Source organism: Burkholderia sp. Ac-20384, assembly GCF_017104605.1.
In the GTDB taxonomy this organism is placed as follows: domain Bacteria; phylum Pseudomonadota; class Gammaproteobacteria; order Burkholderiales; family Burkholderiaceae; genus Burkholderia; species Burkholderia lata.
Map to the genome: position 1 here is coordinate 1 of NZ_JAAGPE010000064.1, position 42239 is coordinate 42239.

Below are 42239 nucleotides of genomic sequence, written 5' to 3' on the forward strand. Positions count from 1 at the left end.
GCTGCGCGCGTTCGCATGGGGGCCGTGGGCCGCGCTTGCGATCGGCGCGGTGCTGTTCGGTGCCGCGCATGCGGCCGGCGGCTGGCAATGGGTCGTGCTCGGCACGGTGGCCGGCGTCGGCTACGGCCTCGCCTGGCGGCGCGGCGGGCTGCTCGCGTCCGCACTCGTGCATGCGGGGCTGAACGTCGTCCACTTCGGCCTGTTCACCTACCCGATGCTCGACGCCGCGCGCTGACGGCCGCGCGGCGCCGCCGCTCAGTTGATCCCGGCGACCGCGTGCGGCACGTACGGGCGTTCGAGCGTGGCGATCTCGTCGTCGGTCAGTTTCAGTTCGAGCGCGGCCAGTGCATCGTCCAGTTGCTGCGGCTTCGAAATGCCGACGATCGGCGCGGTGACCCCGCGCTTCTGCGCGACCCAGGCGAGCGCGACCTGCGCACGCGGCACGTTGCGGGCGGCCGCGATCGTCGCAACGGCGTCGACGACCGCCTTGTCCGATTCGACCGTCGCATCGTAGAGCCGCTGGCCGACCGCGTCGCTCTGCTGCCGCTCGGTCGACTCGTCCCAGTTGCGCGTGAGGCGGCCGCGCGCGAGCGGGCTCCACGGAATCACCGCGATCCCTTCGTCTTCGCACAGCGGCAGCATTTCCCGCTCTTCTTCCCGATACAGCAGGTTCAGGTGGTTCTGCATGCTGACGAAGCGGGTCCAGCCGTGCTGCTTCGACGTGTGCAGCGCCTTCGCGAACTGCCACGCGAACATCGACGATGCGCCGATATAGCGCGCCTTGCCGGCCTTCACGACGTCATGCAGCGCCTCGAGCGTCTCCTCGAGCGGCGTGCCGTTGTCCCAGCGGTGAATCTGGTAGAGATCGACATAGTCGGTGCCGAGCCGCTTCAGGCTCTGGTCGATGTCGGTCATGATCGCCTTGCGCGACAGCCCGGCACCGTTCGGCCCCGGCCGCATCCGGTAGAACACCTTGGTCGCGATCACGATCTCGTCGCGATTCGCGAAATCGCGCAGCGCGCGGCCGACGATCTCCTCCGACGTGCCGTCCGAATACATGTTCGCGGTATCGAAGAAGTTGATGCCGGCTTCGACCGCCCGCTGGATGATCGGGCGACTCTCCGCTTCCGGCAGCGTCCACGGATGCGTGCCGCGTGACGGTTCGCCGAACGTCATGCAACCCAGCACCAGCTTGGACACTTCCAGCCCTGTCGATCCGAATTTCACGTAATCCATTGCACGCCTCGCCATTGAAGTTGACCTGACGGCCGGATGCGCGCCGCGCATCCGCCGGACCGTCGCATGGTATCCCGGGCGGCAAAAATGCGTGCGGCATCGCCGCAGCGTACGAAGGGGGCGCGCGTCAGCGCGAGGTCGTGCGGGGCGCCGGCTGCGCAGCACGTGCGCAGCAGCGCCAGCCGCTTACCGGCTTACTTGGCCTGGTCGGCGATCGGCTGCAGGAACGCGGAAAAGCCGGTCAGCATGATCTGCACGCCGATGCACAGCAGCAGGAATGCCGACACGCGCTTCGCGACCTTGGTGCCTTCGCTGCCGAGGTAGCGCGACAGCAGCGCGGAGCGGCTGTAGACCTGCCAGATCACGATCGCCACCAGCACGGAGACGGCGATCGACACGATGCTCGACAGCATGAATTCCGACAGCTTGTGCGTGCGGTTCGCGTTCAGCGCGATCGCGGTCGCGATCGAGCCCGGGCCGACCGTCAGCGGCATGGTCAACGGGAAGAACGCGCGCGTCATGATCGCGTTCGCGTCGATCGGCTTGACCGGCGTGTCGCCGCCGCCCGGGCCGTCGGGTTCGTTCAGCATCTGCCAGCCCGCGACGGCAACCGCGAAGCCGCCGCCGATCCGTAGCGCTTCCATCGAAATCCCGAAGAAATGCAGCACCGGCGTGCCGGCGAAGAACGCGACCATCAGCACGATGAACGCGTTGAACGCGACCTTCCTCGCGAGCAGATCGCGCTCTTGCTCGGTGAGCGCCTCGGTCCGTTCGAGAAACAGGAACGCGATGCCGATCGGGTTGATGATGCCGATCAGGCCGGTGAAGCCGAACAGGATCTCGGAGATAAGGCGGTTGACGATCATCGGATGAAGAATCGGTCGGGGCTGGGCCGGCAGCGCGCCGGAGGTCACGCATTGTAGAGCAAGCGCCCGCGCCCGCGCCGCAAAATTCGGCCGGGCCCGCTGTACCGCCGATCGCCGCCATTTCCCCTTGGTTTCCCCGCGGTTTCCCCGCAGTTTCCCCTTACTCGGCGCCCGCCTCCCATGCCGGCGGCCGCTTCGCGAAGAACGCAGTGAAGCCTTCCTTCGCTTCCGGCGTCGCCCGCACGCGGGAGATCGTCTGCGCGGTGAACGCCGCGCGCTCGTCCGACGGCGGATACTCGCCGATCGCATCGAAGAAGCGCTTGATCTCCATCAGCGCGTTCGGGCCATTGCGGCCGAGTTCGGCAAGCGTCTTGTCGAGTGCTTCGTCGAGCGAATCGAGCGGCACGACCTGGTGGATCAGGCCGATCGCGACCGCTTCGCCCGCGGCGAGCTGGGTCGCCGTCAGCGCGAGCCGGCGCGCCTGGCGCTGGCCGACCGCCTCGACCAGGTACGGGCCGATCACGGCCGGCAGGATCCCGAAGCGTGCCTCGCTGACCGAGAAGCGCGCGTGATCGCTTGCGATCACGATGTCGCATGCCGCGCACAGGCCGACGCCGCCGCCAAACGCATGGCCCTGCACGCGCGCCACCGTCGGTTTCGGGCATTGCCGGATCGCGCGCATCATCGCGGCGAACCGTTCCGCATCGCGCAGGTTCGCCGCCGCGTCGTTTGCACTCGCGCGCTGCATCCACTGCAGGTCGGCACCGGCGCAGAACGCGCGGCCGTCCGAACGCAGCACGATCGCGCGCACGTCGTCGCGCTGGCCGAGCGTGGTGAACGCGTCGGTCAGTTCGGCGATCATCGTCTCGTCGAACGCGTTGAGCACGTCGCCACGCTGCAGCGCGACGGTTGCGATACCGCGCGCATCGACCGTGACGGCCAGGGTCTTCAATCCATCCATCGAACAGGTTTCCTCGGGTAGAACGGCAAACAGGGGAATTACGCAGCCTGGCGGCGGTCGATCACGCGCCGGGCCTTGCCGGTCGCGGTCGCGGGAATGCCGCCCGCCGCCAGCACCGTCACGCCGGACGACACACCGACCATCGTCTTGATCCGGTGCTGCAGCTCGCGCGCGAGCGCCGCGCGATCGCTGTCGCTGACGGACGCGGCCGCTTCGGAGCGCAGCTCGACCGCGAGGTCGAGCCGGTCCATGTGACCGTCGCGCGACAGCGTGATCTGGAACTGGCCCGACAACTGCGGCAGCGCGACGACGATCTCCTCGATCTGGCTCGGGAACACGTTCACGCCGCGCACGATCAGCATGTCGTCGGAGCGGCCGGTGATCTTCGCGAGACGGCGCATCGCGCGCGCAGTCGGCGGCAGCAGCGCGGTGAGGTCGCGCGTGCGGTAGCGGATCACCGGCATCGCTTCCTTCGTCAGCGACGTGAACACGAGCTCGCCCTGGCTGCCGTCGGGCAGCACTTCGCCCGTGACCGGATCGATGATTTCCGGGTAGAAATGGTCTTCCCAGATCACCGGGCCGTCCTTCGTCTCCACGCATTCGCACGCGACGCCCGGGCCCATCACTTCCGACAGCCCGTAGATGTCGAGCGCGTCGATGCCCACGCGCGTCTCGACTTCCTCGCGCAGCGCCTGCGTCCACGGCTCGGCGCCGAAGATGCCGATCTTCAGCGACGACTCGGCCGGGTCCATCCCCTGCCGCACCATCTCGTCGATCAGGTTCAGCATGTACGACGGCGTGACGAGGATGATCTTCGGCTCGAAATCGCGGATCAGCTGCACCTGCTTCTCGGTCTGCCCGCCCGACATCGGCACGACCATGCAGCCGAGCCGCTCCGCGCCGTAATGAATCCCCAAGCCGCCGGTGAAGAGCCCGTAGCCGAATGCGTTGTGCAGCGTGTCGCCGGGGCGGCCACCGGCCGCACGGATCGAGCGCGCGGTCACGTTCGCCCACGTATCGATGTCGCGCGCGGTGTAGCCGACCACCGTCGGCTTGCCCGTCGTGCCGCTCGACGCGTGCACGCGCACGACCTGCTCGCGCGGCACCGCGAACAGCCCGAACGGATAGTTGTCGCGCAAATCGTTCTTGGTCGAGAACGGGAATTTCGACAGATCGGCGAGCGACTTCAGGTCGTCCGGATGCACGCCCGCCGCATCGAACGTGCGGCGATAGTGCGGGACGTTGTCGTATGCGTGGCGCAGCGACCACTTGAGGCGCTCGAGCTGCAGCGCCTGCAGTTCGTCACGGCTGGCGGTCTCGATCGGCTCGAGGGCGGCGGCGGGATGCGTCGGGTGAGTCATCGGGGTGCTCCTCCAATGGAGTGATGTCGTTATCGTGTTCGAAGTAACGGGGGCGACGGCTACGAGCGGAACGTGCGGCCGGCCGCATGCAGCGCGGCGATGAGAGGCGACACGCGATAGCGGTCCTCGCCGTAGCTCGCCGCCAGGTTCGACAGCACGCGATGCACGCGGCCGATGCCAATCGCATCGGCCCACGCGAGCGGGCCGCACGGGTAGTTCACGCCCTTCTCCATCGCCAGATCGAGATCGGCGGGCGAACACACGCCCTGGTTCACCGTGTCGGCCGCCTCGTTCGCGAGCATCGCGACGGTACGCATCGCGACCATGCCCGGCACGTCCGCAACACCGACGACGCGGAAGCCCGCCTGCTGGAACAGGCCGACCGCGTCCGCATAGGCCGCATCGCTGCACTGGAGCGCGCGCGTCAGCGCAACGAGCCCGGCCTGTGCGTAATCGCGTGCGAGGTCGACCAACACGATATCGGCGACACCCGTCTGCGCGGCACGCGCGGTCGCGGTGCGGCCGTCGGTCAGCGCGATCGATGCGCGGCCGGCCGTCGCGAGCAGGTCGTCGGCATGCGCGCCGGCCTGCCGGGTGCCCGGAATGCGTTCGGCGAAGCGCGCATGCAGCGCGGCGGCCGGGCCGTCCTGCGCAAACAGGGCGACGTCGGCCGGCGCATCGCGCGGCGCTTCGAGCTCGGGCGCGGGCGGCATCGCGCCATCCGCATACGAATAGAAGCCGCGCCCCGACTTGCGCCCGAGGAAGCCCGCGTTCACGAGCTCCTGCTGGATCAGCGACGGCGTGTAGCGCGGATCGTTGAAGTACGCGCGGAACACCGATTCGGTCACCGCGAAGTTCACGTCGTGGCCGATCAGGTCCATCAGCTCGAACGGCCCCATCCGGAAGCCGCCGGCCTCGCGCATTACCGCGTCGATCGATGCCGGCGCGCCGCCCTGCTCGTTCAGCACGCGCAGCGCCTCCGCGTAATACGGCCGCGCGACGCGGTTCACGATGAAGCCCGGCGTCGATTTCGCCATCACGGGCCGCTTGCCCCATGCGGCGGCGGTGGCATATAGCACCTGCGCGACCTCGGGCGCGGTCGCGAGCCCGCTCACCACCTCGACGAGCGCCATCAGCGGCGCCGGGTTGAAGAAATGCAGGCCGGCGACGCGCTGCGGCATGCGCAGCCCGGCCGCGATCGACGTGATCGAGATCGACGACGTGTTGGTAGCCAGCAGGCACGCATCGTCGACATGGCGCTCAAGGGTCGCGAAGATCTCGCGCTTCACGTCGAGCCGCTCGGCCGCCGCCTCGACGATCAGTGCGGCGCCCGCGAAATCGGCCAGTTCACGCACCGCGCGAATCCGGGCGCCTGCCGCATCGGCCTGGACCGGTTCGAGCCGGCCCTTCTCCGCGAGCCGCGCGAACTGCGCGCGGATGCCGGCCAGCGCCTTGTCGCAGGCAGCTTCGTTCAGGTCGTACAGCAGCACCGTATGGCCGGCCGCCGCCGCGATCTGCGCAATGCCCGCGCCCATCGCGCCGGCACCGATCACGCCGACGACGGCCGACGGCGCCAGCGCGCCCGAGTTCACCGAATGTGCAGAAGAAACAGCCATCGCTTGCGATCCGTCATGAAGTGGAAGTGCGAGCGATTATAAACCGACCGGTCGGTAGATTTATGTCAGGGCGAGCCCGAATTTGTCGTGCAAGAGACCGTTACGGAAACTGCAAAGACAAAAAAATTGAAAGGTCGGGGCACTTTTTGTAAACCGAAAGGTCAATGAAAGCGTTCGAATATGAGATAGTGCCCCCCGAACGCCTGATAAAATTCGACAAACCGCCGGATTTCAGGGGGAAACCGCGTGTCACGCTGCCACCGCCGTCCATCGCAGGCCGCCCTTCCGGGGTCGGAACCGAGCCTCCGGCCCGAGCGTCGTCACACGTGCTCGCCTCGCCGTCCGCGGCCAGCCGCATCGAACCGTTTCATCCAGCGACGGGCTTCGGCCCGCCCGCGCCCCTCGCTGCCTCACGGCGGCGAATCCAGGGCGGCACCGTTGCGTGCCGCCCCCTTTCGGTTTCATCATCCTCGTTCGGCGGATAGTACGGCCGGGCTTCGTCAACCCGTGACGGCGCGTCGCGCGCCGCCACTCGCATAAGGAAACCCCCATGCCGCTCTCGTCCAACCAGCTCCCGCGCTGGACCCTCGTGGCCCCGCTTGCCGCATGGCTGGTCCTCGCGCTGTCGCGCGTCGTGCCGGCCGAAGGCCTCCTCATCGCGGTGTTCGCCGCCGCACTCGCCGGCGCCGTGTTCGCCGCCGTCCACCATGCCGAAGTCGTCGCGCACCGCGTCGGCGAGCCGTTCGGCACGCTCGTGCTCGCGGTCGCCGTGACCGTCATCGAAGTCGCGCTGATCGTGTCGGTGATGCTCGGCGCGGGCCCGGAGAAATCGGGCCTCGCCCGCGACACCGTGTTCGCCGCCGTGATGATCATCTGCAACGGCATCGTCGGTATCTGCCTGCTGGTCGGCGCGTGGAAGCACGGCGAACAGGACTTCCAGGGCCGTGGCGCCAGCAAGGCGCTCGCGGTGCTGGCGTCGCTGTCGGTGCTGTCGCTCGTGATGCCGAACTACCTGAACGCCGCACCGGGCCCGTTCTTCTCGAAATCGCAGCTCGCGTTCGCCGGCGTGTCGTCGCTCGTGCTGTACGGCGCCTTCGTGTTCGTGCAGACCGTGCGCCACCGCGACTACTTCCTCGCCGCGCACGACAGCGCGAACGAAGCAGTGCACGCGGCGGCGCCGAGCAACCGCACTGCGCTGATCAGCCTGGTGCTGCTGTTCGTGAGTCTCATCTCGGTCGTGCTGCTCGCGAAGCTGCTGTCACCGGCCGTCGAGCATGCGGTGATGAAGCTCGGTGCGCCCGAGGCCGCGGTCGGTATCGTGATCGCCGCGCTCGTGCTGCTGCCGGAAGCGCTCGCGGCCGTTACCGCTGCGCGCGCGAATCGCCTGCAGACCAGCATGAACCTCGCGCTCGGTTCGGCGCTCGCGAGTATCGGGCTCACGATCCCGACCGTCGCGGCCGTGTTCATCTGGGTCGGCCAGCCGCTCACGCTCGGCATCGGTCCGATGGAAACCGTGCTGCTGGCGCTCACCCTGCTGGTCAGCACGCTGACGCTCAGCCAGGGGCGTACGACGGTGCTGCACGGCGTCGTGCACCTGTCGCTGTTCGCCGCCTACCTGTTCCTGTCGATCACGCACTGACGCAGAAAAGCGCACGGCCCGGCGGATCACCTCCGCCGGGCCGTGCGCAGTCTTTCACGTCGCTTCAACTTCCTTCGTTCACGTCACGCCGCCGTTACCGCACCGGAATCACGAGGTGCTGGCCCGCCAGGATCAGGTTCGGATTGGCGAGGTTGTTGCGGCGTTGAATCTCGCGATAACGCTGGCCGCTGCCGAGCTTGCTCGCCGCGATCATGTTCAGCGTGTCACCCGCCTTCACCACGTACGTGTGTTCGCCCGACGCGGCCGCGGTCGTCACCGCCTGGTCGCTGACGAAGTACTTGCGCAGCAGGTCGAGATACTGCGGCGACTGCTTGAGCTTCGCGATCGCGGCGTTCAGGTAGATCAGCAGATCCTGGTCGTCCGCGCGCACGCCGATCTTGTACGCGATGTTCGAGCCGTCGAGCTTGGTCACCGCGAACTTCAGGTCGGTGTCCTTGATCGAGCTGACCGCGAACGGATAGTCGTAGATGAACGCGTCGACCGTATGTCCGTCGATGCTCTTCGCGATGAACGCCGGATCGGAATCGTCGACTTCGACGAACTTCACGTTCGGATACTGGCGCGTGACGAACGCGCGCACGTCCGGGTCGCCCTTCAGGATGCCGACCGTCTTGCCCGCGAGATCGTCAGTCGAGCGGATCGCGGAGCCCTGCCGCACGATCAGCGAGTAGCCGAAATCGTCGACGTACGGCACCGAATAGACGACACCCGACGGCGTGTTGTCCGGGAACGTCAGCCCGTCCATCGCCACGTCGACCACGTGGTTCCCCTTCGCGTCCGTATCGAGCAGCTGCTTCGGCACGCCCGGATAGGTGTCGACCTCGTGGCGCGTATCGACGGCGACCGGCTTGCCGCCGTGCGAGAACGACGGATCCGCGAACAGCAGCCGCGCGAACTCGACGTTGAAGCCGTGCGGCGCACCCTTGTCCTCGCCGAAGAACGGTTCGCTCGGGTTCTGCACGGAGATCCGCACGATGCCGTTTTCGGCAATCGATTTCAGCGTGCTGGCCTGCGGCGTGAAGCCGGCCGGCAGTACGTTGGACGACGGCGACGTCTGCGCGGACTGCCCGGTGTCGCCACTTTGCGCGGACGTCGAGCCCGGGGCCGCGTCATGCGCGGGAATCAGCGTCGACAGGCCGCCCTGATGCACGATCCATACGCCGACGAGCACGACCAGGAATGCGATGGCGCCAAGAAGTTTTTTCATGGTTGCGAGCCTGCAGGAAGTTATTGTTGTTTCGACGGCAGTTGCGCGGGGTTCGTCGCATCGAGCCCGGGCGCGTGCGGCGCGTTCATCACCGCCTGCTGCTGCGCCTGCTTGACCTCGGGGTTATCCATCAGCGACGTCTCCATTTCGGAGAACGCCTTGTTGACCGAGCGCATCACCGAATCGACGGCCACGTCGGTCTTGATCTGCTCGAACGTGTCGGACGCCTGCTTGCCCGCGAGCTTGTTCATCTGCTGCGCGGCCTGCGACATGTCCCACATCGCCTTCGCGCGGTCGATCGCCGATGCGAAGTTCTTCAGTTCGGCCTGCACCTGCTTGTAACGCCCCTCGCGAAACGACAGCAGCTGCTTCATCGTGTCGAGCTGCTGCCGGAAGCGTGGCGCGTCGTCCGGATACTGCTTCTCGAACAGTTCCGTCTTGCTTTCGAAGTTCTTCACCTCGGTGCGGAATGCGGTGATGCTGTCCGCGAACTTCTGGGCCGCCTGGCGCTTTTCCGCGAGCTGGTTGATCAGCGTCTCGATCGGATTGGCCTGCGCCTCCTGGACGATCATCTTCACCTTCTGGTTCGCGAACTTCATTGCAACGACCGGCGCGAAATAGATCGCGCCGAGGCCGATCACGCCCGCCGTGACCAGCGCGATCACCCCTTTCAGGATGAACAGCGCCGCCGGTGCCGCGATCGCTACGCCGGCGACGATGATCGCCCACTTGATCAGCTTGACCTTGCCACTCCCCGAACTGCCGTTTGCTTCTTCATTCGAAAGCTGCGACATGAGTTTTTCTCCTTGAACCTCGAACCGAACTGCTTGCGTTAGCTTTTTTCAAGCTCAATCGAAATGCTTCGGACTTCGGTGCCGCCAGGCAATCAGGCAAGCCGGCGGCGCAATGCAAGGATGGGCGCGACGGACGTCACGAGACGCCGGTGTAGGCGCCGTTCAGGATGCGGTGATGAGGAGCGGCAGACGACACTGCGATGCGGCGCGCCGGACGGGCGCCGTTCGTCGCCGCGGCGCTCGCGCGGACGGGAAAGTGTACCGATGCACGGTACGAAACGGGATGACGGATACGTGACGCGACGGGCGTCGGGTGAAGCGTTGTTCCGGCGGGCCGACAATCGCGGGGCCGGTATTCCGGTACGAGTGCGTAAAGGCTCATCGTTGTTCTTTTGCGTATCGCGGGTGCAGGAACCGCGCGGCCGGCGCGTCCCGCTCCAAATGCACGGACGTATCGTGCGCCGACCGGCATGCAGCGTCAAGCAGTTGTCGCAGTGCAGCGAAATGCTGCGTTCCTCCGTTGGAACACCCTCGGCACACAGCTTTCAGCACGGTAAGGATTCGCAGGACTGCGACCGGTCGTGCTCGGTCAGGATTGCTTGGCATCGAATGTGACATGCTTCCGGATTGAAAGCTTGTCGCGCTCGGCCTCGCCCTCGCAGCCGACTCAGAATCCGTAAAGTTCGGTCGGGTTGTCGACCAGAATCGCGCGGCTGACCGCGTCGTCCGCCGTGCAGTCGTCCAGCCAGCCGAGCAGGCGCAGGTCGTCAGGGACCGGCCACGCGTTCGGGTGCGGCCAGTTGCTGCCCCATACGCACCGCGCCGAATGGTGGCGCGCCAAAACGGCGGCGAGACGCGCGACATCGTCGTAACCGGGCGCGCCCGAGCGCGACGTCTCGTACGGCGCGGACAGCTTCACCCATGCATGGCCGCGGTCGAGCAGGCGCCGCAGCGCGAGAAACTCGGGCGCGTCCGGCGCGACGGGCGTCAGGAACTTGCCCGTGTGATCGATCACGACACGCGCCTGTAGCGCGGACAGCAACGGCAGGACCTCGGGCAGCGTCCGGCCGTCGAGCTGCAGGTCGACGTGCCAGCCAAGCGGCGCGATCCGCGCGGCCACCCGCTCCAGTTCGTCCCACCGCGCCAGGCCGCCCGCCAACATCATGAACCGGACGCCGCGCACGCCCGCCGCGTGCAACCGCGCCAGCTCGCCATCCGGCACGTCGACCGGCAACGTCGCGACGCCGCGCGCCTGCCGGCCGAATGCGGCCAGCGCGTCGAGCAGGCAACGGTTGTCGACCCCATAGCCGGTCGGCTGCACGATCACGACGTGGGCCAGGCCGAGCGTCTGCTGCACCCGGCGATACGCATCCACCGGCGCGTGCGGCGGACGGAACGTCGCCGTCGGTGCGAGCGGATACGCGTCGTCATAGATGTGGATGTGGCAATCGCACGCGTGGGCCGGCCGACCAGTGGGCGCGTCGGGTCTCATCGCGAGCCCTGCCCGGCATCTGCCCCCGCCGTGCGCCAGCGCGCCAGGCGCGTTGCGTGCCCGGCGTTGACGGCGCCGCGCGGCATGTTTCCGTCGAGCAGTGTGGCGAGCTGATCGACCGTCTCGAGCGCCTGGTGCTCGACCGCGGGCATCGTCAGGCCACCGACATGCGGCGTCGCGATCACGCGCGGATGGGCGGCGAGCGCGGGCGTCGGCATCTGGTCCGCCGCTCGCCCGACATCGAGGGCACAGCCCGCGAGCCGACCGGTGTCGAGCGCCTCGGACAGCGCCTGCTCGTCCACTAGTTCGCCGCGCGAAGCATTGATGAAATACGCGCCCGGCTTCATGGCCGCGAACGCGCCCGCATCGATCAGGTTCGCGGTGGCCGGCGTCGCCGGCGCGAGGCACACGACGAAATCGGCGGCCTGCAACAGCGCCGCGAAGTCGACCTGTTCGAGCATCGGCGCGTCGACGCGCACATAGGGATCGCTGACGAGCACGCGCATCCCGAGTGCCGTCGCAATCGGCGCAAGGTGGCGCGCAATCTGTCCGTAACCGATCAGGCCGAGCGTGCTGCCGCGCAATTCGCGCCCCATCTGCGGCACGGGCGGCATCCCGCGGTGGTAGTCCGATGCATAACGGCCGATACCGCGCGCGAGATCGATCATCGCGCCGATCACCCACTCGGCGACCGCCGGCGCAAAGCCGGGGCTCGCCTGCGTGACCAGCACGCCGAACGCGGTCGCCGCGTCGACGTCGACGGTGCGGATATCGACCGCGCAGCGCAGGAACGCCGCCAGTGCGGGCAGCCCGGCGAAAAGCGCACGCGGCGCGGGCGTCTGCCGGTACGCAATCATCGCGTCGCAACCCTGCGCGGCCGCGACCAGTTCGTCCGTGCCCAGCTCGCGATCGAGCGGGTTGCACGTGACGTCCGCGATCGCCTGCAGCGCGCGCATCGCCTTCGCGCCGAAATAGCGGTCGAGCATCCCCGACGGATGCGTGACGAAGACGCGCGTCATGCCGCCCCTCCTTGCGCGCGGTCCGCCGGCGGCGGCGACGCGACCGATGCGCGCTCGATGAGGGTCACACCGGAGAACACGTGCGGTTCGAGCGCCAGCGGCGTGTCGCCGTCCGACCGCATCACGCGCCGCACCATGTCCTCGGCCATCTCGGTGACGGGCAGTTGCACCGTGGTCAGCGCCGGATTGGAAATCGCCGACAGGAAGTGACCGTCCATCCCGACGACCGACACGTCGTCCGGCACGCGCAGGCCGCCGTCACGCAATCCGGCCATCAGGCCAAGCGCGAACAGGTCGTTGACCGCGACGATGCCGGTCGGCCGCGCCGGATCGGCGGCAAGCGCGACGCCCAGCGCGCGCCCCACGTCGACGATCACCGCGTCGCCGTACTCGTTCGCGGGGCCGCCGTCGAGCACCTGTGCGTGGGCCTCGATGCCCGCGTCGCGCGCCGTCTCGAGAAAGCCGCGGATCTTGTCGCTGCGGCTCACGGTCATGCCGGCGACCGTCGCGAACGCGAGCCGCCGGTGCCCCGCATCGACGAGGCAACGCGTCGCGAGCCGCGCGGCGGCCTCGTTGTCGGCCGTGACGTGTTCAACCTTCGACAGCTCGCCGGGCGTCGCGCGCCGGTCGTAGCTCACGACCGTCATCCCGCGCTCGGCCGCGCGCTCGAGGTGGCTTTCGTCGGCCAGCGACGAGATCACGATCACGCGCCGCACGCCATGCGCGAACAGGTCGTCGAAGAACGACGCCTCCTTCTTCGCATCGCGATACGTATTGCCGATCAGCACGCGATGACCGTACTGCTCCTGCGCGCAGGCCTCGACCTCGCGCGCGATGTAGCCGTACATCGGGTTCGCCATCGACGGCACCAGCAGCCCGACGAGCGGCGTCTGCCCCGTCTTGAGCTGGCGCGCCAGCGTGCTGGGCCGGTACTGCAGCACTTCCATCGCGGCCTTCACGCGTTCGAGCGTTTCCTGCTTCATCTGGTCGGTGCGGCCGTTGAGCACGTTCGAAACCGTGCTGACCGATACGGCCGCATGACGGGCCACGTCCTGAATCGTACTCATGTCGTCTTGCTGTAAAAGGCGGCTACAGGCCGAAACGGGCCGGCAGCCACAACGAAAACGCCGGCACGAGAATCAGCGCCACGAGGGCGGCGACCAGCACCAGCAGATATTTCACCATCGGCCGCGCAACGTGCCGGACGTCGGTGCCCGTGATCGCGCAGGTCGTGAACAGACCGAGCCCGACCGGCGGCGCGAACAGGCCGAGCCCCATCGCCACCACCACGACCGTGCCGAAATGCAGCGGGTTGATGCCCAGCTGCAGCGCGATCGGCGCAAGCAGCGGCCCGAAGATGATCAGCGCCGGCGCACCCTCGAGTACCGCACCGAACACGACCATGACGAGCGCCGCGAGCAGCAGGAACATCGTCGCACCGTACTGGTGGGCGAACGCGGTCATTGTGCCCGAGACCAGCGCCGGAATTTGCTCGATCGACAGTGCGAACGACACACTCGACGCCGCGGCAACGATGAACAGGATGCCGCCGGCCATCGACGCGGCGCGCACGAACACGCGCCCGACCGACCGCCAGGTCAGCTCGCGAAACGCGAGCCAGCCCGCCACGAGCGCATAGACCACCGCGAACGCGGAGACTTCCGTCGACGTCGCGATCCCCGACGTCACACCCTTGCCGATCATCGCGACCATCACCAGCGCGACCAGCGCGCCGCCCGCGAGCGGCAGCCACGCGCGGCGTTCCGTGAACACCGCCGAGACGTCGATCCTGCGCCCGGCGATCACCGTGACCACCGCGAGCGATGCGGCCAGCACCGCAGCCGGCACGATGCCCGCGACGAACAGGCCGGCAATCGAGATGTTCGCGACGAAGCCCATGATGATCATGTTCACGCAGGGCGGGATGGTCTCGGCCATCACCGCGCTGCACGCGAGCAGTGCCGCCGTTTCGTCGGGATCCTGGCGCGCACGGCGCACCGCCGGCATCACGACGCCGCCGACTGCCGCGATGTCGGCGAGCTTGGAGCCCGACACGCCGGAAAAGCAGGCCGTCGCGAGAATCACGATCAGCCCGAGCCCGCCGCGTACGCGCCCGAAGATCCGCAGCAGCAGTTCGACGAGCCGTGCGGACATGCCGTTCGATTCCATCAGCAGCCCGGCCAGCACGAAAAACGGCACGGCGAGCAGCACGAAGTGATCGGCACCGGCCATGACCTGCTGCGAATAGACGAGCAGCGGCAGTGTCGGGTCGGCCAGGAAATACAGCAACGCCGAGAACGCGAGCACGAAGCCGATCGGCACGCCCAGCACGAGGCCGCCGACGAAACCGGCCGCCAGCAGCATGCCCGGCGCAATCGCGTGCGCCGGCACCAGTGCATTCCATCCGTACAGCGCGGCCGCAAATCCCGCGCAGCACGCGAGCGTGCCGACCACCCGGCGGCGCGGCGCGTCGAGCGCGTTCGCAAGCGCGAACACGGTCATGAACAGCGCGCCGAACATCATCGGGTACACGTTGATCCAGCCCGGCAGCCCGCCCGGCGTCAACTGGTCGTACGAATCGGCCAGCAGTTGGCATGACGACACCAGCAGGTTCAGCGAGACGGCCGCGACGATCCAGTGGCCGATCTGCACGAGCGCGCCCTGCCAGCGTGCCGGGAACCAGCCGCGAAACAGGTCGATGCCGACGTGCTGGCTGCGCCCGAGCACCGTCGCCGCGCCGAAAAACACCAGCACGATCATCAGCGCACTCGCGACCTCTTCGGTCCAGTCGAGCGGGTCGTGCAGGAAATAACGGCACACGACCGACACGAACACGACGAGCACATCGACAGCCAGCACCACCGCGGACACATACTCGATCGCGCGCAGCATCGCGTCCAGCACACGCGCGACGCGCCGTGCCGGGCGGCCGGCGCCAGGCGCCGCCGCGGCGCCCGAAACGGAACAGGTCTCCATCGTTCAGCCCCGCCCGGCGGCGATCGCCGGAAACAGCGGCGCGGTCGCCGGATACTGCGCGGCGAATGCCGTATAGAGCCGGTCGTGCATCGTCTGCCGCAACGCCGCGCGTTCGGCTGCCGCCATCGGATGGAAGCTCATGCCGTGCTGCTTCAACGCCTGCTCGGCCTGGTCGGCCTTCTGCGCGGCAATCGCACGCTGCTGCACGGTTGCGTCGGCCACCGCGCGATCGAACGCGGGGCGCAGGTTCGCCGGAATCCGGTCGAGCGCACGCCGCCCCATCACGACGGTCATCGCGGCAAACACGTGATGCGATTGCCAGCACGATTTCACCACTTCGTCGAACTTGCTCGCGAGCACCGTGGCGGGATCGTGCTCGAGCCCGTCGACGACGCCCGTCTGCACGGCCATGTACAGCTCGCCGAACGGAATCGGTGTCGGCACCGCCCCCATCGCCTTGAAGGTGTCCATGAACGCCGGCGTCGGCAGCACCCGCAGCTTCGTGCCCTTCAGCCCCTGCAGCGCCAGCACGGGCTGCTTCGTGAACACGCAGCGCCCACCGAAATGCGAGCCCCAGGTCAGCACCGAGCAGCCCGCGCGCTTTTGCAGCAGCGCGTTCAGGCTTGCACCGACCGGGCCGTCGAGCACTTTCGCGACATGCGCATAGCTGTCGAACAGATAGCCGAGATCGAGCATGCCGAGCTCCGGCGCCACCGTCGCCCAGATCGACGAACCCGCGATCATCATGTCGATCGCGCCGATCTTGACCTGCTGCGCGACATCGCTCTCCTTGCCGAGCTGGCTGTTCGGGAAGTAGTCGACCCGGATCGCGTCGCCGACACTCGCCTTCAGGTTTGCGGCAAGACGCTCGTACCACACGTAGTGCGCGGCGTTCTGGTCGGCCGGCATCGACGACGAGCAACGCAGCGTCACGACCGGCTGCGCCCGCACGACTTCCGGCAAACCGCCTGCAGCCGCGAGCGTGGCGGCGGACACCGTCTGCAGAAAGCGCCGCCGGGTGTAGGTATTCATGGGCCGTCTCCTTTGCGATTGCGCCTCACGACGCACTGTATCGATTTAGTGTATCGATACAGTAATACGACGACCGATGAGATAAAAATGAGGGTTTTCCCGTGACAAGGATGAAAACGGGGATCCGCGCAGTCTATTTCCGGCCGAAATATTGGCAAATCAGCGGAATTCCGGCCAATTCCGGACGCCCCGAAAATGATTCAAGCGGCCAGCTTGAATTGTCTGACGACAGACTTTGAGCCACGCATGCGGGCGGGACGCTCGAGCGAGTCGCGGCCCCACCGTCGCCCCTATGCGCCCGCTTCGTCAGCGCTCTCGGTCAGAAACCGCTCGACCATCGCGTTGAACACCGGCAGCGCCGGATTGTCGTTGTCCGTGCGCCACGCGAGATACAGTTCGGCCGCCACGTCGGCGCCCGCCAGCGGCCGGAACACCACGCCGTCGACATGCAGTTCGCGCGCCGACGCCGGCACGAGCGCGGCACCAAGCCCCGCGCGCACGAGGCCGAGGATCGTATGCGTCTGCCCGACGTAATGCAGGTAGTTCGGCAGCCGCCCCGCGTTCGCGAACACGCCCGAGATCAGGTCGTGGAAGTATTTCCCCTCGTTCGGCGAATACGCGATGAACGGCTGCCGGTCGAGATCGTCGGGGCCGATGCGCGCGCACGCGGCGAGCGGCGCGCCCTCCGCGACCGCGACCAGCATCGGCTCGCGCTGCACGAGCCGGTATTCGAGCGGCTGGCGCGCGGCGCGCTGGCGCACGAAGCCCGCGTCGAGCATCCGCGACGCCAGCGCATCGATCTGCACGGTCGACACCATCTCGCGCAATTCGATGTCCACGTCCGGCAGCGCATGCGCGGCGTGCGCGAGCAGCATCGGGATCATCCGGTACGCGCTGACCGCCGTGAAGCCGAGCGTGATGCGTCCGGCGCCGCCATGTGCGACGCGCTGCGCGGCCTGCTCGGCCCGTGCGGAGAATTCGAGGATGTGCCGCGCGTCGCGCAGAAACCGCTCGCCGGCCGCGGTCAGGCTGACCTGCCGGCTGCTGCGTTCGAGCAGCGCGATGCCGAGTGCATGCTCGAGCAACTGGATCTGCCGGCTGAGCGGCGGCTGGGTCATGAAGAGGCGCCGGGCCGCGCGACCGAAATGCAGTTCCTCGGCGACCGCGACGAAACAGCGAAGCTGGTGCAGTTCAATCATCCAATTCTTGAATCAATCGATAGTCTTTTGATGTTAGACGCATATCGATGCGATTTCTATACTCGGTTGCACCTGATGCGCGGCCCGCGCCGCGCACGACGACCGAGACCTTCATGACCATCGACATCCTCCTCACCCAGCCGCTCCCCGACGCCATCGACGCCGAACTGTCCGCCCGTTACGCGGTGCACCGGCTGTATGCGGCCGAGCAACCGGACGCACTGCTCGATCGCGTGGCTGCACGCATTCGCGCTGTCGTGACCGGCGGTGCGAACGGCCTGTCCGCCGCGCTGATGGACCGGCTGCCCATGCTCGAGATCGTCGCGATCAGCGGTATCGGCACCGACGCCGTCGATCTCGACCGCGCCCGCGCACGCGGCATCCACGTGACGACGACGCCCGACGTGCTGACCGACGACGTCGCCGACATGGCGATGGGGCTGATCCTGATGACGCTGCGCGACCTCGGCGCCGGCGAGCGGATCGTGCGCGCCGGCCGCTGGGGCAAGACGGCCCAGCCGCTCGCGACGCAGGTGACCGGCAAGCGGCTCGGCATCATCGGCCTCGGCCGCGTCGGACGCGCAATCGCGCAGCGCGCGCAGGCGTTCCGGATGCCCGTCAGCTACTTCGGCCCGCGCGAGCATCGCGACAGCGGCTATCGCTTCGTGCCCGACCTCGCCGCGCTCGCGCGCGACAGCGACGTGCTCGTGATCGCGGCATCGGCCGATCACGGCAACGTGCTCGTGACGGCCGACGTGCTCGCCGCGCTCGGCCCCGAAGGATTCCTGATCAATGTCGCACGCGGCAAGCTGGTCGACGAAGCCGCGCTGATTCGCGCGCTCGCCGACGGCACGATCGCCGGCGCCGGCCTCGACGTGTTCGCGAACGAGCCGCACGTGCCGGCCGAGTTGCTCGAGCTCGACCGTGTCGTCGTGCAGCCGCACCGTGCGAGCGCGACCCGCGAAACCCGCGAAGAGATGGGCCGGATCGTGCTGGCCAATCTTGCCGCGTGTTTTGCCGGCCAGCGCCCGCCGACCAGCGTCACGCGCTGATCGCCACCCGCCGCACAACAGCCACCCATTACAACACCGGATGCCTCCGCACGACGGAGGCCAGGAGACACGCATGCCCAATCGATCCAGCGGCGCCGCCCTCGCCGCGTCGCCCGCCGCCTCGCGCACGATCGGCCGCGTCCGCTATGCGGTCCTCGCGCTGATTTTCGCGGTCACCGTCATCAACTATGCGGATCGCGCGACGATGTCGATCGCCGGCACCGGCGTCGCGCACGACCTTGGGCTGACGCCCGTGCAGCTCGGCATCGTCTTTTCCGCGTTCGCGTGGGCCTATGCGATCGGCCAGATCCCGGGCGGCTGGCTGCTCGACCGTTTCGGCGCGCGGCGCGTGTACGGCCTGAGCCTGCTGCTGTGGTCGGTCTTCACGATGCTGCAGGGCACGGTCGGCTGGCTCGCCGTGCAGGGCGCGTCGGCCACGCTTGCGCTGTTCGTCATGCGCTTCATGCTCGGCCTCGTCGAATCGCCGGCGTTCCCGGCCAACTCGAGAATCGTCGCGTGCTGGTTCCCGACCGCCGAACGCGGCACGGCGTCCGCCCTGTTCAATTCCGCGCAGTACATGGCCGTCGTGCTGTTCACGCCTGCCATGGCCTGGCTCACGCATGCGCTCGGCTGGGAGCACGTGTTCCTGTGGATGGGGATGCTCGGCATCGCGCTCGCCGCGCTGTGGTTCGCGTGGTATCGCGAGCCGCACGGCCATCCGCGCGTGAGCGACGCGGAACGCGACTACCTGCGCGCGCACGGCGCGCTCGTCGATCTCGAAGCGAACCGCGTGCGTCATCGGCCGCGCGTGTCGTGGCACGACGTGTCGCAACTGTTCCGCCACCGGAACCTGTGGGCGATCTACATCGGCCAGTACTGCATCACCGCACTCACCTACTTCTTCATCACGTGGTTCCCGATCTACCTGATCAAGGGGCGCGGGATGACGATCATGGAGGCCGGCTGGGTCGCCGCGCTGCCGGCGATCTGCGGGTTCACGGGTGGCGTGCTCGGCGGCGTGCTGTCGGACTGGCTGATCCGGCGCGGCATGCATCCGTCGAAGGCGCGCAAGACGCCGTTCGTCGTGGGGATGGCGATGGCGACGCTGCTCGTGCTGGCGAACGGCGCGTCGTCGAATGCGGTCGTGATCGCACTGATGACGATCGCGTTCTTCGGCAAGGGGCTCGCGGCGGTCGGCTGGGCCGTGCTCGCCGACACGGCGCCGGAAGGGATGGTCGGCCTGAGCGGCGGCGTGTTCAACGGTCTCGGCAACATCGCCGGGATCGTCACGCCGCTCGTGATCGGCTATTTCGTCGCCAGCACGGGCTCGTTCGCCGGCGCGTTGTGGTTCGTCGCCGCGCACGGGCTGATCGGCATCGCCGCCTACGGATGGCTCGCGGGACGCTTCGAACGGATTCGCATCGCGCCGCGTGCATGAACCTCGCCGCGGCCCGTGCGGTGCGCGCGGAGCACGCCCGCGCGTGTCGTCACGCGCGCTTGCGGCCGCCCGGCGTCTGTTCGGTCGTCAGCCGGTCGAGTTCACGCAGGTCGTTCTCGAGCGCAGGCGTGAGCGTCGTGCGCAGGTGGTCGAGGAACGTGCGGATCTTCGCGTCGAGATAGCGGCGCGTCGCGTAGACGGCATAGACGCTCACCGTCTGCAGCCGGTACTCGGGCAGCACGCGGATCAACCGCCCTTCGCGGATGTCGTCGAGCACCGTATACAGCGCGACGCACGCGATCCCGCGCCCGGCACGCACCGCGACGCACAGCGCGTCGGGCACGTTGACCTGGAACGGCGCGGGCTGCAGATTGTAGACGGCCTCCTCGCCATCGCTGCGCTCGAGCCGCCATTCACCGGCCGGCGATGCGGGCGTATCGAGGCGCAGGCACACGTGGTTCGGCAATTCGTCGGGCGACTGCGGCGTGCCGTGGCGCGCCAGGTATTCGCGCGATGCGACGAGCACGCTGCAGCTCGTGCCGCAGGTCTGCGCGACATAGCCCGAATCGGGCAGCTGCGACGCCGTCACGATCGATACGTCATAGCCCTCCTCGACGAGATTCGGCATCCGCTGCGCGAGCGTCAGCTCGACCGACACGTCGGGGTTGTCCTCCTGGTAGCGGACGATCGACGACACGACATGACTCTGCCCGAGCCCCGTCATCGCGTGGATGCGCATCTTGCCGCTCGGCCGCAGCAGGGCGTTGCGCGCCTCCGCGTTCGCGTAGTCGATTTCCGCGAGGATCGATTTCGCGCGCTCGAAATAGCGTTCGCCGCTTTCGGTGAGGCCGAGATGGCGCGTCGTGCGATGCAGCAGCCGCGTCTGTACGTGCGCTTCGAGGTTCGATACCGCGCGCGACACCTGCGCGGTGGTCGCGTCGATTTCCTTCGCGACCGCGGTAAAACTGCCGCTTTCGACAACGCGCACGAACAGGCGCATGTTTTCGAGCATGTCCATTGAATTGGCTTGGGGAGAGTCAGTGGGGAGGCGTCGGCAGCGCTCGCGTCAGATGGGGAACGGAACGCAGCCGCGAACCACGTCGAATCGATCACCGTGCCGGGAGAAAGGCGGGAGAGCGGGCATCGCGTACGGGGTTCTGGCATGACGGGGGATTCAGTGGCCCGAATTGTACGCCGCTGCAGACAAATTTGCGCGGTTCCCCGGCCCGCAAACTCTCATCACATGAAAGGTTTTTGCAAGCAACGTGCGTCGCACACGTGCAACGGCTTGATGCAGCGCGACAATTTGTATCACAACGCGATATAATTCGCGGCTTGTCGCTGCGCGCATCCGCGCTGTCACTTTTACCGCTTACCGTCCATGTCGTCAGGCTCCCCTTCGTCGCGCCGCACGTTGCGCCAATGGCTGCACAGCTTCATTCCTCATCCGATGTCGCTGGGCTGGCGCGAGCGCCTGCGCTCGTGCACGGGCGCGCTCGTCGGCATCGCGACGGTCGGTGTGACGATGCGGCTGCTGCCCGGCGTGTCGGGCCTCGTGCCGCTGCTCGTCGCGCCGATGGGCGCGTCGGCCGTGCTGCTGTTCGCGGTGCCCGCGAGCCCGCTCGCGCAACCGTGGTCGATCATCGGCGGCAATCTCGTCGCGGCGACGGTCGGTGTCGCGTGCGCACAATGGATCGCCGATCCGATCACGGCCGCCGCGGTCGCGATCGCGTGCGCGATCGGCGGCATGTTCGTGCTGCGCTGCGTGCACCCGCCGTCAGGCGCCGTCGCGCTCACGGCGGTGGTCGGCGGCCCGGCCATCCATTCGCTCGGGTTCAGCTTCGTGCTGGAGCCGATCGCACTGCAATCGGCCATCCTGCTGTCGGCCGCGCTCGCGTATCACGCGCTGACCGGCCACCGCTACCCGCACGGCGGCGCGCGGCCTGAAGCGAAACCGCAGGCAGGCGGCACCGCACCGACGCGCGGCGGCTTCACGCGCGGCGACCTCGACGCGGTGCTGAAGCGCCGCGGCGAATGGCTCGACGTCGATCCGGACGATCTCGAAGCGCTGCTGCGCGAAACCGAGATGCAGGCCTATACGCGCACGTTCGGCCAGCTCTCGTGCGCCGACCTGATGACGAAGAATGCGATCGAAGTCGCGCCGTCGACGTCGGTGACGGCTGCGCTCACGCTGCTCGATCGCCATCGCGTGAAGGCGCTGCCCGTCGTCGACGGCGAAGGCCGCCTGACCGGCATCGTCACGCGCGCCGACCTCACGCGCCAGCTGCGCCGTCCGACCCCGCTGTGGCAACGCCTGTCGGCGCGGTTGCCGCAATCGTTCGGCGGCCAGCCGGCGAGCGTCGCCACCGTGATGACGCGCGACGTCGCGTGCGTGCCGGAAACGATGCCGATCACCGCGCTCGTCCCGCTGTTTACGCATTCGGGCCACCACCACATTCCGGTCGTCGATGCATCGCGCCGGCTCGTCGGGATCATTACTCAGACGGATCTCGTCACGGGCCTTTATCGGCAAACCCAAATGCTCGAGGCCGCGTAACGCATGCGGCGCACGTAACGCCATGTAACGGCCGGCGCAACGCGGAATGCATTCCATCCGCCCGAATTCGGCCATTTATATCATGTTGTGATATATTTCTCGCTACCGAAACTGACTGTCCGACCGCTCCCGATGAACGATACCCGACGCGCGCTGGCGAAAAGCGATTTCCAGCAACTGTCCGAGTTCCGCTACCAGATGCGCCGCTTCGAGCGCTTCTCCGAACGCGCCGCGCAAAGCGAAGGCGTGACGCCGCTGCAATACCTGCTGCTGCTGCACATCAAGGGCTATCCGCATCGCGAATGGGCAACCATCGGCGAACTCGCGGAACGCCTGCAGGCGCAGCATCACGGCGTCGTCGCGCTGGTCACGCGCTGCGAAGCGCTCGGCCTCGTGAAGCGCAAGACGAGCGAAGCGGATCGCCGGCAAGTCGAGGTTCACCTCGAGCACGCCGGCGAAACGTTGCTCGCGCGTCTCGCGGCCATGCATCGCGCCGAGCTGAAGTCGCTCAAGGACGCGTTCCAGGTTCCCCAGATCGATTACTGACCCTTGCCCTTTCCACTCCGATGAACGCACCACACAAACGCGATTTCGCGACCAACGACCGCCTGCCCAGGATCGCGTTGCTCGCCGCCGGGATCGGCCTGCTCAGCACGCTGGCCGCATTCGTGCTGTTGAGCCTGATCCACCTGTTCACGAACCTGTTCTTCTTCCAGCAGTTCTCGTTCGCCGATCGCTCGCCGGCGAACAACACGCTCGGCGCATGGGTGATCGTGATCCCGGTGATCGGCGGGCTGATCGTCGGGATGATGGCGCGCTTCGGTTCGGAAAAGATTCGCGGCCACGGCATTCCCGAAGCGATCGAGGCGATCCTGTTCGGCAAGAGCCGCATGTCGCCGAAGGTCGCGATCCTCAAGCCGCTGTCGTCCGGCGTCGTGATCGGCAGCGGCGGCCCGTTCGGCGCCGAAGGCCCGATCATCATGACGGGCGGCGCGCTCGGCTCGCTGATCGCGCAGTGCGTGCACGTGACCGCCGCCGAGCGCAAGACGCTGCTCGTCGCCGGTGCGGCTGCCGGCATGACGGCCGTGTTCGGCACGCCGGTCGCCGCCGTGCTGCTCGCGGTCGAACTGCTGCTGTTCGAATGGCGTCCGCGCAGCTTCCTGCCGGTCGCGCTCGCCTGCGCGGTGGCCGGTTTCGCCCGCGCCGTGTTCTTCGGCGTCGATCCGCTGTTTCCGCTGACCACGGCGGCGCCGACGCCCGTCGCGCTGCTGTCGTGCATCGTCGCGGGCCTGCTGTCGGGCATGCTCGCGTGCGGCCTGTCGGCGGCGCTGTACCGCGTCGAGGACACCTTCGCGAAGCTGCCGGTGCACTGGATGTGGTGGCCCGCGCTCGGGGCGATCGTGATCGGCATCGGCGGCTGGCTCGAGCCGCGCGCGCTCGGCGTCGGCTACGACGTGATCGGCGACCTGCTGCATCAGCACATCGCATTGAAGATCGCGCTCGCGCTGTTGATCGTGAAGGCCGTGATGTGGGTGATCGCGCTCGGCTCGGGCACGTCGGGCGGTGTGCTCGCCCCGCTGCTGATGCTCGGCGCCGGCCTCGGCACCGTGCTGTCGCCGATGCTGCCGGGCGGCGACCCGGCGCTGTGGCCGCTCGTGTGCATGGCCGCGACGCTCGGCGCCACGCTTGGCGCGCCGCTGACCGCGATCGTGTTCGCGTTCGGCCTCACGCATGACGCGAACGCACTGCTGCCGCTGCTCGCGGCGACGCTCGTCGCGCACGGCTTCGCGACCATCGTGATGAAGCGCTCGATCATGACGGAAAAGATCGCACGCCGCGGCTATCACATCTATCGCGAATACGGCGTCGATCCGCTCGAGCGGCACGACATCGGCGAAGTGATGACGTCCGCCGACCTGCTCGTCGCGATCGACGGCGCAGCGACGCTCGATGCCGTCGAGTCGCAATACTTCGGCGCGAAGCAGACGCACCGTGCGTACCCGGTCGTGCAGAACGGCCGCCTGCTCGGTCTCGTCGATCGCGCGACGCTCGATGCACAGCGCGCACAGGCCGCGGCTGACACACCGATCTCCGGTGCATTCGCCAACCGTGAGCCTGCGGTCGCGCAAGCGCACGAAACGTGCCGCGTCGTCGCGTCGCGACTCGCGGTGCTCGGCCTCGAACGCCTGCCGGTCGTCGACGACGAGCAATCGATGCGCATCACGGGCATCGTGTCGCGCAGCGACCTGATCAAGCCCGCGCTCCAGCACTTCGACGACGAACAGAAGCGCGAACGCTTCCGCCCGATCGTCCCGGCCAACCTGCGCGACACAGGCACGCGCAAGGCCGGCTGACCCACCGCGCGGCGCCCTCGCCGCGCACGCCCCGCTCGCACCACCGCTTCCATTCGATGCGGCATGCCCCTCGCGTGCCGCATCGCCTTCCGCCGCTTCCCGTGTTTAAAGTTGGTTAACAATTCGACGGACGAAAGTTTGTCATCATGGTGCTCATGCGACGGGGCCATCAATCAGCCATTCCACTTCGCGATCAAAAAATGAGTTGCGGCACGGCATGCAGACGCATGCCGCTCGCCGCGACCGTCACGTCACCACACGACCGGGCAGCGCGCCGACCACGCCGCGCATGACGTCGTGCCGCACACGACGCATGCCGTGCCGCAGCAAAGTGCACAGCATCGGAGTCGCCATTTGGCAAGCGCGTTAACAACTTGTTTCGGAATAGCCGGAACCGTGCTCGCCCGATGCAATCTCACTGTTACGCAGTCCTGCTGCGCATCCCACTCAATCAATCACGACTCGAGGGAGATAACGTGAACGCGAAATACTTACCGCTCATCGCATTGACCGTGGCATTTTCTGCTCATGCAGCCGATTCTGCCCTCCAAAACGTGGGACAAAGCCAGAAACCCGCCGACCAGGTCGCGCAGTGCATCGCGAAGACCTGGGCCGACAAGTCACAGCAACAAGTGACGTCGCAGTATGAACTCGCGAACGGCCTCGCCATGGCCGTGTATGCGCCGGGCCAGCAGCCGCCGAATGGCGCTGCCGCCATCGTGCGCCCGGCCAACGCCGCCAATGCGAAGACCTGGGTGGGTTTCCGCGGCGGCGATGCATCGTCGGCCGGCGACATCAACGCCTGCCTGTAAAGAGAACAGGCGCTCCGGAAGGCCTTGCGCCCTCCGCTTGCGACAAGCCCCGCTTCGGCGGGGCTTTTCTTTTGCTGCGCGGGTGGTGTTACAGGTAGCTGCAGACGTAATCGAGCGTCTCGAGCACCTCGATGTCGAAGCGGCTCTTGCCCGGCACCGAGAACGATTCGCCCGCGCCGTAGGTCTGCCATTCGCTGCTGCCGTCGAGCTTCACGCGGCACTTGCCGGCCTGCACTTCCATCAATTCGGGTGCGTCCGTGCCAAAGTTGAGCGCGCACGGCAGGATCACGCCGAGCGTCTTGCGCGTGCCGTCCGGGAAGAGCACGGTATGCGACACGCACTTGCCGTCGAAATAGACGTTCGCGCGCTTGACGACCGATACGTTGTCGAATTGGGTTGCACTGGTCATGAAATGCCTCTGATTGCTGGATGCCGGATGGCGATGTTGTTGGAGGCCGGCCGGAGCGGCGGGCCGGCCGCTATGATACCGGCTCGCGCGGCAAGCGCCGGAATGGCGCGACCGCTGCGCGAGCCGCGTGCCAGTCAAACGACGGCAATGCCGCACGGGAAATCGTCAGGATGACGATGTATTGAAGGTCGCCGACCGCGGCACCGGTTCACCCCAGCCCCTTGCGCCGCGTGGAATCGCGCAGGCAGTCGAGCAGCATCGCCGCGGCCGGCGTCAGCGGGCTGTCGCGACGCGTGATCACCTGCACCGAGACACCCGGCAAGCGCTCGCGGATCGGCAGCACCGCGAGCTGGTCGCGCGCCCACTCGCCTTGCAGCAGTTGCTCGGGCATCGACGCGATCAGGTCGCAGCCGGTCATCAGACTGTGCGCGAGCCCGAAGCTCGGGCATTCGACGACGCGTGCCGGCACCGGCAGCCCGTAGGCGACGAACGAATTGAACAGCACCTGTGTCGAGCTTTCCGGCGACGGGTTCATCAGCCAGTCGGCCTCGACGAGATCGGCGAGCGACGTGGCCGACGCAAGCGGATGCCCCTTGCGGGCGACGATCAGCGACCGGCTCGAATAGAGTTCGGCGTGATCGAATTCGGCTGCCAGCAGTTCGGGCACGACGACGGCCACCGCGAAATCGAGCGAGCCATCGTGCAGGCGCGGCAGTGCGACGCCCGGAAACCCTTCGATCAGGTTGACGCGCGCCACCGGGAAGCGGCGCCGGAATGCGCGGAACGCATCGGGCAGGATCGTCACCGCGGCGGCCGGCGTGATCGCCGCCGCGACGGAGCCCGTCATTGCGCCCTGTGCCTGCTCGATGTCGTCGCGGGCGCGCTGCATTTCGGCGACGATCAGCCGCGCGCGCACCTGCAACTGCTGGCCGAACGCGGTGAGCTGCACGCCGCGCGCGGTGCGCACGACGAGCGACACGCCAAGCGCGATCTCCAGTTCCTTGACCGCCTTCGTCAGCGCCGCAGGCGACACGTTCAGGCGCCGCGCGGCCGCGCGAATGCTCCCCTCTTCCGCGACGGTGACGAACGCTTTCAGCTGATGGTATTTCATGGCGGCGACGCGTGATCCGTGGAAACCCTGTGCTGCGCGGCACACGCCGGCTCAGGGTATTCCCGAGCGGCAACCGGTGGTGAGCACCAAAGCAATTTATCAGCTTCTGGTACACAAAAGAAATTTATATGCTTGCTCGTCATATGTGCGCCAAACGCCCCACCTGCCCCACAGGAGACACCATGCTGCAAGCCGTGAACCCCGTCATCCCCGGTATCGCCGCGATCGCACCCGAGCTTGTCGAAGTGCGCCGCCGCATCCACGCTCACCCCGAGCTCGCATTCGAGGAAACGCTCACGAGCGATCTCGTCGCCGAGCTGCTCACCGGCTGGGGTTATGAAGTGCATCGCGGCATCGGCAAGACGGGAGTGGTCGGCGTGCTGCGCGAAGGGCAAGGCACGCGCACGGTCGGACTGCGCGCCGACATGGATGCACTGCCGCTCGCGGAAACCACGGGCCTGCCGTACGCAAGCCGCCACGCGAACAAGATGCATGCATGCGGCCACGACGGCCACACCGCAATGCTGCTGTGCGCAGCGCGCCACCTCGCAGCCACGCGCCAGTTCTCCGGCACGCTGAACCTGATCTTCCAGCCGGCCGAGGAAAACTTCGGCGGCGCGAAGGCGATGATGGACGACGGCCTGTTCGACCGCTTCCCGTGCGACGCGATCTTCGCGATCCACAACATGCCGGGCCGCGCGGCCGGCGACATGGCCTTCCGCACCGGCGCCGCGATGGCCTCGGCCGACCGCGTGACGATCACGCTGCGCGGTGTCGGCGGCCACGGCGCGATGCCGCATTTCGCGCGCGATCCGATGTCGGCCGCGGGCAGCATCATGGTTGCGCTGCAGACGATCGTCGCGCGCGAGGTCGATGCGCAGCACGCGGCCGTGATCACGGTCGGCAGCGTGCAGGCCGGCGAGACGTTCAACATCATTCCCGAAACCGTCACGATGAAACTGTCGGTGCGTGCGCTGAACGCCGACGTGCGCGCGCTGCTCGCGCGCCGCATCGAAGCGCTTGTGAAAGGCCAGGCGGAAAGCTTCGGCGTCACGGCGGAAGTCGACTACGACTACGGCTACCCGGTGCTCGTCAATCATGCGGAGCCGACCGCGTTCGCGGCCGACATCGCGCGCCAGATGCTCGGCGCCGAACGCGTCGAAACCGACGCCGCGCCGCTGATGGGCAGCGAGGATTTCGCGTTCATGCTCGAAGCGCGCCCCGGCTGCTACGCGTTCATCGGCAACGGGATCGGCAGCAAGGGCGGCTGCATGGTGCACAACCCCGGCTACGACTTCAACGACGACATCCTCGCGATCGGCGCGAGCTACTGGGTTCGCGTCGCCGAAGCCTGGCTCGCGGCCTGACGGCCCTTCATCCCATCGTTTCGCGCCCAACCGGGGAGCCCCACATGGAAACGTCCGCCCTTTCGTTCGCCGGCACGCCGGTCGATGCACGCGCCGCCGCGAAGAAACGCCGGCTGATCGCCGCCGCCGCCGTCGGCAACGCGCTCGAGTTCTACGACTTCACGGTCTACAGCTTCTTCGCGATCCTGATCGGCAAGCTGTTCTTTCCCGTGCATTCGCCGTTCGGGCAATTGATGCTCGCGGTTGCGAGCTTCGGCGTCGGCTTCGTCACGCGACCGCTCGGCGGGCTCGTGATCGGCATGTATGCCGACCGCGCCGGCCGCAAGAAGGCGATGATCCTCACGCTGCTGCTGATGGCGCTCGGCACCGCGATGATCGCGGTCGCGCCGACCTTCGCGCAGATCGGCCTCGCCGCACCGCTGCTGCTCGTGCTCGCGCGCCTGCTGCAGGGGTTCGCGTCGGGCGGCGAAGTGGGCGCGTCGACGACGCTGCTGCTCGAACAGGCGCCGCAGCATCGGCGCGGCTTCTACGCGTCGTTCCAGTTCTCGAGCCAGGGGCTCGCCGCGCTCGCCGGCGCGCTGACCGGCGTCGCGCTGACGTCGACACTGAACGCCGCGCAGCTGGAAAGCTGGGGCTGGCGCGTGCCGTTCATCATCGGCACGCTGTTCGTGCCGATCGGCTACTGGCTGCGCCGCACCGTCGAGGAAGTGCCGGCCGCCGCGCCTGCCGCCACGCACGACGAGCCGGTCGCATCGCTGCCGCTCGCCGACGTGCTGCGCCATCACGGCAAGGCCGTGTTCGCAGGCCTCGGCGTGACGATCGGCGGCACGTCGATCCACTACATCATCGTGTTCTACATGGCGATCTACGGCGTGCAGGTGCTGCACCTGCCGACGTGGCTGTCGATGACGGCCGGCTGCGTCGCCGGTGCGATCCTGATGCTCGTGACGCCGATCGGCGGCCACCTGTCCGACGTCTACGGGCGCAACCGGATCGTCTGGTGGACGCGTATCGTGCTGATGGCCTCGATCTATCCGGCATTCGTCGCGCTGAACCGCTGGCCGGGCGCCGCATCGCTGCTGTCGATCATCGCTGCACTGTCGATCGTGCATGCGATCAACATCGGCGCGACGGGTGCGATGCTCGGCGAACTGTTCCCGCGTGCGGTACGCGCCACCGGCGGCGCGCTCGTGTACAGCATCGGCGTCGCGATCTTCGGCGGCTTCGCACAGTTCTTCGTCACGTGGCTGATCGCGGCGACCGGCAATCCGAACGCGCCCGCGTGGTACGCGATCGGTTGCGGTGCGATGACGCTGCTCGCCGTGCGCTGCATGGATGAAAAGGCCGGGAAGGCACTCGACTGACCGGTGGCCGATGCGGCCGCGTGCCGCAAACGAAAAAAGGCACGGGTTCGACGACCCGTGCCTTTTGCGTGTCTGGCGTTGCGCCGCTCAGAACGTATGCATCATCCCGACATACGCCCCCGTCTGCGACTCGCCCGTCATCGGGCTCGTCCCCGACGTCGCGTCGCGCGGTGTCGCGAGCAGCGAGAAGTTCGAGTTGCCGCCGTTGCGCACATACGCGACCGTACCGTACAGGAACGTGCGCTTCGACAGGTTGTACGTGGTGCCGAGCACGTACATCATCGCGTGGCCCGACGGATCGTGCGACGCATCGCCGCCGCCGTCGCCCACCTTCACGTAGTAACCGCCGCCCGTCACCGCCCATTGCGGTGTCGCCGAATAGGTCGCGCCGAGCCAGTAGTGATCGGCGCGATCGGCCACGCCGGCCGGGCTGTCCGGCGCCTGGTAGTGCGTATACGCGCCCTGGATCTTGAACTTCGACACCTTCACGTTCGCACCGACGAAGTACTCGCGCGACGCGGTGAAGATATTGCTGAACTTGCCGTTGTTGTCGCGCAGTTCGTCGTAGATGCCGCGCACGTCGAGCAACGGCGAGTGGTACGAGATCATGATCCCGTCCGAGCGGCCGAAGTCGTCGGCCGCGCCGTAGTTGAAGCCGCGTGATTGATTGCCGAACGCATATTGCGCCTGCACGTCGAAGCCGCCGATCACCGGGCTGTGATACTCGATGTTGTTGCTGGTCTGCTGCCAGTTGCGGCCGCGCACGAGCGATGCCGACGAAAACGCCTGCTGCACGAACGGGTCGAATTCCCACACGCCGTCGCTGTCGATGAACAGGTTGCGGCCGGCCTGCAGTTGGCCCCACGTGTTGCTCTTCAGCCCGACGTATGCACGCCGCGACCACATGCGGCCGCCGCCCGTCTGGCCGTTCATCACCTGGAATGCGGTTTCCAGGTTGAAGACCGTCGACAGCCCGCCGCCGAGATCCTCGATGCCCTTCAACCCGAACATGCTGGTGCCCCAGTCGCCGCTTTCGGCGCTCCAGCGGGTCCCGCTGCCGCCGTTCGGCTTCGCGATGTGGTTCAGGTATTCGATGCCGCCGTCGACGCGGCCGTACAGCGTCACGCTCGTCTGTGCAAAAGCGGCCGCCGGTGTGGCAGCCGCGATCAGCCATGCGAAATGTTTGAGTCGCAAAATGATGCCCCCTCGGAGTCTCGACCTTCCAGCGCGCGCCCCATGCGCGCGCCCCGGGTCTGTTTATCCGCGATCGATCGAATAACGTCCGGGGCCCGCCGCGCAAAGCGCGAGCAGACCGCCGGCGATCGCGATGTTCTTGTAGAAATGAATCATGTTGTTGATCTGCTCGCCGCCCGTCATCGTCCAGTAGTGGTGGCCGATGATGCCGGTGCCGATCGTATAGAGCGCCAGCAGCAGCGCAAGCGCCCGCGTCTGGAAGCCGACCAGGATCGCGATTCCGACGAACAGCTCCATCACGACGGAGATCGCGGCGGAAATGATCGGCGCGGGCGCGCCTTCGGAACCCATGAACGCGATGGTCCCGGGGAAGTCGACGATCTTCTTCCAGCCAAACATGATGAACAGGATCACGAGCAGGATCCGGGCAAGCAGCAGCAGCACATCGCGCTGGGACGCGAGAAACGGTTGATTCGGTGTCATGGTGTCGATCAACGAAAACGATGCGCGTCGCTGGAACAGCCCCGGCGCACCGGATTGCGAATGAACCAGGACGGGCGACCACCTGCGCCGCCCGCCCCGCTCTGCAACAACCGGCATCGGGCAACAACCCGATGTGCTGTGCTCCTCCTCTTGTCAGTTATCGCCCTGCTTCGTCACGCGCCGCATCAACGCAGCTTCGCGACGTCCTGCTCGGTCACCTTCGCGGCCGGATTGCCGAACTGCCCGGTCAGGTAGTTCGTCAGCGCGGCGATCTGCGCATCCGACAGCTCGTGGCGGAACGCCGGCATCCCGACGTCCTCGCTGCCGGCCTTGCGTTCCACGCCGTTCAGGATCACCTGCACGAGGTTGGTCGGATTCGGCGCGCCGACCGTCGAGTTGTGGAACAGCGGCGGGTAATAGCCGTCCGGCGTGCCCTTGCCCTGCATCTGGTGGCAGGTCGCGCAGTTGCCGAGATAGAGCCGTGCCGGATCGATGCCGGACGACGCGAGCGCGACGCCGCGCAGCGTCAGGCCATCTTCGGCCGGCTTGCCCCACGACGAGCGCGATTGCTTCGCGTCGCCGCTGGCGACGGCCGGCACCGTGCGAATGTACGTCGAGATCGCGCCGATGTCGGCTTCCGTCATCTTCGAGAAGCTGTGCTCGACCGCCTCGGCCATCGGGCCGGCCGCCTGCGCGAGACCCGGCACGCTGCCGGTGCGCAGGTACTGGACGAGTTGCTGTTGCGTCCAGCCGCCGATCCCCGCGTTCGCGTCGGACGTGATGTTGTAGCCGTCCCAGCCCGCGAGCACCGAACCCGACAGGAAGCCGCCGCCCGTCTCGTCGAGCGACTTCTCCTGCATCGCGATGCCGCGCGGCGTGTGGCACGTGCTGCAGTGAGCGAGACCCTGGACGAGATACGCGCCGCGGTTCCACTCGGCGCTCTGCGCCGGCTTCGGCTCGTATGCGCCGTCCTTCAGGAACAGCCAGTTCCAGATCTTCAGCGGCCAGCGCATGCTCAGCAGCGCGGGGATCTCGTTCTTCGGCGGCGCCTGCTTGACCGGCTCGACGCCGTGCATGAAGTACGCGTACAGCGCCTGCACGTCGTCGTCGTTGATCTTCGCGTACGACACGTACGGCATCGCCGGATACAGGTTGTCGCCGTTCTTCGACACCCCGTGGCGCACCGCGCGCTCGAAGTCCTCGGCCGACCAGTTGCCGATGCCCGTCTCGGGATCGGGCGTGATGTTGCTCGTGTAGATCTTGCCGAGCATCGGGATCGGCATGCCGAGGCCGCCCGCGAACGGCTTGCCGCCCTTCGCGGTGTGGCACGCCATGCAGTCGCCCGCGACCGCGAGATATTCGCCGCGCTTGACCAGCGCCGGATCGGCCGCATCGGCCGCGCGTACGAGACCCGGCAGCGCAAGGCAGCCGGCGAGGAGGAAGGTGAGAGTAGATTTCCGCACGGTCAGACTTCCTTCTTCAGCGTGTCCGACATCCGCAGCGCAAGCGCCGCGATCGTCAGCGTCACGTTCACCGTACCGACGGTCGGCATCGTCGAGCTGCTCGAGATGAACAGGTTCGGATGGTCGAACGTGCGGCAGTCCTTGTCGACGACCGAGTCGCGTGCATCCGCGCCCATGATCGTCGCGCCCGTGATGTGGTTGTTCGGCGCGAACTCGTCGTTGAAAACGACTTCGGTGCCGCCCAGCACCTTCGCGGCCGTCGCGTAGACCTCGCGCGTGTGCACGGCGCCGCGCTTCACGTAATCGTCGATCGCATACGTGATCTCGGGGCGCGGGATGCCGACCGCGTCGGTGGCCGTCTTGCTCGGCACGATGCGGTTCTCGGGTTGCGGCAGGATTTCGTGGAAGCAGTCGAACTGCACGAAGCGCGCGGAACGGTCGCGGATCTGCGCGTCGAGCTCCTCGGGCTTCATCAGCTTGCCGCCCTTGAAGATCTTCTGCGTTTCCTGGTTGATGCGCGACATGTTCGACAGGTGGATCTTCTTCGCGGCTTCGTTCGCGCGGAACGGGCCGTCGCGGAAGCCGATCAGCGACGTCATCTCCTGCGGGCCGCGGCCCGGCCACAGCTTCTCGTTCGCGTAGAACGACACGCCGGTGCCCGGGTGGTCCATCAGGTTGCGGCCGACCATGTCCGAGCTGTTCGCGACACCGTTCGGGAAATCGCGGTTCGCGGACATCAGCAGGATCTTCGGGGTCTCGATGCCGTTCGCGGCAATCACGAAGTACTTGCCTTCGACGCGGTGGTCGGCGCCCGTCTTGTCCTTGTAGACCGCGGCGGTGATGCGCTTGTCCGGCCCGGTCTCGAGCTTGTAGACGACCGCGCTGTCGATCAGCTTCGCGCCGGCCTGCTCGGCCTTCTCGACGTGCACGATGCCGTTGTACATCGCGCCGATCGGGCAGATCGGCATGCAGTTGTTGTTCCCGCAACAAGTCGGCCGGCCGTCGTACGGGCGGCTGTTGCGCGCGACCGGCTCGGTCACCACGTGGAACTTCGGGTCATAGCCGTTGAGCGCGCTCTTGATCGTCTGCTCGTTGAACGACAACGGCAGCGGCGGCATCGGGTACGGCTCCTTGCGCGGCGAGTACAGGTCTTCCTCGGGGCCCGGGCCCCACACGCCGAGTTCCTCTTCCGCGCGCTGGTAGTAATGCTCGATGTCGTCGTACTGGATCGGCCAGTCGCGGCCGACGCCGTACACCGTCTTCATCTTGAAGTCGTTCGGGATGAAGCGCCATGCCGACGCGGCCCAGTGCCACGTCGTGCCGCCCACCGCACGGATGTACTGCGAGTTGAACTTGTGCTCGCCCTTCAGGATCAGGTAGTCGTTCGGCGGGCCGTATTCCGGATGCGGCGCCCACGCGCTCGACGGGTACGGTGCCATGAAATCGGTCTTGTCGACCTGGTTGCGGAAGCGTTCGACGATTTCCCAGCGCGGCATGCGCGGGCCGGCTTCCAGCAGGATCACGGACTTGCCCGCCATCGCGAGCTGGTGTGCAACGATCGCGCCTGCGACACCCGACCCGACGACGACGACGTCGGCCTTTTGCGTATCGGTATCGGCCATCAGGCTTGCCTCTCGATCGGTTTTTCGGCCCAGAAGCCGGGTTTGTTGGGGCAATACGACGGGATCACGAGCGTATCGGATACGACGCTGAACATTAATGCTTCTTCGTAGGTAATCACGACGTTGTCGACGATGCCGAGATACCACGCTTCAAGAATCTTCAGCGCGAGTGCTTCCTGATCGGGATTCAGCGAACCGGACGCGAGTGCGCCGGCGAGTTGCGGCAGGCTGTCGGCCGTCTTGAACGAGCCCTTCTGCAAGGCCTGCAGGAAGCGCTGGCCGAGCACGCGGCTCAACCCCTTCTTGCCTGTCAATGCTTCGGAGAGCGTCATGAACGTATCGAGCGGCGCGGTGCCGGGATCGTCGGCCAGGGCCCGCAACGCCAGCGAGCCGGTGAGGCCCGCCGCCGTCAGCGCCAGTGCGCCCTGCAGCCATTGACGCCGTGTGATGCCTGTTACGGCTGCGTCGCCAGTGCGACGCGAGTGGGGAGTGTTGTCGTTGTGCATGTTTCCTTCTCTCGAACACCGGATTCGGGAAAACCACGCTTGATATTTCTCAAACATTGGCGCGGACCTGAAATGTACGCGCACAAATCGGATCGAACAATCTTTTTATAGTCCATTAAATGTTCCGCAATCCGAGACAATCGACATTTCGCTGCATTTTTGTGTCGTCGACGCGACAAATCTGCGGTACGCACACCAGTGTCGCACGTCGACGACACACTGTGCGGTGCGATGCGCGCGCATGTCGGTCGGTTAGAATCGCGTGCAATCAAACAGAAAGCTTCCCTCCGAGGGCAATCGAGCGATGAAGCAGCACGACAAACAGAACAAAGCAACGCGAACCAACCACACCACCCGGCTGCTCTGGCGCATCGGCGCCGTCGCGGCGCTCGGCGGCGCCACGGCACTGTCGCTGCATGCGGGCGCGGCGCGCACGGTGAGCGTATCGCCGCAAGGCACCGTCACCGAAGTCCGGCAGAGCGTCGTCAAGTTCGACGAACCGATCGTCGCATTCGGCTCGGCGTCCGCGCCGAATCCCGCGCGCGTCACCTGCAACGACTCCACGGCCGCGCGCGGCCAGGGTCACTGGCTCGACGACAAGACCTGGGTTTACGATTTCGAAAACGACCTGCCGCCCGGCGTGCGCTGCTCGGTTGCGCTCAACGACACGTTGCGCTCGGTCGCCGGCAATGCGGCCAGCGGCCCGCGCCGCTTCACGTTCCAGACGGGCGGCCCGTTCCCGGTGAACGTGCGCCCCGGCTCGCGCGAGATCGAGGAACGGCAGATGTTCGTGCTGAAGCTGAACGGCCCGGCCGAACCGCGTTCGGCGCTCGCAAACATCTGGTGCGAAGCAGCCGGCATCGGCAACCGCATCCCCGTCACGGCCGCCGACGACGATGCGCGCAACGCCCTGCTCGATCACTTCGGTCTGAAGAAGGATGCCGCGCGCGTGCTGACGCTGTCGTGCGCGCAAGCGCTGCCGGCCAGCGCCAAGATGCAGCTCGTGTACGGCAAGGGCGTCACGAGCCCGAGCGGTATCCCGAACGAAACGGAACGACGCTTCGATTTCACCGTGCGCGCCCCGTTCGCCGCGAGCTTCTCGTGCGAACGCGAGAACGCGAAGGCGCCCTGCACGCCGCTGCGCCCGCTCACGCTGTCGTTCAACGCGCCGATCTCGCGCAAGAACGCCGAGGCGATCAAGCTGCGCGGCCCTGACGGAACGCTCGCGCCGACCTTCGCGGCCGACGACAAGAGCGAGGAAGTCACCACCGTCACGTTCAACCCGCCGCTGCCCGAACAGGCCGGCCTGACGATCGAATTGCCGTCGGGCCTGCGCGACGTGACCGACCGCTCGCTGTCCAACGCCGACCTGTTCCCGCTCGCGACGCGCACCGCGCCGATGCCGCCGCTCGCGAAATTCTCGTCGGGCACCTTCGGGATCGTCGAGCGCTTCGCGGAACCCGATTCGCCCGCGCTCGTGCCCGTCACGCTGCGCAACGTCGAAGCCGACCTGCATATCGACGGCCTCAACACCCAGGGCGCGCAGTTCTCGAACCTGAAGGTCGACGACGACACCGCCATCCGCCAGTGGATGCGCACGGTCGACCGCTTCGACAACTGGTCGATGACGGCCGGCTCGATCGACAGCCAGATTCCCGGCCTGCTCGAACGCAAGGGCCAGCATCCCGTGTACGTGCCGCGCGAGGCCGGCGAAAAAGCGCCCGCGCCGAAGGATCGCCGCATCGACGTGCGCTCGCTGACGCTGCTCAAGGGCCAGCCCGGCGTGCAGGCACTGACGCTGCCGAAGGCGGACCCGAAGGCGCTGCGCCCGTTCGAAGTCGTCGGCGTGCCGATCGACAAGCCCGGCTTCTACGTGCTCGAACTCGCGTCGCCCGCGCTCGGCCGCTCGCTGCTCGCGAAGCCGTCGAGCATGTACGTGCGCACCACCGTGCTCGTCACCAACCTCGCCGTGCATCTGAAACAGGGCCGCGAAAACAACCTCGTGTGGGTCACGACGCTCGACAAGGGCAAGCCCGTGCCGAACGCGCAGATCCGCGTGTCGGACTGCAACGGCGACGAGATCGCATCCGGCAAGACCGATGCACAGGGCCTGCTGAAGATCGACGGCGCGTTCGAATCGAAACGCGCCTGCAGTTCGTCCGATTCGGAGCAACGCTTCGACGACTACTTCGTGTCGGCCCGCGTGAACGATCCGAAGACGGGCCCCGACATGGCGTTCGTCAGCTCGGGCTGGAACCGCGGAATCGAATCGTGGCGCTTCAACGTGCCGACCGACACCGACAGCGCGCGAACCGTGCGCGCGCATACGGTCTTCGACCGCACGTTGCTGCGCGCGGGCGAAACCGTGTCGATGAAGCATTTCATCCGTGCCGAGACGCTGCAGAGCCTCGCGTTCCCGTCGCAATACCCGACGCGCGTGACGATCCGCCATCTCGGCACCGGCCAGACCTACAAGCTGCCGCTCACGTGGGCAGCCGACCACAGCGCGGACACGCAGTTCACGCTGCCGGCCGCCGCGAAGCTCGGCGAATACAGTGTCGAGCTCGAAGGCGGCCCGGAAGATGCACCGACCGCCACCTATTACAGCGGCAGCTTCCGCGTCGAGGCGTTCCGCCTGCCGGTGCTGAAGGGGTCGATCGGCGCGCGCGACGCGCAGAAGAGCCCGCTCGTCGCCGTGAAGGAAGCGCCGCTCGCGGTGCAGATCGACTACGTGTCGGGCGGCGGCGCATCGAACCTGCCCGTGCAGGTGTCGGCGCTGATGAAGTGGGCCTCGCCGCCGTTCGCGGATCGCTTCGAGGATTTCAGCTTCACGCCGTATCGTCCCGAAGCGAGCGACGGCAATGCCGACGACGATTCGCAGGACGGCGACAACGCATCGGCGTCGAACAACGATCCCGACGCGACGAAGCTGATCGCCGACAAGCTGCCGCTGACGCTCGACCGCAACGGTGCGGGTTCGGTCACGCTCAAGGGCCTGCCCGACGTCGACGCACCGAAGCGCATCGCGCTCGAAGCGACGTTCGCCGACCCGAACGGCGAAGTGCAGACGATTCGCGGCGACACGATCCTGTGGCCGGCCGCGGTGGTGGCCGGCATCAAGGCAGGCCGCTGGGTATCGGTCGGCCAGCGCGTGCCCGTGCAGGCACTGGCGGTCGACCTGCAAGGCAAGCCGCGTGCATCCGTGCCGATCGAGATCAAGGGCGTTGCGCACATCACGACGTCGTCGCGCAAGCGGATGGTCGGCGGCTTCTATGCGTACGACAACAAGAGCGACACGCGCGACCTCGGCGTGCTGTGCTCGGGCAAGACCGACGACAAGGGCCGCATGGCCTGCGACGCGACGCTCGAACAGGCCGGCAACGTGCAGCTGATCGCGGTGGCCAAGGACGGCGACGGCCGCACGTCGAATGCCGCGACGTCGGTGTGGGTCACGCGCGAAGACGAACTCTGGTTCGGCGGCGACAACACCGACCGGATCGACGTGATCCCGGAGAAAACCTCCTACGAACCCGGCGAAACCGCCCGCTTCCAGGTGCGCATGCCGTTCCGCTACGCAACCGCGCTGGTCGCGGTTGAACGCGGCGGCGTGATGGAAACGCACATCGTCGAGCTGAACGGCAAGAATCCGACGGTCGACCTGAAGGTCGGCGAATCGTGGGGGCCGAACGTCTACGTGTCGGTGCTCGCGCTGCGCGGCCGGATTCGCGAGGTGCCGTGGTACTCGTTCTTCACGTGGGGCTGGAAGGCACCGGTCGAATGGGCGCGCGCGTTCTGGCGCGAAGGCCGTCACTACGAAGCGCCAACCGCGTTCGTCGACCTGTCGAAACCCGCGTTCCGCTACGGGCTCGGCGAAATCAAGGTCGGTACGGGCGTGCACCGTCTCGGCGTGACCGTGACGACCGACGCGACGCGCTACACGGTGCGCAGCAAGGCGCAGGCGCACGTGAAGGTCACGCTGCCGAACGGCCAGCCCGCGCCGGCCGGCACGCAGATCGCGGTCGCGGCCGTCGACGAGGCGCTGCTCGAATTGATGCCGAACAACAGCTGGGACCTGCTCGACGCGATGCTGCGGAGACGCGCGTACGGCGTCGAGACGGCTACCGCGCAGATGGAAATCGTGGGCCGCCGCCACTTCGGCCGCAAGGCCGTGCCGGCCGGCGGCGGTGGCGGCAGCGCGCCGACGCGCGAGTTGTTCGACACGCTGCTGCTGTGGAATCCGCGCGTGACGCTGGATGCGAACGGCAGCGCGACCGTCGAAGTGCCGCTGAACGACGCGCTCACGCGCTTCCGGATCGTCGCGATCGCGGCAGTCGGCGCCGACCGTTTCGGCACCGGCAGCACGTCGATCCGCAGCACGCAGGATCTGCAGTTGATCTCCGGCCTGCCGCCGCTCGTGCGCGAAGGCGACGCGTTCCGCGCACAGGTCACGCTGCGCAACACGACCGACCGCGCGATGCAGGTGGTCGTGACGCCGCGCGTGACGGGCCTCGACGTTGCGCCGCAAACCGTTTCGCTTGCAGCGAATACGGCGACCGAAGTCGCGTGGACGATCACCGTGCCCGAGCAGGCGCTCGACGCGGCTGGTGCGCTGAACTGGCGCATCGAAGCGGCCGAGCAAGGCGGCAAGCGTGCATCCGACGCGCTGGCGGTCGCGCAGAAGGTCGTGCTCGCGCTGCCGGTCACGGTACAACAGGCGACGCTCGCGCAAGTCGACGGCACGCTGACGGTGCCGATCGCCTCCCCGGCCGGCGCCGCGAACAACACGCAAGGCCTGCCGCGCGGCGGCATCGCGGTGTCGCTGCAGTCGAAGCTGGCCGACGGGTTGCCCGGTGTAAAACGCTGGTTCGAACGCTATCCGTACCGCTGCCTCGAACAGCAGACGTCGCGCGCGATCGGTCTGCGTGACCCCGCGCAATGGCAGGCGCTGATCGCACGGATGCCCGTCTATCTCGACAGCGACGGGCTCGCGAGCTACTTCCCGCCGTCGTCCGACGATTCGCATGCCGGCAGCGCGACGCTGTCGTCTTACCTGCTCGTAGTGTCCGACGAGGCAAGCCGTCTCGACCCGCGCTTCGCGCTGCCGGAAGACCTGCGTACGCAGCTCGAGGCCGGGCTCGCGCGCTTTGTCGACGGCCGCCTCGAGCGCAACACGTGGGCGCCGCGCCAGGATCGCGACCTGCGCAAGCTCGCCGCCATCGAAGCGCTGTCGCGCTACGGCGCCGCGCAGGGCCGCATGCTCGGCTCGATCGAGATCGCGCCGAACCAGTGGCCGACTTCCGCCGTGATCGACTATCACGCGATCCTGACGCGCGTGAAGGACATCCCGCAACGCGACGAGAAGCGCGCGCAGGTCGAACAGATCCTGCGGGCGCGCCTCACGTACCAGGGCACGCAGCTCGTGTTCTCGACCGCGCGCGACGACGACCTGTGGTGGCTGATGACCAGCAACGAGACCAACGCGGCACGTCTCGCGCTGGAATTCGCGGGCGACCCGGCATGGAAGGACGAGATGCCTCGCGTGACGGCCGGCCTGCTTGCATTGCAGCGCCAGGGTGCATGGCAGACCACGACGTCGAACGCGCTCGGCCTGCTCGCGGTCGAGCGCTTCTCGCGCACCTACGAGAGCACGCCGGTAGCCGGCGCGACGAAGGTCGCGCTCGGCGGCGACGAACGCACGATCTCGTGGTCGCAGGGAGCGGCACCGGCACCCGCATCCGTCGACACGCCGGCGTCGGCTACCCCGGCTACCCGCGCCGCCGCGGCCCGCAGCGTGATGCTGCCGTGGCCGCGCGCGTCGCAGGCGCCGGCCACGCTGTCCGTCACGCAGGACGGCACGGGCCGCCCGTGGGCCACGATCGAAAGCCTCGCGGCCGTGCCGCTGCGTTCGCCGTTCGCGGCCGGCTACCGGATCACCAAGACCGTCACACCGGTATCGCCCGCCGTCAAGGGCGTGCTGACGCGCGGCGACGTCGTGCGCGTGCATCTCGACATCGATGCGCAGAGCGACATGACGTGGGTCGTCGTCAACGATCCGGTTCCGGCCGGTTCGACGATCCTCGGTTCGGGCCTCGGCCGCGACTCCGAAGCCGCGACGCAGGGCGAGAAGACGCCGGACGGCGCATGGCCGGCGTTCATCGAGCGCGACTTCGACGGCTACCGCGCGTACTACGACTATCTGCCGAAGGGCAAATTCTCGGTCGAGTACACGGTGCGGCTGAACAACGTCGGCACGTTCGGGCTGCCGCCGACGCGTGTCGAGGCGCTGTACGCGCCGTCCGTGTACGGCCTGTGGCCGAACCCGCCGATGACCGTGAAGCCGGCCGAAGCGGGCAAGTAACGAGACCTTGATGATCGATCTGGCATTGCCGCGGCCGGCGCGTTTCGCCGGCCGCGTATTCGTGGCCATCGTGCTGGCGGCGCCGCTCGTCGCGCATGCGCTGCCGAGCTACGACGAAGTGCGCCGCAACTGGCGCAGCTCCGACTGGGTGCTGCTCGCGCGCGACGGCACGCCGCTGCAGCGTACGCGCGTCGACCTCACCGAACGGCGCGGCGACTGGGTGTCGCTTGCCGACGTATCGCCCGCGTTTCGCGAGGCGATCGTCGTGTCGGAAGACAAGCGCTTTTATGAACACAGCGGCGTCGACTGGCGCGGCATCGCCGGCGCCGCGTGGGGCAACCTGTGGAACGAGCGCACGCGCGGCGCGTCGACCGTCACGATGCAGCTCGCCGGGCTGCTCAGCGATTCGCCGCGACGGTCGGGCCAGCGCTCGCTGCCGCAAAAGGCGACGCAGGCGGTCAACGCGCTGCTGCTCGAACGCGGCTGGCGCAAGGACCAGGTGCTCGAGGCGTACCTGAACCTCGTGCCGTTCCGCGGCGAGACGATCGGCCTCGCCGCGCTGTCGCAGGTGCTGTTCGGCAAGGCGCCGTCGGGCCTCGACGCGCGCGAAGCCGCGATCGCGGCCGCGCTCGTGCGCGCGCCCAATGCAACGCCCGCGAAAGTCGCCGAGCGCGCGTGCCGGATCCCGCGCGACATGCCTGCAGACCGGAAGAGCGCAGTGTAGGGACAA

At 67.5% G+C, this 42239-nt stretch carries 33 protein-coding genes and 1 pseudogene; 12 read left to right on the top strand and 22 right to left on the bottom strand.

The features are described 5' to 3' along the window. A partial coding sequence (locus G3O00_RS14810) for a CPBP family intramembrane glutamic endopeptidase (protein WP_206143423.1) occupies nt 1-235 on the top strand: 235 nt, incomplete at its 5' end. A 20-nt stretch (nt 236-255) separates the two neighbouring features. On the opposite strand, the gene G3O00_RS14815 is transcribed toward G3O00_RS14810, so the two are convergent. The 5 genes from G3O00_RS14815 to G3O00_RS14835 form a co-directional block, all read right to left on the bottom strand. Continuing rightward, entirely contained in the window at nt 256-1236 is a 981-nt protein-coding gene (locus G3O00_RS14815; RefSeq protein ID WP_174929545.1) for an aldo/keto reductase, read from the bottom strand. A gap of 194 nt (nt 1237-1430) precedes the next feature. Continuing rightward, complete coding sequence (locus tag G3O00_RS14820) at nt 1431-2102, bottom strand: MarC family protein (protein ID WP_011354924.1); 672 nt, start codon at nt 2100-2102, stop codon at nt 1431-1433. A gap of 160 nt (nt 2103-2262) precedes the next feature. After that, on the bottom strand, nt 2263-3063 hold the full coding sequence (locus G3O00_RS14825) for an enoyl-CoA hydratase-related protein (RefSeq protein ID WP_206143424.1): 801 nt from the start codon (nt 3061-3063) through the stop codon (nt 2263-2265). Between the two features lie 38 nt (nt 3064-3101). After that, entirely contained in the window at nt 3102-4424 is a 1323-nt protein-coding gene (paaK, locus tag G3O00_RS14830) for a phenylacetate--CoA ligase PaaK (protein ID WP_206143425.1), read from the bottom strand. Between the two features lie 59 nt (nt 4425-4483). After that, entirely contained in the window at nt 4484-6040 is a 1557-nt protein-coding gene (locus G3O00_RS14835; protein WP_206143426.1) for a 3-hydroxyacyl-CoA dehydrogenase, read from the bottom strand. 550 nt (nt 6041-6590) lie between these two features. On the opposite strand from G3O00_RS14835, the gene G3O00_RS14840 reads away from it, so the two are divergent. Next, entirely contained in the window at nt 6591-7679 is a 1089-nt protein-coding gene (locus tag G3O00_RS14840; RefSeq protein ID WP_174929548.1) for an ionic transporter y4hA, read from the top strand. A gap of 94 nt (nt 7680-7773) precedes the next feature. Here the strand turns inward: G3O00_RS14840 and G3O00_RS14845 are convergent, their stop codons facing one another. From G3O00_RS14845 to G3O00_RS43935, 9 genes are all read right to left on the bottom strand, one after another. Then, nucleotides 7774-8907 (bottom strand): transporter substrate-binding domain-containing protein, encoded by a 1134-nt coding sequence (locus tag G3O00_RS14845; protein WP_011354919.1) that lies wholly within the window; start codon nt 8905-8907, stop codon nt 7774-7776. A 20-nt stretch (nt 8908-8927) separates the two neighbouring features. Further along, nucleotides 8928-9701, bottom strand: coding sequence for a hypothetical protein (locus G3O00_RS14850; protein ID WP_011354918.1), 774 nt, complete (start codon nt 9699-9701; stop codon nt 8928-8930). A gap of 667 nt (nt 9702-10368) precedes the next feature. Next, nucleotides 10369-11193 carry an amidohydrolase family protein gene (locus tag G3O00_RS14855; protein ID WP_206143427.1) on the bottom strand — a complete coding sequence of 275 codons (825 nt, stop codon included), beginning with the start codon at nt 11191-11193 and terminating at the stop codon, nt 10369-10371. Continuing rightward, on the bottom strand, nt 11190-12212 hold the full coding sequence (locus tag G3O00_RS14860) for a hydroxyacid dehydrogenase (protein ID WP_206143428.1): 1023 nt from the start codon (nt 12210-12212) through the stop codon (nt 11190-11192). Before G3O00_RS14860 ends, G3O00_RS14855 begins: the two co-directional genes overlap by 4 nt. Continuing rightward, nucleotides 12209-13279: a LacI family DNA-binding transcriptional regulator gene (locus tag G3O00_RS14865; protein WP_206143429.1), complete on the bottom strand. Its 1071-nt coding sequence runs from the start codon at nt 13277-13279 to the stop codon at nt 12209-12211. The genes G3O00_RS14860 and G3O00_RS14865 overlap by 4 nt, the downstream gene beginning before the upstream one ends. A gap of 22 nt (nt 13280-13301) precedes the next feature. Continuing rightward, a complete protein-coding gene (locus G3O00_RS14870; RefSeq protein WP_206143430.1) occupies nt 13302-15188 on the bottom strand; it encodes a TRAP transporter large permease subunit in 1887 nt (628 codons plus the stop codon). 3 nt (nt 15189-15191) lie between these two features. Beyond that, entirely contained in the window at nt 15192-16220 is a 1029-nt protein-coding gene (locus G3O00_RS14875; protein WP_206143431.1) for a TRAP transporter substrate-binding protein, read from the bottom strand. A 290-nt stretch (nt 16221-16510) separates the two neighbouring features. Further along, the gene (locus G3O00_RS14880; protein WP_174929555.1) at nt 16511-17419 is read right to left on the bottom strand and encodes a LysR substrate-binding domain-containing protein; all 909 of its coding nucleotides are present in this window, start codon (nt 17417-17419) and stop codon (nt 16511-16513) included. Continuing rightward, nucleotides 17412-17540, bottom strand: a complete 129-nt coding sequence (locus G3O00_RS43935; protein WP_256990456.1) for a hypothetical protein — start codon at nt 17538-17540, stop codon at nt 17412-17414. The genes G3O00_RS14880 and G3O00_RS43935 overlap by 8 nt, the downstream gene beginning before the upstream one ends. On the opposite strand from G3O00_RS43935, the gene G3O00_RS14885 reads away from it, so the two are divergent. Next, complete coding sequence (locus G3O00_RS14885; RefSeq protein WP_206143432.1) at nt 17533-18471, top strand: 2-hydroxyacid dehydrogenase; 939 nt, start codon at nt 17533-17535, stop codon at nt 18469-18471. The two genes, G3O00_RS43935 and G3O00_RS14885, sit on opposite strands and share 8 nt — an antisense overlap. Nucleotides 18472-18544: 73 nt before the next feature. Then, nucleotides 18545-19909: an MFS transporter gene (locus G3O00_RS14890; RefSeq protein WP_206143433.1), complete on the top strand. Its 1365-nt coding sequence runs from the start codon at nt 18545-18547 to the stop codon at nt 19907-19909. Between the two features lie 49 nt (nt 19910-19958). Here the strand turns inward: G3O00_RS14890 and G3O00_RS14895 are convergent, their stop codons facing one another. Continuing rightward, a complete protein-coding gene (locus G3O00_RS14895) occupies nt 19959-20927 on the bottom strand; it encodes a LysR family transcriptional regulator (RefSeq protein ID WP_174929558.1) in 969 nt (322 codons plus the stop codon). A 363-nt stretch (nt 20928-21290) separates the two neighbouring features. On the opposite strand from G3O00_RS14895, the gene G3O00_RS14900 reads away from it, so the two are divergent. From G3O00_RS14900 to G3O00_RS14915, 4 genes are all read left to right on the top strand, one after another. Then, complete coding sequence (locus G3O00_RS14900; protein ID WP_206143434.1) at nt 21291-22466, top strand: HPP family protein; 1176 nt, start codon at nt 21291-21293, stop codon at nt 22464-22466. Nucleotides 22467-22598: 132 nt separating this feature from the next. Beyond that, the gene (locus G3O00_RS14905; protein ID WP_011354907.1) at nt 22599-23012 is read left to right on the top strand and encodes a helix-turn-helix domain-containing protein; all 414 of its coding nucleotides are present in this window, start codon (nt 22599-22601) and stop codon (nt 23010-23012) included. A 20-nt stretch (nt 23013-23032) separates the two neighbouring features. Beyond that, on the top strand, nt 23033-24820 hold the full coding sequence (locus tag G3O00_RS14910) for a chloride channel protein (RefSeq protein ID WP_206143435.1): 1788 nt from the start codon (nt 23033-23035) through the stop codon (nt 24818-24820). A 476-nt stretch (nt 24821-25296) separates the two neighbouring features. Further along, the gene (locus tag G3O00_RS14915; protein ID WP_081436670.1) at nt 25297-25632 is read left to right on the top strand and encodes a hypothetical protein; all 336 of its coding nucleotides are present in this window, start codon (nt 25297-25299) and stop codon (nt 25630-25632) included. An 88-nt stretch (nt 25633-25720) separates the two neighbouring features. On the opposite strand, the gene G3O00_RS14920 is transcribed toward G3O00_RS14915, so the two are convergent. Beyond that, nucleotides 25721-26041 (bottom strand): pyrimidine/purine nucleoside phosphorylase, encoded by a 321-nt coding sequence (locus tag G3O00_RS14920; protein WP_006478890.1) that lies wholly within the window; start codon nt 26039-26041, stop codon nt 25721-25723. 208 nt (nt 26042-26249) lie between these two features. Next, nucleotides 26250-27152, bottom strand: coding sequence for a LysR substrate-binding domain-containing protein (locus G3O00_RS14925; protein ID WP_206143436.1), 903 nt, complete (start codon nt 27150-27152; stop codon nt 26250-26252). A gap of 182 nt (nt 27153-27334) precedes the next feature. Between G3O00_RS14925 and G3O00_RS14930 the strand changes: the two genes are divergently transcribed. Then, entirely contained in the window at nt 27335-28519 is a 1185-nt protein-coding gene (locus tag G3O00_RS14930) for a M20 aminoacylase family protein (RefSeq protein ID WP_206143437.1), read from the top strand. A gap of 44 nt (nt 28520-28563) precedes the next feature. Then, on the top strand, nt 28564-29883 hold the full coding sequence (locus tag G3O00_RS14935) for an MFS transporter (RefSeq protein WP_206143438.1): 1320 nt from the start codon (nt 28564-28566) through the stop codon (nt 29881-29883). Nucleotides 29884-29970: 87 nt separating this feature from the next. Here G3O00_RS14935 and G3O00_RS14940 read toward each other — a convergent pair whose 3' ends face one another. From G3O00_RS14940 to G3O00_RS14960, 5 genes are all read right to left on the bottom strand, one after another. Beyond that, nucleotides 29971-31077 carry a porin gene (locus G3O00_RS14940; RefSeq protein WP_011354901.1) on the bottom strand — a complete coding sequence of 369 codons (1107 nt, stop codon included), beginning with the start codon at nt 31075-31077 and terminating at the stop codon, nt 29971-29973. Nucleotides 31078-31140: 63 nt separating this feature from the next. Continuing rightward, complete coding sequence (locus G3O00_RS14945; RefSeq protein ID WP_241025150.1) at nt 31141-31560, bottom strand: DoxX family protein; 420 nt, start codon at nt 31558-31560, stop codon at nt 31141-31143. Between the two features lie 185 nt (nt 31561-31745). Beyond that, entirely contained in the window at nt 31746-33023 is a 1278-nt protein-coding gene (locus G3O00_RS14950; RefSeq protein WP_011354899.1) for a cytochrome c, read from the bottom strand. 2 nt (nt 33024-33025) lie between these two features. Next, nucleotides 33026-34645, bottom strand: coding sequence for a GMC family oxidoreductase (locus G3O00_RS14955; protein ID WP_174937398.1), 1620 nt, complete (start codon nt 34643-34645; stop codon nt 33026-33028). Then, complete coding sequence (locus G3O00_RS14960; protein WP_041493268.1) at nt 34645-35151, bottom strand: sugar dehydrogenase complex small subunit; 507 nt, start codon at nt 35149-35151, stop codon at nt 34645-34647. Before G3O00_RS14960 ends, G3O00_RS14955 begins: the two co-directional genes overlap by 1 nt. Nucleotides 35152-35455: 304 nt before the next feature. Here G3O00_RS14960 and G3O00_RS14965 point away from each other — a divergent pair, with 304 nt between their 5' ends. Next, nucleotides 35456-41509: an MG2 domain-containing protein gene (locus tag G3O00_RS14965; protein WP_206143440.1), complete on the top strand. Its 6054-nt coding sequence runs from the start codon at nt 35456-35458 to the stop codon at nt 41507-41509. 10 nt (nt 41510-41519) lie between these two features. After that, nucleotides 41520-42218 (top strand): annotated as a pseudogene (locus tag G3O00_RS14970) (biosynthetic peptidoglycan transglycosylase); the annotation flags it as partial. Nucleotides 42219-42239 lie beyond the last annotated feature (21 nt).

Coding starts and splice junctions, on each gene's coding strand:
- G3O00_RS14840 (WP_174929548.1), top strand. CDS start 6,591: ATGCCGCTCTCGTCCAACCAGCTCCCGCGCTGGACCCTCGTGGCCCCG.
- G3O00_RS14870 (WP_206143430.1), bottom strand. CDS start 15,188: ATGGAGACCTGTTCCGTTTCGGGCGCCGCGGCGGCGCCTGGCGCCGGC.
- G3O00_RS14910 (WP_206143435.1), top strand. CDS start 23,033: ATGAACGCACCACACAAACGCGATTTCGCGACCAACGACCGCCTGCCC.
- G3O00_RS14900 (WP_206143434.1), top strand. CDS start 21,291: ATGTCGTCAGGCTCCCCTTCGTCGCGCCGCACGTTGCGCCAATGGCTG.
- G3O00_RS14875 (WP_206143431.1), bottom strand. CDS start 16,220: ATGAATACCTACACCCGGCGGCGCTTTCTGCAGACGGTGTCCGCCGCC.
- G3O00_RS14965 (WP_206143440.1), top strand. CDS start 35,456: ATGAAGCAGCACGACAAACAGAACAAAGCAACGCGAACCAACCACACC.
- G3O00_RS14825 (WP_206143424.1), bottom strand. CDS start 3,063: ATGGATGGATTGAAGACCCTGGCCGTCACGGTCGATGCGCGCGGTATC.
- G3O00_RS14960 (WP_041493268.1), bottom strand. CDS start 35,151: ATGCACAACGACAACACTCCCCACTCGCGTCGCACTGGCGACGCAGCC.
- G3O00_RS14845 (WP_011354919.1), bottom strand. CDS start 8,907: ATGAAAAAACTTCTTGGCGCCATCGCATTCCTGGTCGTGCTCGTCGGC.
- G3O00_RS14920 (WP_006478890.1), bottom strand. CDS start 26,041: ATGACCAGTGCAACCCAATTCGACAACGTATCGGTCGTCAAGCGCGCG.
- G3O00_RS14850 (WP_011354918.1), bottom strand. CDS start 9,701: ATGTCGCAGCTTTCGAATGAAGAAGCAAACGGCAGTTCGGGGAGTGGC.
- G3O00_RS14945 (WP_241025150.1), bottom strand. CDS start 31,560: ATGACACCGAATCAACCGTTTCTCGCGTCCCAGCGCGATGTGCTGCTG.
- G3O00_RS14930 (WP_206143437.1), top strand. CDS start 27,335: ATGCTGCAAGCCGTGAACCCCGTCATCCCCGGTATCGCCGCGATCGCA.
- G3O00_RS14855 (WP_206143427.1), bottom strand. CDS start 11,193: ATGAGACCCGACGCGCCCACTGGTCGGCCGGCCCACGCGTGCGATTGC.
- G3O00_RS14955 (WP_174937398.1), bottom strand. CDS start 34,645: ATGGCCGATACCGATACGCAAAAGGCCGACGTCGTCGTCGTCGGGTCG.
- paaK (WP_206143425.1), bottom strand. CDS start 4,424: ATGACTCACCCGACGCATCCCGCCGCCGCCCTCGAGCCGATCGAGACC.
- G3O00_RS14895 (WP_174929558.1), bottom strand. CDS start 20,927: ATGGACATGCTCGAAAACATGCGCCTGTTCGTGCGCGTTGTCGAAAGC.
- G3O00_RS14905 (WP_011354907.1), top strand. CDS start 22,599: ATGAACGATACCCGACGCGCGCTGGCGAAAAGCGATTTCCAGCAACTG.
- G3O00_RS14820 (WP_011354924.1), bottom strand. CDS start 2,102: ATGATCGTCAACCGCCTTATCTCCGAGATCCTGTTCGGCTTCACCGGC.
- G3O00_RS14885 (WP_206143432.1), top strand. CDS start 17,533: ATGACCATCGACATCCTCCTCACCCAGCCGCTCCCCGACGCCATCGAC.
- G3O00_RS14865 (WP_206143429.1), bottom strand. CDS start 13,279: ATGAGTACGATTCAGGACGTGGCCCGTCATGCGGCCGTATCGGTCAGC.
- G3O00_RS14880 (WP_174929555.1), bottom strand. CDS start 17,419: ATGATTGAACTGCACCAGCTTCGCTGTTTCGTCGCGGTCGCCGAGGAA.
- G3O00_RS14835 (WP_206143426.1), bottom strand. CDS start 6,040: ATGGCTGTTTCTTCTGCACATTCGGTGAACTCGGGCGCGCTGGCGCCG.
- G3O00_RS14925 (WP_206143436.1), bottom strand. CDS start 27,152: ATGAAATACCATCAGCTGAAAGCGTTCGTCACCGTCGCGGAAGAGGGG.
- G3O00_RS14890 (WP_206143433.1), top strand. CDS start 18,545: ATGCCCAATCGATCCAGCGGCGCCGCCCTCGCCGCGTCGCCCGCCGCC.
- G3O00_RS14815 (WP_174929545.1), bottom strand. CDS start 1,236: ATGGATTACGTGAAATTCGGATCGACAGGGCTGGAAGTGTCCAAGCTG.
- G3O00_RS43935 (WP_256990456.1), bottom strand. CDS start 17,540: ATGGTCATGAAGGTCTCGGTCGTCGTGCGCGGCGCGGGCCGCGCATCA.
- G3O00_RS14860 (WP_206143428.1), bottom strand. CDS start 12,212: ATGACGCGCGTCTTCGTCACGCATCCGTCGGGGATGCTCGACCGCTAT.
- G3O00_RS14935 (WP_206143438.1), top strand. CDS start 28,564: ATGGAAACGTCCGCCCTTTCGTTCGCCGGCACGCCGGTCGATGCACGC.